At 50.9% G+C, this 50,742-nt stretch carries 51 protein-coding genes and 1 pseudogene (1 of these 52 running past the window's edge); 36 read left to right on the forward strand and 16 right to left on the reverse strand.

Annotation, left to right across the window (positions count from 1 at the left end; all coding sequences use genetic code 11):
• On the reverse strand, window positions 1-136 hold the 5' portion of the coding sequence (locus ABLU86_RS14935; RefSeq protein WP_023233126.1) for an AlpA family phage regulatory protein. It extends 71 nt beyond the left edge of the window; the window shows 136 of its 207 coding nt (coding positions 1-136); the start codon lies at window positions 134-136; the stop codon falls past the left edge of the window.
• Window positions 137-234: 98 nt separating this feature from the next.
• Window positions 235-822, reverse strand: coding sequence for an inovirus-type Gp2 protein (locus ABLU86_RS14940; RefSeq protein ID WP_025760239.1), 588 nt, complete (start codon window positions 820-822; stop codon window positions 235-237).
• A gap of 436 nt (window positions 823-1,258) precedes the next feature.
• On the opposite strand from ABLU86_RS14940, the gene ABLU86_RS14945 reads away from it, so the two are divergent.
• The 17 genes from ABLU86_RS14945 to ABLU86_RS15025 all read left to right on the forward strand — a co-directional run bounded on the left by ABLU86_RS14945 (window position 1,259) and on the right by ABLU86_RS15025 (window position 13,651).
• Entirely contained in the window at window positions 1,259-2,170 is a 912-nt protein-coding gene (locus ABLU86_RS14945; protein ID WP_348796193.1) for a hypothetical protein, read from the forward strand.
• 98 nt (window positions 2,171-2,268) lie between these two features.
• Window positions 2,269-3,132, forward strand: coding sequence for a GTPase family protein (locus ABLU86_RS14950; protein WP_348796192.1), 864 nt, complete (start codon window positions 2,269-2,271; stop codon window positions 3,130-3,132).
• A 93-nt stretch (window positions 3,133-3,225) separates the two neighbouring features.
• The gene (locus ABLU86_RS14955) at window positions 3,226-4,050 is read left to right on the forward strand and encodes a DUF932 domain-containing protein (RefSeq protein ID WP_348796191.1); all 825 of its coding nucleotides are present in this window, start codon (window positions 3,226-3,228) and stop codon (window positions 4,048-4,050) included.
• A 208-nt stretch (window positions 4,051-4,258) separates the two neighbouring features.
• The gene (locus ABLU86_RS14960) at window positions 4,259-4,969 is read left to right on the forward strand and encodes a DeoR family transcriptional regulator (protein ID WP_348796190.1); all 711 of its coding nucleotides are present in this window, start codon (window positions 4,259-4,261) and stop codon (window positions 4,967-4,969) included.
• Between the two features lie 25 nt (window positions 4,970-4,994).
• Entirely contained in the window at window positions 4,995-5,531 is a 537-nt protein-coding gene (locus tag ABLU86_RS14965) for a DUF4339 domain-containing protein (protein WP_348796189.1), read from the forward strand.
• 41 nt (window positions 5,532-5,572) lie between these two features.
• A complete protein-coding gene (locus tag ABLU86_RS14970; RefSeq protein WP_057059560.1) occupies window positions 5,573-6,010 on the forward strand; it encodes a hypothetical protein in 438 nt (145 codons plus the stop codon).
• 66 nt (window positions 6,011-6,076) lie between these two features.
• Entirely contained in the window at window positions 6,077-6,487 is a 411-nt protein-coding gene (locus ABLU86_RS14975; protein WP_348796188.1) for a hypothetical protein, read from the forward strand.
• Window positions 6,488-6,564: 77 nt separating this feature from the next.
• Window positions 6,565-6,801 carry a DUF905 domain-containing protein gene (locus ABLU86_RS14980; RefSeq protein ID WP_126509430.1) on the forward strand — a complete coding sequence of 79 codons (237 nt, stop codon included), beginning with the start codon at window positions 6,565-6,567 and terminating at the stop codon, window positions 6,799-6,801.
• An 85-nt stretch (window positions 6,802-6,886) separates the two neighbouring features.
• Window positions 6,887-7,345 (forward strand): antirestriction protein, encoded by a 459-nt coding sequence (locus ABLU86_RS14985; protein ID WP_348796187.1) that lies wholly within the window; start codon window positions 6,887-6,889, stop codon window positions 7,343-7,345.
• Window positions 7,346-7,360: 15 nt separating this feature from the next.
• Window positions 7,361-7,837 (forward strand): RadC family protein, encoded by a 477-nt coding sequence (locus ABLU86_RS14990; protein WP_348796186.1) that lies wholly within the window; start codon window positions 7,361-7,363, stop codon window positions 7,835-7,837.
• A gap of 8 nt (window positions 7,838-7,845) precedes the next feature.
• Entirely contained in the window at window positions 7,846-8,067 is a 222-nt protein-coding gene (locus tag ABLU86_RS14995; RefSeq protein WP_348796185.1) for a DUF987 domain-containing protein, read from the forward strand.
• Between the two features lie 18 nt (window positions 8,068-8,085).
• On the forward strand, window positions 8,086-8,403 hold the full coding sequence (locus ABLU86_RS15000) for a type IV toxin-antitoxin system YeeU family antitoxin (RefSeq protein WP_047461821.1): 318 nt from the start codon (window positions 8,086-8,088) through the stop codon (window positions 8,401-8,403).
• A 20-nt stretch (window positions 8,404-8,423) separates the two neighbouring features.
• Window positions 8,424-8,747, forward strand: coding sequence for a TA system toxin CbtA family protein (locus tag ABLU86_RS15005; RefSeq protein ID WP_174263302.1), 324 nt, complete (start codon window positions 8,424-8,426; stop codon window positions 8,745-8,747).
• Window positions 8,748-9,471: 724 nt separating this feature from the next.
• Window positions 9,472-10,014 (forward strand): type IV secretion protein Rhs, encoded by a 543-nt coding sequence (locus tag ABLU86_RS15010; protein WP_020077982.1) that lies wholly within the window; start codon window positions 9,472-9,474, stop codon window positions 10,012-10,014.
• A 2-nt stretch (window positions 10,015-10,016) separates the two neighbouring features.
• On the forward strand, window positions 10,017-10,373 hold the full coding sequence (locus ABLU86_RS15015; protein WP_047039329.1) for a putative T6SS immunity periplasmic lipoprotein: 357 nt from the start codon (window positions 10,017-10,019) through the stop codon (window positions 10,371-10,373).
• 86 nt (window positions 10,374-10,459) lie between these two features.
• A protein-coding gene (locus ABLU86_RS15020; protein ID WP_110916187.1) for an IS3 family transposase occupies window positions 10,460-11,607 on the forward strand; the annotation gives its coding sequence in 2 pieces (ribosomal slippage) (window positions 10,460-10,697 and window positions 10,697-11,607; 1,149 coding nt in all).
• Between the two features lie 865 nt (window positions 11,608-12,472).
• Window positions 12,473-13,651: a nucleoside transporter C-terminal domain-containing protein gene (locus tag ABLU86_RS15025; RefSeq protein WP_047056776.1), complete on the forward strand. Its 1,179-nt coding sequence runs from the start codon at window positions 12,473-12,475 to the stop codon at window positions 13,649-13,651.
• A 34-nt stretch (window positions 13,652-13,685) separates the two neighbouring features.
• Here the strand turns inward: ABLU86_RS15025 and ABLU86_RS15030 are convergent, their stop codons facing one another.
• A complete protein-coding gene (locus ABLU86_RS15030) occupies window positions 13,686-13,928 on the reverse strand; it encodes a hypothetical protein (RefSeq protein WP_032715782.1) in 243 nt (80 codons plus the stop codon).
• Here ABLU86_RS15030 and ABLU86_RS15035 point away from each other — a divergent pair.
• From ABLU86_RS15035 to ABLU86_RS15045, 3 genes and pseudogenes are all read left to right on the forward strand, one after another.
• Complete coding sequence (locus tag ABLU86_RS15035; protein WP_072057860.1) at window positions 13,822-15,108, forward strand: OprD family outer membrane porin; 1,287 nt, start codon at window positions 13,822-13,824, stop codon at window positions 15,106-15,108. The two genes, ABLU86_RS15030 and ABLU86_RS15035, sit on opposite strands and share 107 nt — an antisense overlap.
• Before the next feature lie 43 nt (window positions 15,109-15,151).
• Entirely contained in the window at window positions 15,152-15,853 is a 702-nt protein-coding gene (gene aphA / locus ABLU86_RS15040) for an acid phosphatase AphA (protein ID WP_306305874.1), read from the forward strand.
• Between the two features lie 124 nt (window positions 15,854-15,977).
• Window positions 15,978-16,247: pseudogene (locus ABLU86_RS15045) on the forward strand (hypothetical protein); the annotation flags it as partial.
• Between the two features lie 33 nt (window positions 16,248-16,280).
• Here ABLU86_RS15045 and ABLU86_RS15050 read toward each other — a convergent pair.
• On the reverse strand, window positions 16,281-16,799 hold the full coding sequence (locus ABLU86_RS15050; RefSeq protein ID WP_045359439.1) for a hypothetical protein: 519 nt from the start codon (window positions 16,797-16,799) through the stop codon (window positions 16,281-16,283).
• Window position 16,800: 1 nt separating this feature from the next.
• On the reverse strand, window positions 16,801-17,589 hold the full coding sequence (locus ABLU86_RS15055; protein ID WP_015369826.1) for a winged helix-turn-helix domain-containing protein: 789 nt from the start codon (window positions 17,587-17,589) through the stop codon (window positions 16,801-16,803).
• A 645-nt stretch (window positions 17,590-18,234) separates the two neighbouring features.
• On the opposite strand from ABLU86_RS15055, the gene ABLU86_RS15060 reads away from it, so the two are divergent.
• The 8 genes from ABLU86_RS15060 to ABLU86_RS15095 all read left to right on the forward strand — a co-directional run bounded on the left by ABLU86_RS15060 (window position 18,235) and on the right by ABLU86_RS15095 (window position 26,612).
• A complete protein-coding gene (locus ABLU86_RS15060) occupies window positions 18,235-18,783 on the forward strand; it encodes a fimbrial protein (protein WP_015369827.1) in 549 nt (182 codons plus the stop codon).
• A gap of 69 nt (window positions 18,784-18,852) precedes the next feature.
• Entirely contained in the window at window positions 18,853-19,401 is a 549-nt protein-coding gene (locus ABLU86_RS15065; protein ID WP_015703384.1) for a fimbrial protein, read from the forward strand.
• Window positions 19,402-19,441: 40 nt separating this feature from the next.
• Window positions 19,442-21,913, forward strand: a complete 2,472-nt coding sequence (locus ABLU86_RS15070; RefSeq protein WP_059304866.1) for a fimbria/pilus outer membrane usher protein — start codon at window positions 19,442-19,444, stop codon at window positions 21,911-21,913.
• Between the two features lie 26 nt (window positions 21,914-21,939).
• Window positions 21,940-22,716, forward strand: coding sequence for a molecular chaperone (locus tag ABLU86_RS15075; RefSeq protein WP_020077992.1), 777 nt, complete (start codon window positions 21,940-21,942; stop codon window positions 22,714-22,716).
• An 11-nt stretch (window positions 22,717-22,727) separates the two neighbouring features.
• Window positions 22,728-23,333: a fimbrial protein gene (locus ABLU86_RS15080; RefSeq protein WP_015703381.1), complete on the forward strand. Its 606-nt coding sequence runs from the start codon at window positions 22,728-22,730 to the stop codon at window positions 23,331-23,333.
• The gene (locus ABLU86_RS15085) at window positions 23,330-24,394 is read left to right on the forward strand and encodes a fimbrial protein (RefSeq protein ID WP_015369834.1); all 1,065 of its coding nucleotides are present in this window, start codon (window positions 23,330-23,332) and stop codon (window positions 24,392-24,394) included. Before ABLU86_RS15080 ends, ABLU86_RS15085 begins: the two co-directional genes overlap by 4 nt.
• A gap of 9 nt (window positions 24,395-24,403) precedes the next feature.
• Entirely contained in the window at window positions 24,404-24,943 is a 540-nt protein-coding gene (locus tag ABLU86_RS15090; protein ID WP_015369835.1) for a fimbrial protein, read from the forward strand.
• Between the two features lies 1 nt (window position 24,944).
• Window positions 24,945-26,612 (forward strand): Wzy polymerase domain-containing protein, encoded by a 1,668-nt coding sequence (locus ABLU86_RS15095; protein ID WP_348796184.1) that lies wholly within the window; start codon window positions 24,945-24,947, stop codon window positions 26,610-26,612.
• Between the two features lie 32 nt (window positions 26,613-26,644).
• On the opposite strand, the gene ABLU86_RS15100 is transcribed toward ABLU86_RS15095, so the two are convergent.
• The 6 genes from ABLU86_RS15100 to ABLU86_RS15125 form a co-directional block, all read right to left on the reverse strand.
• Window positions 26,645-28,435 (reverse strand): ATP phosphoribosyltransferase regulatory subunit, encoded by a 1,791-nt coding sequence (locus ABLU86_RS15100; RefSeq protein WP_032706352.1) that lies wholly within the window; start codon window positions 28,433-28,435, stop codon window positions 26,645-26,647.
• Between the two features lie 145 nt (window positions 28,436-28,580).
• The gene (gene hisS / locus ABLU86_RS15105) at window positions 28,581-29,849 is read right to left on the reverse strand and encodes a histidine--tRNA ligase (RefSeq protein WP_042897717.1); all 1,269 of its coding nucleotides are present in this window, start codon (window positions 29,847-29,849) and stop codon (window positions 28,581-28,583) included.
• Window positions 29,850-29,965: 116 nt separating this feature from the next.
• Window positions 29,966-31,102 (reverse strand): histidine decarboxylase, encoded by a 1,137-nt coding sequence (locus tag ABLU86_RS15110; protein WP_015369839.1) that lies wholly within the window; start codon window positions 31,100-31,102, stop codon window positions 29,966-29,968.
• 34 nt (window positions 31,103-31,136) lie between these two features.
• The gene (gene hdcC, locus ABLU86_RS15115) at window positions 31,137-32,483 is read right to left on the reverse strand and encodes a histidine-histamine antiporter (protein WP_015703377.1); all 1,347 of its coding nucleotides are present in this window, start codon (window positions 32,481-32,483) and stop codon (window positions 31,137-31,139) included.
• 331 nt (window positions 32,484-32,814) lie between these two features.
• A complete protein-coding gene (locus tag ABLU86_RS15120; RefSeq protein WP_032709087.1) occupies window positions 32,815-33,399 on the reverse strand; it encodes a cytochrome b/b6 domain-containing protein in 585 nt (194 codons plus the stop codon).
• Window positions 33,396-34,469 (reverse strand): catalase family peroxidase, encoded by a 1,074-nt coding sequence (locus ABLU86_RS15125; protein ID WP_348796183.1) that lies wholly within the window; start codon window positions 34,467-34,469, stop codon window positions 33,396-33,398. The genes ABLU86_RS15120 and ABLU86_RS15125 overlap by 4 nt, the downstream gene beginning before the upstream one ends.
• A 502-nt stretch (window positions 34,470-34,971) precedes the next feature.
• Here ABLU86_RS15125 and ABLU86_RS15130 point away from each other — a divergent pair.
• The 6 genes from ABLU86_RS15130 (at window position 34,972) to ABLU86_RS15155 (ending at window position 41,655) form a co-directional block, all read left to right on the forward strand.
• A complete protein-coding gene (locus tag ABLU86_RS15130) occupies window positions 34,972-35,928 on the forward strand; it encodes a LacI family DNA-binding transcriptional regulator (protein WP_161798778.1) in 957 nt (318 codons plus the stop codon).
• 116 nt (window positions 35,929-36,044) lie between these two features.
• Window positions 36,045-36,854, forward strand: coding sequence for an inositol monophosphatase (locus tag ABLU86_RS15135; RefSeq protein WP_110916693.1), 810 nt, complete (start codon window positions 36,045-36,047; stop codon window positions 36,852-36,854).
• A gap of 111 nt (window positions 36,855-36,965) precedes the next feature.
• Window positions 36,966-38,324: an MFS transporter gene (locus ABLU86_RS15140; protein WP_110916694.1), complete on the forward strand. Its 1,359-nt coding sequence runs from the start codon at window positions 36,966-36,968 to the stop codon at window positions 38,322-38,324.
• A gap of 25 nt (window positions 38,325-38,349) precedes the next feature.
• Window positions 38,350-39,615, forward strand: coding sequence for a histidine-type phosphatase (locus ABLU86_RS15145; RefSeq protein WP_063444660.1), 1,266 nt, complete (start codon window positions 38,350-38,352; stop codon window positions 39,613-39,615).
• A gap of 465 nt (window positions 39,616-40,080) precedes the next feature.
• Window positions 40,081-41,049: a hypothetical protein gene (locus ABLU86_RS15150; protein WP_072060206.1), complete on the forward strand. Its 969-nt coding sequence runs from the start codon at window positions 40,081-40,083 to the stop codon at window positions 41,047-41,049.
• A gap of 15 nt (window positions 41,050-41,064) precedes the next feature.
• Window positions 41,065-41,655, forward strand: coding sequence for a hypothetical protein (locus tag ABLU86_RS15155; protein WP_072382477.1), 591 nt, complete (start codon window positions 41,065-41,067; stop codon window positions 41,653-41,655).
• A gap of 493 nt (window positions 41,656-42,148) precedes the next feature.
• Here ABLU86_RS15155 and ABLU86_RS15160 read toward each other — a convergent pair whose 3' ends face one another.
• Window positions 42,149-42,805, reverse strand: a complete 657-nt coding sequence (locus ABLU86_RS15160; RefSeq protein ID WP_020078001.1) for an epoxyqueuosine reductase QueH — start codon at window positions 42,803-42,805, stop codon at window positions 42,149-42,151.
• A gap of 116 nt (window positions 42,806-42,921) precedes the next feature.
• Window positions 42,922-44,028, reverse strand: coding sequence for a nickel/cobalt efflux protein RcnA (locus tag ABLU86_RS15165; RefSeq protein WP_047045663.1), 1,107 nt, complete (start codon window positions 44,026-44,028; stop codon window positions 42,922-42,924).
• Window positions 44,029-44,146: 118 nt separating this feature from the next.
• Between ABLU86_RS15165 and rcnR the strand changes: the two genes are divergently transcribed.
• On the forward strand, window positions 44,147-44,419 hold the full coding sequence (gene rcnR, locus ABLU86_RS15170; protein WP_015369853.1) for a Ni(II)/Co(II)-binding transcriptional repressor RcnR: 273 nt from the start codon (window positions 44,147-44,149) through the stop codon (window positions 44,417-44,419).
• Window positions 44,420-44,467: 48 nt separating this feature from the next.
• On the opposite strand, the gene potE is transcribed toward rcnR, so the two are convergent.
• The 3 genes from potE to speFL all read right to left on the reverse strand — a co-directional run bounded on the left by potE (window position 44,468) and on the right by speFL (window position 48,347).
• A complete protein-coding gene (gene potE / locus ABLU86_RS15175; protein WP_015369854.1) occupies window positions 44,468-45,784 on the reverse strand; it encodes a putrescine-ornithine antiporter in 1,317 nt (438 codons plus the stop codon).
• The gene (gene speF, locus ABLU86_RS15180; RefSeq protein ID WP_015369855.1) at window positions 45,781-47,979 is read right to left on the reverse strand and encodes an ornithine decarboxylase SpeF; all 2,199 of its coding nucleotides are present in this window, start codon (window positions 47,977-47,979) and stop codon (window positions 45,781-45,783) included. The genes potE and speF overlap by 4 nt, the downstream gene beginning before the upstream one ends.
• A gap of 263 nt (window positions 47,980-48,242) precedes the next feature.
• The gene (gene speFL, locus ABLU86_RS15185; protein WP_006819052.1) at window positions 48,243-48,347 is read right to left on the reverse strand and encodes a leader peptide SpeFL; all 105 of its coding nucleotides are present in this window, start codon (window positions 48,345-48,347) and stop codon (window positions 48,243-48,245) included.
• A gap of 548 nt (window positions 48,348-48,895) precedes the next feature.
• Here speFL and ABLU86_RS15190 point away from each other — a divergent pair.
• Window positions 48,896-50,446, forward strand: coding sequence for a peptide MFS transporter (locus ABLU86_RS15190; RefSeq protein ID WP_015369856.1), 1,551 nt, complete (start codon window positions 48,896-48,898; stop codon window positions 50,444-50,446).
• Window positions 50,447-50,742 lie beyond the last annotated feature (296 nt).

Below are 50,742 nucleotides of genomic sequence, written 5' to 3' on the forward strand. Positions count from 1 at the left end.
GACCAAATTTGGTGGGTTTTGGGAACTTACCGTCCTTAATAAGTTTGTAAAACCATTTATCGGTCAACTGGGTGAGTTGCGTAATGAAAGCCATATCGATGAACTGGTCTTCGAGCAGGGAAATTTGAATAGTCATGATTTTATTCTCCGGTATCTGAATGGAAACCGGAGAAGGTCTTATTTTTGTTACTTCCCGCTCCGGCATAGGTACCGGTGATGGCGTAAAAAAAAGTATTAGCTTGGTATATATTTTCTGGGTCTTCCCTGTCTTGCAGGTAGTGGGACCTCATTGCATCCCCAGATCGGATAACTATATTTCTGGTCTTCTTTTGTCAGGTAACTGGCTATACGTCTTAGGCTGTTTAGGGCTTCATGATTGTGATATTCAACAACTTTGTTAATGTTATCCCGATGATATTCATTTGGCTTACATCGCTGAGATTTACCTTCGCCATGGGTAATCTCTAACCACAGTTCTTCTGCCTGTAAAATGAACGGGAATGATTTCTGATGTTCCTGAGCATTAAGATAGAAAATCGCATGGGCATGCACCGCACCTTCTGAAGTCCATTCCAGTACCCAAAAAATACCAGTGACGCCTGGAAGGTTCATCATCGCCTGAGTGAGTTCTCTAAGGTCGTCCTGTATTTCGGCGGAGGAATTACGAATGAATCGGTTAGTACCCCGCTGATAATCAAAATCCATTCGAAACGCCAGTATCTTGGCGTGACATGCCAGGATCTGATTGAGATGGTGATTAATCAAATTCAGCAGGAAGTCGTTAGGGATGATTTTCTTTAAATGTGGGTAATGTCTTTGCATTGCTCTGTTCCTTTGGATGTATTCAAAGGAACTAGTGCATCTGTTTTTTCTGTCAAGCAGGGTTCAATCACTTATGACGGATATCTATCATCCCGAGGTTGGGATGTTAGATTGAGATCTGCTTTCTATAATACCAATTAACCTTAATTATGTTTTAACCTGATAGACGCCTCCATTTTTCTACAGTTTTCACATTCATATAGCCCGCTATCCTTGACTGTCTTAGGTGAGAGCAGAGCCAATTTTCAGTATTTCCGTGAAACGCTCTATATGACTTACGTCAAAGTTTCTCAAACATGCCTTGAAATCAAGGCAAGAAATGCAGGTGGAGAGGCTTATGATAATCAAAATAAGAACGTAGTATACCACGTAGAGTGCTACGTCTTTTTCTACGATTGTTGTTACGTTTGAGGTTATGATGAGTACAGAAAAACTAGTGACCCGACTCTGGATAAAAAGAGTAAATTTATGGCTTTTTCGGGATATTTTTCACTCTGAGCTAATGCATGTTGATGAGTCTCGCGAATTAGTGGAAAGAGTAGATAATGCCACTCTTTTCAAAGAGTCTTGCGTTAACTATATTAATAAAAAAGAAATGGTTAAATATTGGAGTGCGGAGGAGTTTTTTGAAAAGAGTAAGCGAGAGGTTGAGGGTAAGTTAATACCTTTTAGTGAACTTGAGTGGATCGATTGTGAACGTTCGTTGTCATTTGTTGCTAATTATATTCATGCCGAATATAAACTATATGCCAACAATAACAATCCCTCTCTTCTTGATATCGATTTGCCTGAATGGAGCCTTGGTTCTGATAAGGGTGGCGTAAATTATGAAGGGTTAATTCTTTTGATCGATTATCAATGTCGTGTCTCAAGCTTTAACCATATCCGCTCCAACTTGGAGCGTTTGAAAAGGTCATGGCTCCGTATCCAGAAAAAATTTAGCAATCCGTTCTGGTTCTCATCAACTAGACATGATGCTAAATACCTGGCAGATTATCAGTGGGTGATGTCTTACTTCGATAAGAATAAAATGATTAATGGTAATGTGGATTTTTGGTTTGTAAAGAGTATGAATCTGAAAATTCATTCAATCTTTGATCAATGGGTTGAAAATAAGTCCGATCCTGAAGTTGAGTTGTTTATTATAAAAATAAAAAAAGCATGGAGTCAGAAAAAATTCAGAGATGGTGTTGCAAACAAAAAGGTTCTCAATACCTATATTAGCAAAGGCAGTAAGCGACAGCTTGATTATTTGACCAGTAAAAATGAAATGAAAATCAATGAATTGATTGAGATGCTGATCAATGATGCATACGCAAAAGCTAAACTGAAAAGTTGGGAAAATTAAAAAAGATTACAGATATATATCATTACTCTGAACATACCCCATTAACGGCAGAAACCCATGGTTATGCCGTTTTTGTTTTTCATTTCAGAGGATTAGTGATGAACAAATCTGAAGGTTTGCAGCCGTTTCAGCAGTCGCTTTCCGTTCTGCCGCAGTGGGCATCAGAGCGTATTTTGCAACAAATAAACCAGCTTACTCACTATGAGCCTGTGATAGGCATTATGGGCAAAACAGGGGCAGGTAAGTCATCTCTGTGTAATGCCCTATTTTCCGGTGAGGTTTCGCCGGTCAGTGATGTAGCTTCCTGTACTCGAAAACCATTGCGGTTTCGCCTGCAGTTAGGCAAACGCTTTATGACAATTATGGACCTGCCTGGTGTTGGGGAGTCCGAACTGCGGGATGCTGAATATGTCGCGCTTTACCGTAAACAGCTCCCCCAATTGGATCTGGTTCTGTGGTTGATTAAGGGTGATGATCGGGCGCTGGCCGTAGATGAGCATTTTTACCGGCAGGTGATTGGTGAAGCATACCGGCATAAGGTGTTGTTTGTTATCAGCCAGTCCGACAAGGTTGAACCCGCCTGCGGTGGTGAAAAGCTGTCTACAGAGCAGAAACAAAACATCAGCCGCAAAATCTGTCTGCTGCATGAGTTGTTCCAACCTGTAAACCCTGTCTGTGCGGTGTCGATACGTTTGCAGTGGGGGCTGCGGATGATGGCTGAGCGGATGATTCGTTGCCTGCCACGGGAGGCCAGTAGTCAGGTGGCAGTACAGCTCAGTGCGCCACTTCGTACCGATGCCGTTAATAAAAAAGCCCGTGACGATTTTGGTGAAACGGTCGGCTCGGTACTGGATACAGTAAGTTCCATGCCCCTGATACCGGCCCAGGTTCGGGCAGTCATCCAGTCTGTGCGCGACATCGTGGTATCAGTCGCCCGTGCAGTCTGGAATTTCTTCTTCTGAACATTAACCCTTCTAACCCGTAGTTTCCTGAACCCTGTCGCCTGTGCGACGGGGCTTTCTTTTATTTGTTTTCCCGTTATGAGGAGTCTGCTTATGACCCGTCTGGTTTCGCGCTTTGGCGCTGCAAATCTTATCCGTCGTGACCGTCCGTTAACCCGCGAAGAGCTGTTTCGCGTGGTGCCCAGTGTTTTCAGCGAGGAGAAGCATGCGTCACGCAGCGCACGGTATACCTGGATACCAACCATTACCGTTCTTGAAAATCTGCAGCGTGAAGGCTTTCAGCCTTTCTTTGCCTGCCAGACCCGTGTTCGTGACCCTGGGCGTCGCGAGCATACAAAGCACATGCTGCGCCTGCGTCGGGAGGGGCAAATTACCGGCAAGCAGGTCCCGGAAATTATTCTGCTCAACTCCCATGATGGCACCAGCTCGTATCAGATGCTGCCGGGATTATTTCGTGCGGTATGCCAGAACGGACTCGTCTGCGGTGAGTCGTTTGGCGAGGTGCGGGTGCCGCACAAAGGGGATGTGGTGAGTCAGGTGATTGAAGGGGCGTATGAAGTGCTGGGTATTTTTGACCGTGTGGAAGAGAAGCGGGATGCCATGCAGTCGCTGATGCTGCCGCCACCTGCACAACAGGCTCTGGCACAGGCTGCACTGACGTACCGTTTTGGTGAGGACCACCAGCCGGTGACAGCACCTCAGATACTCTCCCCACGCCGTTGGCAGGATGAGAGCAATGATCTGTGGACCACATACCAGCGTATTCAGGAGAACCTGATTAAGGGCGGGCTCAGTGGCCGGAGTGCAAAAGGCGGGCGAACACATACCCGCGCCGTGCGTGGTATCGACGGAGATGTGAAGCTCAACCGGGCTCTCTGGGTGATGGCTGAAGCGATGCTGAGTGGGTTTCAGTCCTGAGTTTGTTATCAGCATGTTAGGAAAGGACACTCCCTGTCCGTTTTACCTCCATTAGATTGAGTGTTTTTTCACCGCACTTCACGATGTGCCGCGTCAGGCCTGCTTACGGAGGCAGATAAAAAATAGTTCATTCCATGTCCATACCCTGTCCGCCCTCCTCTTTAGAATCATTTCATATTCAGTCAGTTAACTATTACGGAGATTTAAGATGACACAGGCAGAGCGCCGTCATGACCGGCTGGCTGTCAGGCTGTCACTGATAATCAGCCGCCTGGTTGCAGGTGAAACGCTGAACATGGCGCGGCTGGCTGCAGAGTTTGGTGTGTCAGTCCGTACCCTGCGACGGGATTTTCGCGAACGGCTGATGTACCTCGACCTTGAGTATCGACGGGGGCAATGTCGCCTGCGCAGCACCGGTGGGGGCGTACAGGGCGAGCTTGATGCGCTGACCTTCGCGCACCGGGCCGGACTGGCCGATATTTTTCCGGGGCTGGACCGGCGTCTGGCGGGCATGCTGCTCACTGCGGGAGGGATGCCGTGTCTGGTATGGCAGCCGCCACAGTCTGTGTCACCGGCCATCTCACTGGTGTTCTACCGTCTCGTCAGTGCCATTACCGCCTGCCAGCGGGTACTGCTGCTGGCCGAGGGAGAGCGCTGTGACGGGCTGGCTCCGTACCGCCTGATATCACTCGACGGCTGCTGGTACCTCACCGGTGAACTTAACGGGCATATCACCGTGCACCCTCTGGCGACCATCCATGCGGTGACAGTTCTGAACACCACTTTTACCCCGCGAAAACGTCTCTGCCAGTTAACCACACAGGCGGGCTTTATCCGGGCTCTACCGCACTTCAGCTGTATTCGCGAAATCCTGTCTCCTGGGCCCTCTGAGGAGGAGCGGGGCAACACACTGATTTAATTACCTCTGTTAAGAAGGAAAAACAATGACCTGGCATTACGAGAAAAATGGCATACGTCACGACAATGTGACTGAAGACGATATCACCGGCCTGATTATGCGCGGTGAACTGACTGCATCCACTCTGGTATGGCGACAGGGCATGACGGAGTGGCAACCGGTCTCCGCTACCCCGCTGGCTTCGGCGCTGCTCCACAGCACTACACCACCGGCACTGCCAGGAAACTGCATTCCGGGCGGAGTGGTATGGACGCTGGCATTTGCTCCCTTCATTGGTTATGCGCTTGAGCTGTGGGCTGCTGGGCTAAACGGAATGTCTTTTGACGAGGCATATGAGGCCGTCTCGGCTGGGCAGTACTGGTTTATCACGCTGCTGCTCAATATTGCTCTGGGGTATCTCGATGAACGACGCCTGCGTAAGGCCGGAGTGGACACCACCACGTTCGGCAAACTGGCCTGGCTGGTGCCGTTCTATCTGTGGCGGCGGGCGAAAACTCTCGGTCAGAAACCGGCTTACTTCTGGGTATGGCTTTTGATGCTGGCCCTGACCGTATGGGCCTGAATCACCGCTACCTGATTCTTTCTCTGTTAAGGACCAACATAATGAAAACACTGATTAAAGTACTGGGTATTACCGGCAGCCTTCTGCTTTGTGCGGGGGCTCAGGCCCAGCCCTATAACCGGACGCTACCTGCAGTCGTCAATGACAACAACGGGAATATTTTCTGGTGTGATGCGCATCGACAGGTTACCGGAAAATGCGAAGCCATGTCTGTTGACCGTCAGGGCGGGATGGTCACGGTGCGTTCCGCACCCTTTAAAGATTGCGAAGGCGGCCTGTGGGGCTGGATAACTATCATGCACAACGATGTGTCGAAGGGATTCACCATTACTCCGGACAAGAAATTCGGTCTCACCGTAAAAGACTTGTGCCGTCCGGGTACGGTAGTGACCTTTAAGCCCAACCAGAAGAAGCCTGAATATGACGACCTGGTGGCACTTTACCAGGGCAAAGAGCTGTTTCGCTACCGGCGCTTCTGATAACCCCCGATATCAACCTCCCTCATTTTGCCCGACAGCGGGCTGGATTAATTCAGGAAGAAAACCATGCTGAAAATAATGACCTCTGCTGTACCCGCCCTCATTCTGTCACTTGCTGCATTCAGTGTCGGTGCCGCTCAACTTCCGGCAAGTCTGATGGATAAAGACAATCCCGGCCAGGAGTACTGGTGCCAGGGTAACGATATCAACACCTCCATGTGCTCACTGACCGGTGTCAGCGACGACCATAAATTTGCCCTGATTCAGGACCTGCCGGGCCCGGCCTGTGAGGACCTAAGCTTCGGGGTTATCGATCTGGTGCGCCAGACAGGTGTCAACATTCCTTACGACGGTGGTGACTGTATGGGCGATGTGCAGGCCAGTTTTGTGCGAGGCACGAAAGATAATGCCCTGTATGTGAAAATTGTCCGGGGCAGCAAAACCCTGCGGCTGTATAAGGTACAAACTGGTTACTGATTATCACCTCACACCTGCATACACCCACAACCCCTGACGCGGCAGCGTCAGGGGTTTTTGCTTTTAAGGTACACCGAATGCCTGAATCTCACATGCTGCCACCGGGACCTTTTACCCGACAGCAGGCTGAAGCGGTTACCCGCCGGTATCAAAACATCGCTATTGAAGATGACCAGCGCAGTCACTTCCGCCTGGTGGTTCGCGACTCTGAAGGTCGAATGATCTGGCGGGTGTGGTGCTTTGAACCGGATGCCGGTGAAGGGCTTAACCGTTATATCCGCAAGTCAGGCATCCTCAGAGCATCCTCCTCCTGACCACACCCATTCATCATTCCTGTATGTCCTTTATTTCCCATACGCCAGCCATCGTTGCTGGCGTTTTTATTGACGGAGAATATCCATGACGACACAAACGCAATGCGAATTGATGTCCGCTAACGAACCTCAATTTGACCTCACTGTAACACCAGTACCTGACGAACAGCGCCTCGATTTCTGGCCGCTGTACTTTGGCGCTATCCCGCAATGGATAACGCTGGAACCCCGTATTTTCGCCTGGATGGAACGCTTCTGTGATGAGTACAGCGGTGGTATCTGGTCCTTTTACACGCTCAGTAATGGCGGCGCGTTTATGGCCCCTGATGCTGACGATGGTGATAAATGGCATCTGCTCAACGGCATGAACGGCAATGGTGCGGAAATGAGCGCAGAAGCCGCAGGTATCGCTGTTTGCCTGATTGAATACAGCCATCACGCCTGTCGTACAGAATGTGACGCAATGAACGCACACTATTATCGCCTGCGGGACTATGCCCTGCAGCATCCTGAAGCTTACGCCATTCTGCGCATCATCGACTGACCGGAGGTACAACGAATGAAACAGCTTTCCTTTTTACCCGGCGAGATAACGCCACAGGACCGGCGTCTCATCCAGCGCGCCCTCAGGATTCTGGACCGGCATCTGCATGAGCCCGGGGTAGCCTTCACCTCCACCCACGCCGTACGTGAATGGCTGCGACTGCATATGGCCGCGCTTGAGCGGGAAGAGTTCCGGGTGTTGTATCTGGACAACCAGAATCAGCTTATTGCCCATGAGACGCTCTTTAGCGGCACGATTAACCGCACCGAGGTCCATCCCCGGGAAGTGGTCAAACGTGCCCTGTATTTCAATGCGGCGGCGGTGATACTGGCGCATAACCATCCTTCCGGCGAGACAACGCCCAGCCAGGCTGATAAAGCCCTCACGCAGCGGCTGGTACAGATACTTCAACTGGTGGATATCCGCGTACCTGACCATCTGATTGTTGGTGGCAGGCAAATCTACTCGTTCGCAGAACACGGTCTGCTGTGAGGTATTACATGAAAATTATCAGTAAACGCCGGGCAATGACGATATACCGTCAGCATCCTGAGTCCCGAATCTTTCGTTACTGCACCGGAAAATATCAGTGGCACGGTAGCGTTTGTCATTACACCGGCAGGAACGTTCCGGATATCACTGGAGTCCTGGCTGTGTACGCCGAACGCCGCCAGGATCGCAACGGGCCTTATGCTTGCCTGATGAGTATTACCCTGAGCTGACAATAAAGTAGGTTATAAATGAGCAACATTACATGGGGCCTGCAGCGGGATATCACGCCACGCCTGGGAGCACGTCTGGTGCAGGAGGGGAACCGGCTGCATTATTTAGCTGACCGGGCCAGCATCACCGGTAAATTCAGTGACGCCGAATGCCGGAAGCTGGATGAAACTTTCCCGCATTTTATCAGCCGGATGGAATCCATGCTGACCACGGGTGAAATGAATCCTCGCCATGCCCACTGCATCACCCTTTACCACAACGGTTTTACCTGCGAAGCCGACACCCTTGGCAGTTGCGGCTACGTATACATCGCTGTTTATCCCACTCACCGCTAACTAATTTCACGAGAGCAAATATGAAAACTCTACCTGCAACAACTCCGCAGGCGGCGAAGCTATGTCTGTCGCCAGTGGCTGTCTGGCAAATGTTACTGACACGCCTGCTGGAGCAGCATTATGGTCTCACCCTCAACGACACACCATTCAGTGAAGAACGTGTTATACAGGAACATATTGATGCCGGGATCACCCTGGCCGATGCCGTTAATTTTCTGGTGGAAAAATACGAACTGGTTCGTATCGATCGCAGAGGGTTTAGCTGGCAAGAACAAACGCCATATCTCACGATTATTGATATCATGAGGGCCCGCCGCGATCTGGGTTTATTAAATCGTAATTAGACTGATGCTAATGGTGTCGCTACATTTGAGTATGCTCGCCATTTGCTATCATCACGCTTCCTGCTGATTTATCGACAAAGGTGATTACTTGATTTCAAAGCCTCTATGCTTTGGGGGTATCTTTGGGGGTATAAGTTAAGATATAACTTGAAAATTATATGTTTTTCAAGTTGTTGGTTAGTCTGTTCTAATCCCTTCGCCCGCTCCAGAATTTCTCTTGTAGTCACACATGTTTTGTAACTTTCTGTTTTTGAAACAGGTTACTGACCCCGTATATATAAGCAATCTCTCGTAGTACCACTCAAAAATACACTGTTAGTTTTCAGGTGAAGTTAACGGTTAGATGAAAGTTAAACTTAACGTTGGCGGCAGTTCCAGAGTCATACCGCGATAGTACAACGTGAACAAAAGCCTAACTGGGCATTGTCATTTCATCGACAGATTGGTCACACGCATTTAAGCCCAATGTAAAGGCTGCACAGCCTCATAAACAGGTGGATAGATAGCTACAGATTCGACTCTGCCAGCGCTTCGCTCATGCTCCGAAAGGTAAACGAGCACCCTGATAAGGTGTGATCTATCAGACAATCTAATGAAGGTGTTACGCTCCGCTTGTTGCTGTATCACCAACGGGGCTTTATGGTTTCTATTGCCCAAAATCTGTTAGTTGCGCATTTTATGCCCCCTGGATACCCTGATATAAAGCATACAAGGAGGACTGTTTATGAGCGCCCAGGCAGAGGAAGGAACATTACGCCGGATGACGTTAGGCGAGATAGCAATGGCTCGTAGGGTATTCGGTGATTCGATAGTTTATAGCCGTGTCTGGATTCATTGCGACAGCTATTTACCATTTGGACTACAGAAACAAAATTATGCGATGACTCCCAACGGGGAGTTGTGGTACAGAAAGTCGATGTACAGGGAAGACTTTTCTGCAAACTCAGTTTTCATCGAAGATAAATATGTTTTCATCCATGAGCTGGGGCATGTCTGGCAACACCAGCACGGACAATGGGTGAGAATGCGGGGAGCTTTTAGCTGGGCTGCTGAATATACCTACAAGCTGGATAAAGAAAAACTCACCGATTACTCTCTTGAACAGCAAGCCTCTATTTTAGCTGATTACTGGTTACTGCTGGTTTATGGGATCAGTAAGTGGTCTTACTATCAGAGAGCAGGGCGCATGGGGATGTACAGGGGCGTAGATAAGTTGCAAGATGTTCCTTCGCTTTACCAGAAAATCGTAACAGGGAAGGGGCGTTAAACATGAAAAACAAAATGTTGCTGGGTGTTGTATTCCTCTTAACGGGATGCCCTGGGCCTAGTGATCGAATGGTAGATCGTGAATCTACAACGGCATTAATCAAAGATAATCAAGTTTGTGTGGTGTCACCACTGGAGCCGCAGGATCGGATCACTGCTATTCAAATTAATAGTGATAATAGCGGCTCTCTTCACAAGATTTTCGATGACAAGCCTGTTTATGTACCAAAGGGTGAGTGTCTTCCTGTATTTGGATTTAAGTTTACATCTGGAAAGAGGTATAACTTCGCGTATGACGTCCAATCTGATAAATCAGAGTCACATCTAGTCACTGCTGAATTTTCTTATCCCAACGAATAAGGGGGCAAACCGCCCCCTCTGTATGAATCGCCACGGGTTTAACAGACACCTCGGAGTCATTTAAGATGGCTTAAAGAGAGGTGCCCATGAGCGGTAAGCGTTATCCCGAAGAGTTAAAAATTGAAGCAGTCAAACAGGTTGTTGATCGTGGTTATTCTGTTTCCAGCGTTGCAACACGTCTCGATATCACCACCCACAGCCTTTACGCCTGGATAAAGAAATACGGTCCGGATTCTTCCACTAATAAAGAACAGTCAGATGCTCAGGCCGAGATCCGCCGTCTCCAGAAAGAGCTGAAGCGGGTTACTGACGAACGGGATATATTAAAAAAAGCCGCGGCGTACTTCGCAAAGCTGTCCGACTGAGGTACGCCTTCATCCGTGACAACATCTGTTGCTGGCCTGTTCGCCTGCTCTGTCGGGTGCTGGATGTTCATCCCAGTGGTTTTTACGCCTGGCTTCAGCAGCCGCATTCACAACGTCATCAGACAGACCTGAGACTGACAGGACAGATTAAACAGTTCTGGCTGGAGTCGGGATGCGTCTATGGTTATCGCAAGATCCATCTGGATCTGCGGGATACCGGGCAACAGTGCGGAGTGAACAGAGTCTGGCGACTGATGAAATGTGCCGGAATAAAGGCTCAGGTTGGATACCGAAGCCCGCGGCCACGTAAAGGCGAGGCCAGTATAGTGTCGTCCAACAGGCTCCAGCGACAGTTCAATCCGGATACTCCGGATGAGCGTTGGGTAACGGATATAACCTACATCAGAACCCACGAAGGCTGGCTGTATCTTGCCGTGGTTGTCGATCTGTTCTCACGTAAAATTATCGGGTGGTCAATGCAACCCCGGATGACAAAGGACATTGTCCTGAATACATTGCTGATGGCCGTATGGCGGCGTAATCCCCAAAAACAGGTGCTGGTTCACTCGGATCAGGGCAGTCAGTACACAAGCCATGAGTGGCAGTCTTTCCTGAAATCACACGGCCTGGAGGGCAGTATGAGCCGTCGCGGTAACTGCCATGATAATGCGGTTGCAGAAAGCTTTTTCCAGTTGCTGAAGCGTGAGCGGATAAAGAAAAAGATCTACGGAACGCGGGAAGAAGCCCGCAGCGATATTTTTGATTACATCGAGATGTTTTATAACAGTAAGCGTCGGCATGGTTCTAGCGATCAAATGTCACCGGCAGAATATGAAAACCAGTATTATCAACGGCTCGGAAGTGTCTAGATTATCCGTGGCGATTCAATCTGCTGAGTTTCAGATTCTCCGGCACTCACTGTTGAATCGTAAGAAAGTCCGGGTTCCCGGTGGACGTGGCCTTATGGCTTACGGGCGAATCGACGTTCAAGGTATTCCAGATTATAGCAAATGCGTGGTATCACGATGAGAAAGAGCTTATGTGTTTTTGCCTTTATCGTGCTGACAATCCTATTCGTGTGTATCCTTCCTGACGATTTCATCTATCATTATGTAGAGAAAAACGTGGAGATTAGTGGTGACGGTGAGGCAGCGGTGGATAACTTTGAATCTGTTATTCTGCTAATCAAGCTGGGTGCATCCGCAGTGCTCTCCTTGCTCATAGTTTGGGTAGCTAACCGTCGATACAAATAGCCAAGAAAATCCCTAATCAGTACTAAACGTCTTCATACTCGGGCAGCGGTACCATTTTGGGACCTCTGCCTCTTCTGTCCTTTGACTGTCTGCATAGATACAGATTTTCCCATCACTGCTACCAGGCCTGCCTGGCCCTGCTGGAAAACAGCAGGAAACCGCCTCATAAAATCCTACCTAATCAGATGCCGGAATAGCATTGCTGTCGGCAGAAACGTTGAAAACTTCAAAAAGCCATGAAAATAAAACAGATGCTCTTACATTGAAAGACCCCTTACCTTTTGTGATGTTATCATTCAAACATAAAATGTGATGATAGTGACTTTTAAGACCGGTAATTTTGTGTTCTTGTGACATTTGTCACTTTAAAGATGTTCATCATTGTTATAGTTCTAACATTGATTATGCTGATGATTCAGATAAATCTTATTGACGCATTCTTTGGTTTGTCAGCTAAGGATGAAGATTGTTAGGGGAAAAGATGAAGTATCTTATTGGTATCATGAGTTTTTTAGTAATTTTCATTCTTGCAATCCTTGCCAGTAACAACCGGGGGGCTATCCGCTATCGGCCATTGGTCGTGATGTTATTCTGTCAATTTACGTTTGCCGGTTTGTTGTTGAAAACAAGCGTGGGTAACCAGGTGATAGCCGTTATTGCTGGCGCGTTTGCCCATTTAATGGCCTATGCGAGTGAAGGGGTTAACTTTGTCTTTGGTGGTTTGCAAAACCATGGCGAGCTCTCTTTCTTTATTAGCGTCCTCTTGCCTATAGTTTTTGTGTCCGCTCTTATTGGTATTCTTCAACATCTGAAGATACTAGGCTTCCTTATCCGTTACATCGGATTGGGACTCAGTAAGATTAATGGTATGGGGCGGCTTGAGTCGTATAATGCGGTTGCTTCTGCAGTATTAGGTCAATCAGAAGTATTTATTTCAGTTAAGCAACAACTGGGATTTCTACCTCAACATCGTCTTTATACGCTGTGCACATCTGCAATGTCGACTGTGTCAATGGCCATAGTTGGTGCTTATATGGCGATGTTAGAACCACGCTATGTAGTCACCGCTCTGGTGCTGAACCTGTTTGGCGGGTTTATAATTGCATCGCTACTTAACCCTTATCAGGTCGAACCACAAGAGGATATTCTTACCGTATCTGAAGGCCATCAAAGTTTCTTTGAAATGTTAAGTGAGTATATTTTAGATGGTTTTAAGGTTGCGCTCATTGTTGGGGCAATGTTGATTGGATTTATTGCGTTAATCACTATGATGAACGCCATATTTACCGCAATATTTGGCATCTCATTTCAGGCGCTTCTGGGATATTTGTTTGCTCCTATGGCCTACCTGGTTGGTGTTCCATGGCATGAAACGGTGGATGCAGGGAGTCTGATGGCCACCAAAATTGTAAGTAATGAATTTGTCGCGATGCTGAGCCTGAAAAGTATGGCTGCTGAATTCTCAGTACGTACTATGGCTGTACTTTCGGTATTCCTGGTATCGTTTGCTAACTTCTCATCTATTGGCATCATCGTAGGTGCTATTAAGGCGCTGAATAATGAACAGGGTAACAGCGCGGCTCGTTTTGGCTTGAAATTATTATATGGTGCTACGTTGGTAAGTTTCCTTAATGCGACCATTGTTGGCCTGTTTTTCTAAATTCACAAAGTAATAATCTAATAGTATGTAATCATTATGCCTCAACGTTTTTAAATGTTGGGCCCTTACTCAGCTTTAATAATAAAGAAGCAATATAAGGGATTATTGATATGTTAAATTGCTGTTTTTTAAATAAACCTCTGGCTACGATTTTATTAATGTCTGCATCAATGTCACCGATATATGCAGCTGAAGAATCGAGGAGTAGACCACCAAATGGTGTAACTAACTTTATCACAGACAGTAGCGCTGATATTTCCTTGAGAAACCAATTCAAAAACCTTAACTCCTCTGACTATGGTGAAAGGTCAGTGCAAACAGCCTGGGGGCAAGGGGTAACATTAGATTTCCGTTCGGGTTATATTGCCGATATTATTGGTTTTGATACATCGTATTATCAAGTATTTAAGTTGGCCGCAAGTGATGATTTCGCTGGGCGCAGCGTCTTATACAATGATAATGGGAAAGCAAAGGGATTTCATAAATTTGGCCAGTTATATGCTAAATTGAAACTTGACGGTGAAGATAGCTATTTCAGACTGTATTCTGGTTGGCAGATTATCAATAAATGGGGAGCGTTGACGAATTCGAGTCGTGCGATACCAAGTACCTATCAAGGATGGAAGATGGATAGTGAGTTTGGCCGACTCGCTTTTCGCGGTGCATGGGTTGACCGATACAGCGATCGTGATTCTCCTGAGCAGGTTCATTTCCAGACTGCCGATCGTAAGAAAAATATAAGTTACCTGGCTACAGGAGAGCTCAGCTATAAACAAAAGGATTATAGTGTGCTTTATTTTTATGGCGAAAGTCATAACTATATGCAGCGGCATGGCGTGGAAGTCGGTTGGCAGCCTCAGTCTTTAGCTAAGAATCAGGGCCGAGTACTTACCATGTTATATATGAACCATGGTCTCAAAGATTTCAAAGCGATGAGTGCTGATTATCGTCCATTCAATAATGATGCATGGCATGCTGCATTTTACCTGGAATGGAAACAGCATAAGTGGAAAAATAAGTTTGGTGCATCCTGGACCAGGGCTAATTCTTCAGACGATCACCTTGGGTATTTTGAACGACACATGGCAAAGAATAGTCGCGGAAGATTCAATTCTATGGCGGATGCATGGGGTAATGACTACGTCGGTAATAATGAAAGATCGGTGGCATGGACGACGGAATATAACTTAACGCCAGAAGTGAATGTCGGGTTACAAAGCGCTATTGGATGGGGGATGAAATACCACTCCCGAACAATTGAGCGTGGTGAGACTATTTTGTTCTCGAGGTGGAAACCATCGTGGGAAAAGAATTTAAGTTTCCAGTTGTCCGGTGGCCCTTCCTGGAATTACCAAAGTAAAAAAAATCGACCAATTCTAACCGATGATGGTAGACCAAAGCGTGCAGTTAACCATTCTATCGAATTCCAGATTGATTATGCATTTAATCTATTCTAATTGTTAAACTGTTTAAGGATAAATATCCATGTATAAATATAAAATGATTCGTTCAGCGGCCTTCGTTAGCGCTCTTATTTTCAGTGTGCCAGCTTTTTGTGCCAATCCGGTGTCATCCGATACCGGTATCGGCGCAACATTGCAACAGATTACCGAGCAATATCCTATTCATTTTATTTCTATGGAACAAATTACTAAAGAGTTAAAGAATAAGCCGCCGATGGATGTCGGTTTTGATATTGATGATACTATTTATTATTCTACTCCTGCATTTATCCATGGTCAGAGAGAATTGTCACCTAAAAGTAATGATTTCCTGAAGAAAAGTGAGTTTTGGGACCAGCTAAGTAACGGTTGGGATAGTTTTTCCGTCCCCAAAAAATCTGCATCTGAATTGATTAAACTGCATCTGGATCGTGGAGATCGTATTTGGTTTGTCACCGGTCGACCAAAACCCACTAACGGTAAAGAGACGGTGACTGAGCTGTTGGGGAGAGACTTTTCCATCCCACATGAAAAACTTAATAAAGTTATTTTTGCCGGAGAAGATAAAGGGGCAAAAGTACAATATATCCGTGACCGAAATATCAAGTTATATTATGGAGATTCAGATGGCGACATTAAGGATGCTCGTGAAGCTGGCGCAGAACCTATTCGCGTGATGCGTGCACTGAACTCCTCTAATCAGCCTATGCCTCGCAACGGCGCGTTAGAAGAAAAAGTATTGGTTAACTCTGACTACTGATTGTTTCATTTTCGCCCCCACCAGCCAGGGTGGGGGTAGCGAAAACTGAGGAATATATGGCGCAGTGAGTTTGGGCATCTGATTAAAGGTAATATACTTACCTCAACACAAAGCAGGTGATTTCATGAACAAGAAAACTAAGCATACTTTCCCCCTGAGTTCAGGCTGGAATGTGCATAGCTGATTGGTATAAGAGTTACTCTTATCGACAGGCCAGTGGGGCAATGAATGTCGGTTTTATCCCTTTCGAAACCTGGATTAGTCAGCTCAGGCGGAAGCGGCAGGATATTTTCTTTGAGGTATAAATTAAGGTTTAACTTACAAAATGGTCCGTGCTACAACGGGGCATATCTTATCGGCCACATCCGTGCTACCGGACGAACAATACATCAGGTCATCCTTAACCCGACGCATATCCAGAAGGTGATTAATCTGCGAAGTGATTCATTACGCAGGCGAAGCGGGGTGAAAAGTTATCGCCAATAAGAACCGTTTCCTCATTCAGGCGCTTTAACATATACAGCTTGTCGGCATGTTCGTAAGCGTCGAAGAAGAGGTAATCGACAGCGTCCGTTGCATTATCGTCGGGGGATTTTTCGCGTCCCTCGGGGGTGAGCATGAAAACGCCGGCAGTATGTCCAAGCGGACGAGCATACCGAAAGAACAATTTTCGGTTTACAGCAAACTCGCCGTCATTGCTTTTGAGCTTTCCTTGCACTGATAATGAAAGGTGCCCGGAGTTGTAGCTGGTAATCAACATGATTCCGTGGAGTTCCTTTTTGGTATTCTGGATGTCGATTATCGACGTGAATTCCGAGGAGCAGGAAAAACTGATTTCTTGTTTTTTAACATTCCCAGTGATAATCAAATAGGCGATAGCTGCCAGCCCAATAATGACGATTACGACTGACCAGAGTAAAAAAGAGTGATCGCTTTCCTGCTTCATATCATTCCTCATGATGGCGATACTGGCTGATGCAATGGTAATAGCCGAGGTTGAGGCCGCATTCAGCGGCAAACGACCACTCAACCAGGTTATGGTTACTCGCCCAGGTATTAAGATACAGGTCTTTAGGGTGCGAGCAGTTGGGGCTAATCCCCACGGACTTGAAAATATCCAGCGCTTTCTTTTCGGTTATCGTGTCGGTGAGGGCATTTCCTAATATATGTACACGGCATTGCTCGTAGTCGATGGTTCGTAAGATAGCTGCGTCCGTCATGGCTATATGATTGGGTATCCATGTTAACCACGCTGTTGCCAGCACGGCGATGCTGGTAATTAACGCTGTGATAGCGACAGGCCACCGGTTTGGTTTCTTTCTCCTCGGCGTCGATGCAACATAGGCGACTCTGGCGGCCGTTTGCGCTTCTTCCTGTAGCTGAATATTGATATTGACGTCGCCCATCCGAAATCCAATACGAGGAATGGTAACGATGAGTTCTGCAGGATGACCTGTCGACGTAATGGCTTTGCGCAAAAATGAAATGTGCTGGTTAAGATTCGCATCCGTCGCTCTGGCGCCATTATGCTGGAAAACATTCAGCAGAATTTCATCGCGCGAGGATATCTCTTTACCATTTTGCAACAAATAGAGCAGTAATTGTGTAGCCACGTTATTCAATGTGGCTATTTCACCAGATGCCACGTCTTTTAGGGTATTTTTAAGTGGTCTGAAAACTAAACCATCACCAATAATTACGGATTTAATTTTGTTTATTGGTATATGAGAAATCACTGATGTCTCCTTTAAAGCAGGATATCTCGCATTCGAGTGGGGGAAGCAACAGCATAACATAATTCATTTATAAAAAGAGGTTGTGCCATAGATCGCTTTATTATCATTTACATAACAATATTTTAATATTCTTTATGTAATCATTCATTCTCCTTCCTTTCTTTCACTATCTTATTGTCAGCACTCACTTTTGGTATCCATTTCAATTTTTAAAAATATTTTATAAATATATTTTGCCAGTTATCTGTTCTAAATTAAAAAATAGTTGATAGTTAAAAACTCTATAAAAACTATAAATAATAGACATTAACACTGTTGGTTGCGTGTTTTTTGGCTGGTTTTTAGGTAAATGATCGATCTGCAGGCGGGAAAGCAACACGATTTCCTGAGTTTGATTGATTCCGTATTTTGGCATTGTGTCAATTTTTCGTCGACTTAATATAAGCCCCGAAACAGCGTAAACGACTGTGGACGGTATTTCTGATGGAATACCAATGAAGTTCAAAATACGGTGCGGTTCGAGATGGATTGTTTGCAAGGATATGCGCTGCCGCCACCGCGAGATCGGGTTTTCCCGGACAGGAATTGTCTGCGGAAATAGATCGTCGGAATAACCCAAAAACAGATATAAGGTTAAGTAGTAATATGAAAATGAAAAACGTGGCTGTGGCCTGTGCGCTGATGGCGGGAATGACTTTTACTGCATCTTCTGCTTTCGCTGCAAAAAATGTTGAACCGACTAACGGTAAAATCCACTTCACCGGCTCTCTCGTTAATTCCGCATGTGGTCTGGCGCCAGAATCCAGCCCGGTGCAGGTGAATTTTGGCGAGATCCCAACTTCTCAGTTAAAAGACAACCAACGTGCTGGCGTTAAACATGCCAAAATTGTTCTGCAGGGTTGCGATACGACTGTCGCAAAAACCGCTACCGTGACTTATACCCCGGCAACGATTGATGCAGACAACAACGCGCTAGCCGCCTTCACCTCTGGTACTGCCAAGGGCGCAGGCATCGGTATGGTTGACAGCGGCAACCAGGATGTTGAGTGGGGTAAAGCTGCCTCTCAGGTCAACATTACCGATGGCGAAACCGACATTGATTTCGTCGCTTACCTGCAGGCAAACAACGCATCTGCAGCGGTAACTCCGGGTGATTTCGAATCTACCGTTAATTTCCAGATCGATTATCAGTAACGATCTGCAGCGGGCGCATTATCGCGCCTGCTTAACCCTTCCTGCGAATAACTGAAAGGAAATGCGGTTATGCCTGGATGGCGTATTTTACTGCTTTTTATCTTCATATCGCCTGCATGGGTTTCGGCTGACACTTTCCGTCTTGTCAGTACGCCCGGAAAAATGCGTATGCGGGGAAATATTATTGAGGCTGCTTGTTATGTCGATCCGCGCGACCGGTCACTACTGGTTGAATTCGATGATCTCTCAGCCAGAGATATTTCTGGTAAACCTGAAAAAGTATCTGCGCATAATTTCAGCATTCATTTGCTGGGATGCTCACTAGGGGATTCTCAACACCCCGGTAATGTGTTTCAACGCGCCAATATTACTTTTTCCGGTGCCCCCGATAGGGACAATCCAGATTATCTGAGCGTGCAATCGGAAACTGAAAATTTAGCGATAGAAATATACGACAGCAAAGGACAGCAAATTCATCTGGGCGAACCATCACCGGACTATGTACTTAACCCAGGAAAAAATACGCTCAAATTTACGGCTTATTTGATCTCCCGCGACGGAAGAATGACATCTGGCGAATTTACTGCGGTCACGCATTTTGTTGTGAATTATCTCTGAGCTGCACTGCATTTCGGGTATCTGAAGGTTGCGAACGAAAATGATCACGCTGAAAACAGATAAAAAACGTCTGGCGCTATTTATTGTTCTGGTCTGCGCCGCTTCATGGGCTGAAGCGGATGAGGCTATTGAATTTAATACCGACGTACTGGATGCCAGCGACAGGCATAATGTCGATTTACAGCGTTTTTCCGAAGGCAACTTTGTGGCTCCCGGAGAATATCTGCTGGATGTTCGAATTAACAGCCAGGAGATTCCTCAGCAGACAATCCGTTATATCGCCGATCCGGCCAATTCACATAAATCTATAGCGTGCCTGACGGCGCAACAACTTGAGTTACTGGCGCTCAAAGAAGAGGCGCTGACCCATATTCATCCCATTAGCGCAACCTGCTATGACATTTCCCACCTGCCGGGTGTGGCGCTGAATAATAGCGCAGGCGTACTGGACATTACCGTGCCTCAGGCATGGATGAAATATACCGACCCAGACTGGACGCCGCCTGAGCGCTGGGATAACGGCGTCGCCGGGCTGATTTTTGACTACAGCATTTCAGGGCAGGCCACGCATTACGAACAGGGTGGCGATCACTATCGCTCTCTGTCCGGCTATGGGCAGACAGGTTTTAACCTCGGCGCATGGCGTTTTCGTGGCCAGTATCAGGCCAATTACACTTCAGATGATAATCATGGGCGTATCGACTGGGATCAGATCTATGCATATCGCCCGTTACCGATGCAGGCTGCAAAACTGACGGTCGGCGAAATCTATTTGAATTCTCAGGTTTTTGATTCGGTGCGCTTCACCGGGGTCAACCTCGCCAGCGATGAGCGTATGCTGCCGCCAAATTTGCAGGGCTACGCGCCTGAAGTGCACGGCATCGCCCGCAGTAATGCGAAGGTCACCGTCAGTCAGCAGGGGCGTGTTATCTATCAAACCACCGTCCCTGCGGGGCCGTTTAATATTCAGGATCTGCACGGTTCGGTACGCGGTACGTTGGATGTGCGCGTCGAAGAGCAGGATGGCAGCGTACAAACTTTCCAGGTCAATACGGCTGATATCCCTTATCTGACGCGTCCGGGCTATGTTCGCTACAACGCCGCGGTTGGTAAGCCGTCGCGTTATAACCACGACGTTCAGGGCCCTGCGTTTTATAGCGGCGATTTTTCCTGGGGGGTGAGCAATGCATGGTCACTGTACGGCGGCGCGTTGCTCACCGGCGAGCGCTACAACGCCTGGTCGATGGGGATAGGACGGGATTTAAACTGGCTGGGAGCGCTGTCGGCCGATGCGACGCAATCCGTGAGTCGGGTGAAGCATCAGGCTGAACAAAAAGGCATGTCCTTTAAGCTCAGCTACGCCAAAACCTTTGATGAGTACAACAGCGCGATTACCTTTGCCGGGTACCGCTTTTCACAGCGAACCTTTCGCACCTTCTCGCAGTTTCTCGACGAGCAGTATGAAAGTAACAACAGCGCCGGCAACGAAAAAGAGATGTACACCGTTACCGGCAACAAAACCTTTTTTGCTGACGATCCGCATTTAGCGACTACGTTATACCTCACCTATACCCACCAGAACTATTGGGATCGCGGTTCCCAGGATCGTTATGGATTATCGATGGGACACAGTTTTTCCTTCGCGGGAATCCAGGGGATCAGCGCCAACCTCGCGGCTTATCGCTCTGAGTATCAGGGCAAACGGGACGACAGTCTTTCGCTTTCAATTTCAGTGCCATGGGGCGATGGCCGCTCCATGGATTATGAATTACAGAACAGCGGTAACCAGACCAGCCAAATGGTTTCGTATTCCGATAACCGCGATCGTAATAATCCGTGGCGTTTGCGCGCAGGGGGTTCCGGGGAAGGGCGTACGGCATTTGATGGTTATTACCAGCATCGCAGCATGATGGCGGAGCTGGAATCTAACGTCAGCTGGCAGCAATCACGCTATTTCTCCGTAGGCGGCACGGTACGCGGCGGCTTTACGGCGACGCGTCACGGCGCGGCGTTACATAACAGTCAGGCGTCAATGAATACCGCCAGAGTGATGGTTGATACCGATGGCGTTGCCAATGTGCCGCTTAACGGCGAACAGGCGCACTCAAACCGTTTCGGTATTGCCGTTGTACCGGACGTCGTCAGTTATCACAGCTTTGATACCCGTATCGATGTGGACGTCATGGACGAGGATATTTCCGCGACCAAAGCGATCGTGACTAACACCCTGACGGAAGGCGCCATTGGCTACCAGCGCTTTGCCGTCGCGCAGGGGCAAAAAATGATGGCGCTGCTGCGCCTGAAGGATGGCTCGGTGCCGCCGTTTGGCGCCGAAGTGTTTAACGCCAACGGTGTCAGCGTCGCCATGGTGATGGAAAACGGCATGGCCTGGATTGCGGGGGTGAATCCGTCCGAGCGTCTTTCCGTTGCCTGGGCTGGCCGTGCGCAGTGTCACTTACAGGTGCCACAACAAATCAACCCGGAAGGTAACGTGCTGTTGCCTTGTGAATAATTTCAATAACCTGAATGAATTTTGTCATGAATAATCAATCTCTTAAATTCGCGCGCCGTTGGCTTAAACCCGTCGCCTGTGGCCTGTTTTTTATTGCCCAGATCAATGCTTCGTGGGCGGGTATTGCGCTCGACCGTACACGCATGATTATCACCGGTGATGCTCGCTCGGTAAGTGCGAACTTAACCAACACCAGCCCGAGCATTCCATTTCTGGCTCAGTCGTGGGTAGAGGACGCCCACGGAACAAAAATTACCTCGCCATTAATGGTCTTACCGCCGCTGCAACGGATTAACGGTGGGCAGAAGGGAATCGCCCGCGTGACGAAAACCAGCGGAGTTAACGCGTTGCCACAGGATCGCGAGAGTCTGTTCTACCTGAACGTGCGTGAAATTCCGCCAAAACCGGATAAGCCGAACGTGCTGCAGCTGGCGATGCAGTCGCGGATCAAATTGTTCTATCGGCCGACAGCTATCGTGCCGGAAACGCCGGGGGCGGTGTGGCAAAACCAACTGATCTTTCACAAGCAGGGTCAGCGCTGGACCGTGGATAACCCAACGCCATACTTCGTCACCTTAATCGGCTTAAGCCGCAAACCTGAAGCCCAGGGCGGCGGCAGACTGACTGATTTCCCGGGGATTATGATCCCGCCAAAATCCTCTCTCGATTTCAACGTCTCGGACGCCAGCGTCAGCCAGTTCAGCATGATGTACGTGAACGATTTTGGCGGTCACCCTGAATTGAAATTCAGCTGCACAGGCAATGTGTGTAAAGCATTGCCGATGGAGCAACAGCCCCGGTAAAGGACTCGTAAATGAAAAAGATGCTTTGCGCTCTGCTGATGGCAGGCATGGCCTGCTCGGTTCAGGCCACAAGCGGCCGCCATGATATGAGCAACGTTTCCGGCGAGTATGGCAACGTCCGCTTTCACGGTCGGGTATTCGTTTCGCCGTGCGTGCTGGATATGGCTTCACGCGATCAGACCATCGATCTCGGTGATATTTCCGCCAGCCGCTTTCGCCAGAGCGGCGATCGCAGCGATCCGGTATTGGTGACGCTGCACCTGAATGGCTGCTTAAAAGGCTCCGGGCACACGTTAAAGGACTTTCCTGGGCAGACCAGCGAGCTCCCTGAGCTGTCGCACAGTACGGTGGAGCGTGGCGTTTCGATGACACTGATGGCCGAAAGTGCGCCGGAAAACAGCGATCTTGGGCGGATTCGCGGCGATGTGCGCGGCGCGGGCATTCGGCTACTGACCGAACGCAACCAGTTGATCCACCTGAATCAACCGCAACGCATGTGGATCCTCAAGCCGGGCGATAACGCGATTCACTTTCTTGCCGCGCTGGAATCTTTTGGGCAGGAGGTGACCGCTGGCGAATTTAACGGTCTGGTCAGACTTAAGCTGGAGTATCTATGAGCGTATTGCACAAAGCGCTGCTGTGGGTCGTCCTGGCTGGCTGTCCGCTGGCCGGGCAGGCATTTACTCTCGGTGAGGGAGAACCTCAGGGCGGATCGCCGCATCAGTACGATATTGAACTGAACTCACTGGATGTCAGCAAAAACCACGAGGGCGGCAGAACGGATCCGTTCACCTGGAATTTGGGCAGTTGGTATGTCGTGGATTTTCATTGTGAGCAGGCCGACATCTCGCGCCAGCCGATTTACTACACCACCACGACCACCATGCCGCCCTCTAATCAGGGAGCGAACCGTTTTCGTCTGAATGATTACCTGGATGTGGAAGTGAAGGTATGGGTCGCCGGGCGGTATAACGACTACGTTCAGGCGCCGTTCACCAACTTTTCGAATCGCTACAACGACCATAACTGCAAAAAGCGCAAAGGCTACGAGCGAGCCACTAACATTGAAAGTGGCTCTAAAGGGAAAGTGACGTTTATTGTCACTAAACCCATTATTAACGGCATCAATATCACTTCTCAGTCGCTGGTGGAGGTTGCTGGACGTCTGGGCAGCGCTGGCCCTACGCCGACAACGCCAATTTCCCGTGTGGTCATTAAATCCGGGCTCATTACCGTGCCGGACAAATGCATCTTTAATCGCGGAGACAAAATCAGCATTGAATTTGGCGATCTGCCAGGCTCCGCCGCCCGGCTCAACGGCACCAACTACAGCAAGTCGATCCCCATTCATGTGGTCTGCGAGGGGGGGAGCTTCGATCAGGGCGCGTTGAACATTAATCTTGGCGTACAAACTACCACGGCGTCAGGCACGGCGGGATTTAACGATCATCTCCTCGGCACGCTAAGCGGCGGCCAAAAACGCGACGATCTCGGCATTGTGATTAAAGACGCGAGCGGCGGCACCGTCGTGCCCAATCAGTTCTACAACGTGAAGGGTTTTTACCAGAATCAGGGCGACTGGAATCTTACCGCCGCGCCGGTGGCCAAACCGGGCGTGGGAAGCGTCAAAGAAGGTGAGTTTGAAGCCTCCGCCACCGTTGTCGCGCAGTTTCAGTAGGGGGATGCCATGAGATTTACGCTGTTAATCGCCACCAGCGCGCTACTGCTTGGCGGCTTGGCGCAGGCCGACACTAAGCTGGTCGGCGGCGATATGTATTTTCACGGCACCATTCGAGCGCTGGCCTGCAGCCTTGCGCCAGGAGGCGACAAAATCGAGGTCGATTTCGGGCAAATCGCGACCCAGGACCTTTATCTCTCGGGGCGCAGTAAGCCGAAAAAATTCAGCATTGAGTTACGCGACTGCAACCCGGAGGTTTTTCGCGGGATCTCGGTCACTTTCAGCGGAAGTGAAGATGCGGAGCTGGCGGATCATCTGGCGCTGGATAGCAGTGAACAAGGCGCCTCCGGAATCGGCATCGGAATGAGCGAAGAGGATGGTACAGCAATCCGCCTTGATGAAAGCACGTCAGTCAAAGAGATTACTGAAGGCTCGATGACGCTGAACTTTTTGGCATGGGTCGCGGCGGAACCGTCGGCGTTAAAAAATCAGACTCTCGAATACGGCCCCTTCAGCGCCAGCGGGACCTGGACGCTGAACTACCAGTAGCATGATGAACGCATTGCATCGTATTGCGCCGCTGCCGGCGCAGAAAGTATTGCTGGTTGTCAGTCTGTTTTTCTGGGGTGGGGCAATGCATCTCTACTGGCCGAATAACGGCGGTAGCGGTTTGTCGTTGCCGCTAAATATAACGGCCTGGATTTATGCCGTTGTGCTGGCAGCTAGCGCATTGATGCTGGTACCTCGTCAACGCTGGCGGATAACTATACCCGCCGCGGGGTTTACGATGGGGGCGCTCATTCTGACGTTGCTTTGTCTGTTGACGCCTGAGGTTTGGCGGTCCGAGGCGCTGCTGGTCGCGGGGGCGTTGCTGGGAGGCGTGCTTGTCTATTTGGCGACGTTGCAAATTCCGCTTACGACAAACACGCTGACAGTACTGCTGGCTCTGCTCTGGGGCGCGTGCGTCCTCGAATGTCTGGCGTTTACCTATCAATACTGGCATTGGCCGGGGGTGAATTACTGGGAGTTTGCCTGGCGGCGCGGTACACGCCCCTACGGTATTTTTCAGCAGGTTAATCTGATGGCCAGCTTCACGGCGTGTGGCGTGCTGCTGTCAGCATTGCTTTTTTTACGGCTACGTGGCGGATATCGGATTATCATCGGGATTGCTCTGGTGATAATGGGATTTGTACTGCATGAGTCTCAGTCGCAAACCGGTTACCTGTCTGTGGCGGTAGGCGAGGTCTTGCTGCTGGCGGTTTTTCCTGCGCAGCGCCGTACGCTGCTGTTACTCCTGCTGCCGCTGGCGATAGGCATGATAGCGGGCGCACTTGCTCGCCATTTCTTGTCGGTGGTGACGATTAATCACCTGACGACCTCCCAGGTGCGCTGGACGGTGTTGAAAGCATCGCTGGCATTATTTGCCGAGCGTCCGTGGACCGGATGGGGCGTGGGCAGTTTCGCCGGCGTGTTTCTTGAACGCGCGGGGCCGTTGGGGCTGAGCAGCATCTCGCATCCGCATAACGAACTGGCGCTGTGGCTGGTGGAGGGAGGGCTGGTTGGACTGCTGGGGGCGCTTTGCTTTATGGCGAGTGGTTTATGGCTCTGGCTGTACGGCAATCGCTGGCATCGCGCCTGCCTGGTGGCGGCGCTACCCGTGGTTATCCATATGCTGACGGAATACCCCGTCAGGCAGTCAACGCCACATTGGCTACTGCTGATTTTGTTGCTTCGTTGCGCAGACTGCCGGCGAAAAGCGGCCCGGCTGCCGCTCACCCTGGCGTCGCTGTTGCGCGCTGTGGCATTGATCGCGGTTGCTGTCATCACTCCATTGTTGTTTCTCACGCTGCATACGCAACAGCAACTGACGCTGGCGGAGCGACAATCAACACAGTGGCGTCTGGCCGAATCTCTCCCTGTGGGAGGCTGGCTGCTTGCCACCCGCTACCGGTTTGATGTCCAGATGGGGTATCTACAACAATATCAACGTACCCGTGATGAGCGTTGGCTGGCAGCCGTTCGCCGCTGGGCGCCTGACTATGTGCGTGTTCAACCGGACCCGAATGTCTCCTTCACGCAGATCTTGCTGGCGTTACAGCAGCGAGACCTGGCCGAGGCGCATCGTCTGGCGACACGCTTTTGTCTGGTATACCCGAATGATAGGCGTATTCCATGGCTGCAGGATGCGCGACGTCCTTTTAATCAAATAATGGAGTGAGATAAACATATCCTCTTATCGGCCTGCGTTCATCACTGAGACAGAACGACCTGCGCGAGCCGATCGGTGATGTTATCAAGCGTGCAAATCTTAATCCGATGGTCCCGTGAATCAGAGAGGATAACCGTTTCTCCGTCGCCTTCGATTTCAAGAATAAATCTCGCCCCCAGGCGTCTGGAATTTTTATAGCGGGTGCTGATTCGTTGGGGGGAGCAGTCGTTGATGATGCTTAAATAGGGAAATTGCTGACGCAGGCTACGCCCGAGCAGCACTGCCTTAGCAGCCACGCGAGGCTGGCCTGCAATAATCACAATGTCGGTCGGCGGATGCGCTCTGGCGGGTTGGGGACGATAACCGAGCAGAGTGACAATCGGCTCCATCATGAATGCAAAGCCGCAGGCGGAAACCGGTTTTTCAGCAATACGACTGGCGCAGGCGTCGTATCGGCCGCCACGGCTGATGATTAACTCGCGCTCCATGGCAATGCTGCGCCATTCAAAGACCAACTGACAATAGTCATTGGCGGGAAACAGCGCAGGATCGTATTGCCAGGCAATACCGGCTTGGGTCAGGGCGTGCTGAAGGCGCTGGAATCGATGACGGGAGTCAACGGTAATAAAATCCGCCAGGCAGGGCGCCGCAGGAGCAAGACGCTGAAGAAGGATATCCTCATGATGGATCAACCACTCCGGATGTTTCTCCAGCCAGTGCTGCTGCTCCGGGTTCAGCAAACGCGAGATGGGCTGATAGTAATCGCGCAACGCCCGGCGGAAAGCCGCCAGCGAGGCCTCGTCACCCAGCATATTAATATGCAGTTCCGCCATTTCACCGAGGCCAATACGCCTGAAGAAAACCGCCTGCATAACCAGATGCTCAAGTTCGATATCAACCCCCGGCATGCCGAAGGCTTCGACGCCAATTTGATGATTTTGCCGGATATCTCCATCCAGGGAGCGTTGACGGAACATGGCGCCCGAATACCAAATCCGGCTCATTACTGCGGTATGAGGGTTATCGGCCATCAGGCGCAGACATCCGGTTGTCCCATCGCCACGTAATTTTCCCTTGTCGGCCATCACCGGGCCGCCTGGGGCGAATAGCGATGTATGTTCAAGTAAGGGTAACCTGATTTGTTGATAGCCATGCTGGCGCAGAAACTGTTCAGCCTGAAGTTCCAGCCAGGTCCACTGTTCTGATGGAGAGGATTCATATTTACGCGGGCGGCCGCAATGTCGTGCCCGCAGCGGCCTTTCCATCTGGGCTTCAAGTTGCTGGCTCAACGCTGGCGAGGCGAGCAGGCAATTTTGCGCCAGTGCATGGCGAATCCTGGTCACCAGCGCCCGATTTACCGGTTGCCGGCAGAACTCCTGGAAGTGGGCCTGTCGCTGTTGCTCATTCTCACCGAGCTTGAGCCAGACAGGATGGGGGACTATCAAACCTGAAGGCTGATTACCGTGACTATGGCACCCCGGGCTCCCGTCCTCGTCACATTCAATAAAGCGCTTCACGGCCAGGAAATAGGTTTCTGGTTCCAGGGGACTGCATAAGTAGCGGCTGTCCCACAATGCGCCATGCCGTTGGTAACGACGATTGTAATAAGGCACATAGCTGCGTCCGATATGCTGAATAAAACGGCTCAGCGCCTGTTTATCCGGAGCGCTGACCAGCAGCAGGATACGTGGGACGGCAAGTGACCAACTATGGATAGACACGGCGTAACGTTGCGCCGCGTCTTGCATACACCGTTCGAAGGCAGAGTAATCCTCCTCGTGGCGGAATAACTCCTCGCCATTATGCCCGCGAAGCTGCGCCAGATGCGGCATCCCCGGAATAAATAATCTGTTTTTTCTCGGCATGTCCACGGTTCTCTGCTTAAGGATCTCGCTGTGTGTCAGGGTGAAATGCTGAAGGCGGGATTAGCGCCGGGACGAGTACCGTCCTGCCGCACGGTACCCAATCTGGACGTGTTTACTGGCAGTGATGTTGCAGCCAGTCAATGAGCGCTTTCTCTTCGAGCGTCATTTGACGGGAGCTGGCGAGGTCCCACAGCCGTATCTCATTGTCGGTATTCAGCGTGATTATCGCGCGACACTGACTTTGCAGGGCGGTCTGATGCTGGCGTTTAAGTTTGTTGCCGCTGCAATCCACCATCACGCTTAACTTTTCAATACGCTGGCGCAGTAGCTCCGCCAGCATCTGGGCCCGCAGGCCATCATCCTGACATTCACTGGTAATGACCACGTCAGGGTGAAAATGCCACAACGGATTATCTTTCTGGCTGACGGTCTGAATCAGTAACAGCAGGCGCTCGATACCGATGGCAAAACCGCAGGCCGGCAACGCCTTCGGATTGAATAACTCCGCCAGGCCGTCGTAGCGGCCGCCACCGCAGACGGTACCCTGCGAGCCCAGTTCGTCAGTCACCCACTCAAACACGGTGCGGGTGTAGTAATCCAGCCCGCGCACCAGACGCGGATTGATGGTGTAGGGGATGTCGGCCTTATCGAGCAGTTCGCAGAGCAGCGAAAAATGGTGACGGGAGTCTTCGAACAGGTAATCCAGCAATCGCGGCGCCTGTTCCAGCATGGGCTGCATGGTCGGATTTTTGCTGTCGAGGATGCGCAATGGGTTGGTTTCCAGCCGTTTGAGGCTATCTTCATCCAGTTGCTCACGATGAGCATTAAACCAGTCAACAAGGGCGGCTTTATGGGCCCGCCGTTCATCCGGCGTGCCCAGAGAATTAATTTCCAGCCTGACATGCGGGGTCAGGCCCAGCTCCTGGAACAAATCACGAACCATAAAAATCATTTCAGCATCGACGTCCGGCCCGGCCATGCCGAAGGCTTCAGCACCGAACTGCGTGAACTGACGCAGCCGTCCCTTCTGCGGGCGTTCATAGCGAAACATCGGGCCCTGATACCACAGGCGCTGGGTTTTGTTGTAACACAGATTATTTTCCAGTACCGCACGCATACAGCCGCTGGTCCCCTCGGGCCGCAGCGTAATCTGTTCGCCGCTTTTATCCGTAAAGTTGTACATTTCTTTGGCAACGATATCTGTGGCTTCGCCAACAGCACGTTCGAATAAGGCGACCGGTTCCAGCAGGGGTAAGCGGATCTCCTGGTAACCATAACGGTAGGTCAGACGCCGGAATTTATTTTCAAGCCACTGCCAGATTGGCGTTTCGGCGGGCAGTACGTCGCGCATACCACGTATGGCTTTTAACTTTGCACTCATCGTTTATGACTCCTGATGCGAAATTCCCATATACTGTGCAGGTCTGGTGGGTTCCGGTTGGCGCTGCAACCCACCAGATTGTCCAGCGGGCAGTGGCAGTTTGCCGCTGCCCACTCTTATGCCGCCCGTTGCGCCAGGTCGGCAATCACGTCATCGATCAGCGCATCAATCCGGGAACTGTCCAGGTGGTGAGCGGTGGTGATCAGATGGGCTACGTTGCCGGACGTTGCCAGGCAGTGTTTCTTCCATACCCATTCAGAAGGCTTCGGAAAGACCACCGTGATGGAGTTTTTGTGGCACAGCGCGTCAATACCTGCTGCTTTAAAGCGATCCACGGCGTATTTCGCCATGTTGAGGCTGTGACCAATGCGGCGATGCCATTCGGCATCGGTATGGCTGCGAACGGCGGCCCACATCATCAAAGGGGTATGACCGTTGCGTGACCCTGAAATCGTTTTATCGTGGGCGGAGATGTAGTCGATCTCTACGCTGATACGGTCGACGTTGGCTTTCTTGGCTACCACAATGCCGCATGGAATCGGAGAGCCGATCATTTTGTGTCCGGAAACGCCAATCGAATCGATACCATCCGCGAAGGTAAACGGTTGTGGATCCTCCACGAAAGGCAAGATCATGCCGCTTAGCGCGGCATCCGCGTGTAGATAATAATCTTCACGTGGGATCCCCAGCGCAGCGATACGTTTCTGTATCTCAGCGATATTATCAACAGCCCCGCGTACCGTTGTGCCAATATTGGCGAAAATGATGGGATGGCGTTCGCCTGAGGTCCTGATTTTATTGATCAAATCGTCATAATCCATTTCTCCGTCTGGCTGAGATTCCACCAGTTGCGATTTGATACGCAGCAGTTTGACGATTTTGGCGACGGAATAGTGAGTATCTTTTGAATAGTAGAGCGTGCCTTCCGGGAACAGTTCTCTTCCCAGATAGCAACCAAACATATTACTTTCTGTGCCGCCGTTGGTGACATAGCCCCAGCTTTCCGCAAAGGGGATTTTAAATATGCCGGAGAAATACTCCATGACTTCTTTTTCAAAGTCGAAAGAGTTGAGTAAATAGTTACAGTACTCCCCCCAGTCACCACAGTTATTAATTGAGAAACGCAGAAAACGCTCCAGCATGGTGTAATCAAAATCAGCAGATTCAGGGTAGCCAATATTAAAGTAGCGATTTTTTACACAGTATGACCAAAATGCATCGAGTTTATTTTGATCGGCAATAGATAAAGACATATGAATCTCCATATTTATGTTGGTGAATAAAATATTATTTTTGAAGGTAAAGAATATCCTGGCCTTTTTTATTACGTCCGGCCGCGACAAAAGAAAACAGAGGAATGGTTACCATCATCATAATTGTGCCCCAGAAAATGGAATCGGTACCTGAACCGAGCAGGGCGAATATACTGTAAATCATACCGATGACAGTCAGGACGCAATAAAACATAAAACCACGTCCACGGTTGAGCTTTTTAGAAACCATGATGATAGGTAGCGCGATAATGGCATACATATAAGGCAGCAGGGAGGCAAATACCGACATCAGAATCACCACCTGGAACTGTTTGGCGAGATCGGGGGAAGCCGTCAGTAACAGCACCAGACTCATCAGCACGCCAGAAATAATCAGACCTTTCATCGGGACATCATTTTTATTGGTCTCGGCGAAAATCTGCGGAAATAACCCCTGTTTCGCCCCGGCCCGCGGCCCTTCTGACTGTAGAATCAACCAGCCGGAAATGGAGCCAAAACAAGCGATAATACTCAGCGCGGAGGCGATGTTGCCGGCCATATCACCAAACATATAGCGTGCCGCATCGGCGAATGGGGCGGCAGATTTGACCAGTTCGGCGTGGGGAACCAGGCCCATGATAACGGTACAGCTACCGACGTAACATACGGAGGCAATCAGCAGACCATATACGGTAGCGCGAGGTACCGTGCGTTCAGGATTTTCCACCTGTCCGCTGGAAACCACGGCGGATTCCACCCCTAAGAAACCCCACAGCGCAATGGAGGCCGCGGAGACGATCGCTGAGCTGTCGCTGTTGCCCGTCCCGTTGTAGACTTCAGAGAACATTTTCGGGTCAAACCAGAACCAGCCGACAATGCCCACACCCAGTACGACGACCAGCATGCAACTGGCGGTGAAGGACTGTGCGCGCCCGGCCGTTTTAGCCCCCAGGCTGCCTAAGGCAATAAATGCCCACAGAATAGCGATAGCGGTGATACAACCGTAAACCGGATTATGCAGCGCCGGGAAGAAGTAACTCAGATAGCCGACCCCGGCGACGAGGAGCGCGACGTTGCCAATCCAGGCGCTGATCCAGTAGCAAATCGTCGTCTGAAAACCGATGAAAGGGCCAAACGCATCGCTGGCATAGGCCACGATCCCTCCCGCGCGAGGGGTAATGAGGCTGGTTTTAGCGAAAACCAACGCCAACGCAATTACGCCAATAATAGTAAACAACCATCCCCATAGTGAAATATATCCCACTCCGGCGAGATTGGTCGGCAACATAAAAACACCGGAACCCATCATATTTGATGCGGTCACAAGGGTTAGTGCCGTTAACCCCATTTTTTGCGCAGTACCCGCGCTGACGCTTCCCATATATATCCCCTCTGTATTAAGTAAATGCTTACTTGGTTATTAAACGCATTTTTTCACAGGGCAGGGGTGGGAATATGATCTACATCATTTTTTGAAAATGATATGCGCGAATATATATTAATTTCGGTATATTTTTTGAACAGTGATTAGGTAATTCACTCCGTCCCCTTTTTTATTTAATCATCAAGGTTAGTGGTGATTGTGTAATAAATAACGGGAGGGCTAATTTTTATAGGCGAGCGCTACAGTGAGTGGCTGCTGATTTTTCGGATGCAAAAAATAAGGGGCAAAATCCCCTTATTTTTGCTTCAACGTACCTAATTATTAAGTTTCACCGCTCTACAGGTGGTTTACTTGACCGGCTGGTACTTTTCGCCATGCTGGCAAACACGCCGTCGCGGAATATCCATGCGTGCACTAATGCCGCAGAGAGATGTAGCAACACCACCGCAAAGAGCAGTTTAGCTAGCAGGCGATGGGCATCGTGAAACCAGGCAAAAAGCAGCGGGCTAGTCGGGGTAATGGCCGGAAGGTTAAGTCCTTCAAACATAACAATCGGAACGCCCGCTGCCGACAGTTGCGCCCAGCCAAGCAATGGCATTGCCAGCATCAGCGCGTATAGCGCCCAGTGCGACGCTTTTGCCGCCCGCACCTGCCAGCGTGAGAGCTCCGCAGGAAGAGGTGGCTGCCGGCTATAAAACCGGTTGGCCAGGCGGATGAGCGCCAGCAGCAAAATAGCGATCCCCAGTGGTCGATGTACATCCACCAACCAAATGCGATGGTGTAATGAAGTCATCATAGCTGCGCCGATGAACAGCATGGTCAGGATCATGATTGCCATCAGCCAATGCAGATATCTCGCCAGAGGGTTGAAATGCTGCGGCGCGCGCGCCTGCTTGTGGTGATTAGAGTTCATTTAACCTCCGTTTTTTGCACGGCTTCGGTTGCTTTGCCATAGCCAATTTCCCGTTCGCGACGGCTCCAGGAATGCGAATAGGCGCCAGAGCGCGCATTTAAGACGGGATCGTTAGAGACCTCTACTCCAGCGGGCACGATGGAAGGATCAAAGTTAACGTCACGGCAGGCGCCTTCGGCTTGGGCGACGAGTTGGGTGACTTTGAGCGTACCGGCGACGACCTGCTGGCGATCGTTTGGCCATGGCTGCGAAGGGTCATCCACCGCGTCGCCAGCTTGGGCGAGTTGCAATACCAAATCCCAGTAAATAGGATGCTGAGAAAGTCGCTGCTGTAATTGTTCGAACAGGAAGTTATGGTCGGCTTTCTGTCGCTGTTCATCAGCGATAGAGACAAATGGATCGTGCGGCCGCATCAACCAGCGTACGGGCTGGCGCTGGCGGTCGGCGTTCACGAGATAGAATGCGTTAATACTATAAAATGTCGCCCCGGCAAAGCCGCCTAGCGCTGGCTTTTGCGCCGCCCACTGCAAATATTTACTGGCTTCCGGGTAGTCCTGTAAAAATGCCGCGAGACGCTGCGGATCGGGCTTACCGGTGGCCGGGTCGACGGCGGTGGCCTTCTTCATGGCAAGAAAGCCCTCCGGGTTTCGGGTGGCGAAGTAGGGCTCGTTGTTCATTGCCATGCGCCATTGCTGTTTATCGTCCGTTTTCAGTAGCAGCGCCATGCTCAGGGTTTTCGTTGAGTTATCAGCCGCGTGTGGATTACCTGCGCCAATGGAGAATCGCCCGACAACGGGGGTTTCCGACTGTGAAAAGAGCCGCGCGGTGGAATAAGAAACGTCTGGAGCGGCTGGTTCGAACGTCCCGCTAAAACAGATCCCTTTGCCGTGCGCCCGGCGAAACCCGGCAGGAAACGGCTTGTCTGGATCGGGGACTAATGACTGGCTGGTGGTTCGCGAGCCCAGCCAACCAGAGGTCCAGGCGAATGCCGCTGCCGTTGCCCCGACGATGACCGCGATCGACGCCAGCGCGCGCCAGGTATTTGGGGATCGGAAATCCAGTTTTGACATAGACGTTTCCATCGTTAAGTTTTATTTCACGTCACGCGTGATATATCGCACGCAACACGTTTAATATCGTGAGAATATAGGGGGTGTTGATATCTGAATGCTGCCTTTATATCTTTTTGTGCTGCAAAGATATTGCTTCTGGAAATTATTGTTTATAATAAAATCATTGTGATTTAGTTGGTTACGTTTTTTCTTTAACCGCTTTTTAATTTCTTCATTAAGTATCATGATAATAATTATAATTGGTGCGCGAACGAAAGAAACAATATCACGAAAAGTTTATACTTCTGTTCAGTTAACGTGATAATAAAAAATGTCATTATCTGCGCTGGTTGGCCGGCATTACCAACCCGATTCAGGGTATAGTGGAAGCACGAGTGATCTCGGGATACATTGCCTTCAGCGTGACGAGGGTAATGTGTTGAGCGAAACCTCTATGCCTGATGGATTTCACTGAAAAATCAAAGCGATGAATGATAAAAAATGGATTAAAGCAGAAGACGTGGCGAAACTCGCCGGCGTTTCCCGTTCAGCCGTCTCCCGCGCTTTCACGCCTGGGGCCTCGGTGTCGCCGAAAACCCGCGCCAAAGTGCAGGCCGCCGCGGAAACCCTGGGCTACCAGGTTAATATCATCGCCCGTACGATGAACACCGGCAGCAGCAACTTTATCGGCATCATCACTTCAGGGTTCGATAACCCTTTTCGCAGTAAGCTGCTGGCGCCGCTGATCCACCAGCTGGCGCTGCATGGATTTATGCCATTGTTGATGAACGCCGATGATCCGCAGCAGTTAGCTCCTTCGCTAAAACATCTTCTCAGCTATCACGTCGCTGGCGTCATTATCACCTCCGGCGCGCCGCCGCTGGAGCTGGCTGAGGAGTATCTTGCGCGAAAAATTCCCGTTACGCTTATCAACCGTCATGCTGAACTTCCCGGTTGCGACCGCGTCAGCAGCGATAACGCGCTCGGCGGGAAACTGGCCGCTGAGCTGTTACACGCAGGCCAGTGCCGGGACGTCGGTTTTATTGGCGAAAATCGTGACAATTTCAGCACCCGGCAGCGCTACGAGGGGTTTATTCACCATGCCAGCGGGCTGGCTGTCACGGCGCATTTCTGCGAAACGGGCGGTTATCAGTCCGGTTTTGCGGCCGCTCGCCGGCTCGCCGCGGAAAGGCCAGGATTGCAGGCGCTGTTTTGCGCCACCGATATGCTGGCGATTGGGGCGATGGATGGGCTACGAGCGGATAATCCAGCGGCCGTCCTGCCGGCAATTATTGGCTTCGACGATATTCCCCAGGCGGAGTGGCAGCCTTATCAACTTACCACTATCCAGCAGGACACCACCCTGTTGGCTTATCACGCGGTGGAGATGCTGGTTAGCCGGATCGCCAAATTCAATCAACCTTCACGTCACCGCGAAGTCGCTGTGAAATTAATAATTCGTAATAGCGCTAAATGAAAAATTCATTTTATGATGAATCGATCACAGAATTATCGCTAAAATACATCCACACTCACTGCGCTCTTCGGGGCTTTTTTAAATAAAATTGCACACGTGTGCAAAAGGAGTAAATGATGACATCACTGCATTCCTCTGCGCTACAGACCCGCTATCGCCTGGCCTGCGAGCTGGCGAAAGCGGGTGCCGAGCTGGCTTTCGAATACTATCAGCAGCGCGAGGCGCTGGCGGTAGAGCATAAGGGCAATGACCTACAGGACGTGGTGAGCGTGGCCGATAAACGCGTAGAGGCCTTTGTTAAGCAGCGCATTACTGACGCGTTTGCGGAGGATGGTTTTCTCGGCGAAGAGAGCGGTACGCAGATGCCGGACGCCAGGGTGCTATGGGTGGTTGATCCCATTGATGGCACCAGCTGTTTTTTGAATGGGCTGCATACCTGGTGCTTGTCGCTGGCGATCGTCGTTGACGGCGAGCCGGTGGTTGGCGTCGTCTACGATCCCAATCATCGTGAACTGTTCCACGCGCTACGGGGCCATGGCGCCTGGCTCAATGAGACGCCAATTCGCCCACATCCCGCAGCAACGGTCAAAGAAGGGGTGATGGGCGTCGGAACGTCACATCGGGTGACGCCGGCGCAATTCCTGCCTTTTCTTGACGCGCTGCTCAGCGATGGCGGCATGTTCATCCGCAATGGCTCCGGCGCGTTGATGAGCGCATGGGCGGCCGCCGGGCGCCTGATTGGCTACTATGAACCGCACATGAACCCGTGGGATGCCTTACCCGGTCTGGTGTTGATGCGCGAAGCGGGGGGCGTCGCCAACGACTTTCTGGCGCAGGAGGGGATTCGCCATGGTAATCCCCTCCTGCTGGCCAGCCAAACGCTGTATCCCCAACTCAAAAATATGATTCTTCAACCATTACATTAACCCTTACAGGTTCGGGCTGTTTCTGATTATGTACCCTACACAGTAACGATAACGACCCTCACGGACGAAGCACATCAATCAGTCAAGCCTCCGACCGTCGGAGAAACTATTATGTCTGGAATTATTCATTTTTTCCGGGCGTCGCCGCCGCAAGCGGGCGCCGCGTTTGATGAAAAACGTTTTCGCCGGGTACGTTGGCAAACGTTTATTGCTATGACCCTGGCCTACGTGACGTTCTACGTCTGCCGCTTATCGTTCACCGTGGCGAAAAGCGCGCTGGTGGAATTAGGCATTACCCCAACGGAGTTGGGAATGATTGGCTCGACGTTATTCTTTAGCTACGCCATCGGCAAACTGGTTAACGGTTTTATCGCCGATCATGCCAACGTGGTGCGTTACATGAGCCTTGGGCTATTGCTCAGCGCCGGGATGAACCTGCTGATGGGCATGACCACCAATGCCATGCTGCTGGCTATCTTTTGGGGGATTAACGGCTGGGCGCAGTCGATGGGCGTCGGTCCTTGTGCGGTTTCGCTGGCGCGCTGGTACGGCTTTAAAGAGCGGGGAACGTTTTACGCCATCTGGTCGACGGCGCATAACATCGGCGAGGCCATGACCTACATGGTGATCGCCGCAGTGATCGCGGGTTTTGGCTGGCAAATGGGTTACCTCTCCACGGCTGCGCTCGGCGCCACTGGCGTGGTGCTGTTGCTGCTGTTTATGCGCGATTCGCCACAGAGCAGCGGCTTTCCCTCCATTAACGTGATTCGTGATGAACCGCAGGAAGAGACTGAAGCGCGGGGATCGGTGTTCAAAAACCAACTGCTGGCATTGCGTAACCCGGCGCTGTGGACGCTGGCGCTGGCATCGGCATTTATGTATATCGACCGTTATGCGGTGAACTCGTGGGGGATCTTCTTTCTGGAGCAGGATAAAGCCTATTCCACCCTTGAGGCTTCAGGCATCATCGGCGTTAACGCGATCGCCGGTATCGCCGGGACCATCATCGCCGGCATGCTCTCTGACCGCTTTTTCCCGCGCAATCGCAGCGTCATGGCCGGGTTTATCAGCCTGCTGAACACCGCGGGTTTCGCCTTAATGCTCTGGTCGCCGCATAATTACTACACCGACATCCTGGCGATGATCGTCTTCGGCGCGACCATCGGCGCGTTAACCTGTTTCCTCGGAGGATTGATCGCCGTCGATATCTCTTCACGCAAAGCGGCGGGGGCAGCGCTGGGAACCATTGGTATTGCCAGCTATGCCGGGGCGGGGTTGGGCGAATTTCTGACCGGGATCATTATCGATAAAACCGCGATCCTCGAAAACGGGAAAACGCTTTATGATTTCAGCACGCTGGCGTTGTTCTGGATAGGCACCGGATTGGGTTCCGCGTTACTCTGTTTTACCACCGCCGCCATCGTCGCCCGACGCCATGCCGTCGAACGGCAGACTTCATTCTCCTCATAACTGATTAATCGATAAGGAAGATTTTATGATGCCTGCAAGACATCAGGGCCTTTTACGCCTGTTTATTGCCTGTGCGCTGCCGCTGCTGGCGATGCAATCCGCCGTCGCGGCGAACTGGCAACTGGAAAAAGTGGTGGAGTTAAGCCGCCACGGCATTCGTCCGCCAACGCCCGGCAATCGTGAAGCCATTGAAGCCGCGACCCAGCGTCCATGGACCGAATGGACCACCCACGATGGGGAACTGACCGGACATGGCTATGCGGCGGTCGCCAATAAAGGGCGCGCGGAAGGGCAGCATTATCGCCAGCTTGGCCTGCTGCAGGGGCAGTGTCCCAGCGCGGAGGATATTTATGTTCGCGCCAGCCCGCTACAGCGTACCCGGGCAACCGCACAGGCGTTGGTAGATGGGGCATTCCCCGGCTGCGGCGTGGCGATTCATTATGTCAGCGGCGATGCTGACCCGCTGTTCCAGACCGACAAGTTTACGGCTACGCAAACCGATCCCGTCCGCCAGTTGGCGGCAGTGAAGGCGAAAGCCGGCGATCTGGCTAAGCGTCGGCAGGCGCTGGCGCCGACGATCCAGTTATTAAAAGCCGCGGTTTGCCAACAGGATAAACCGTGCCCCATTTTTGATAAGCCCTGGCAGGTGGAGCAAAACCAAAGCGGTAAAACCACCATAAGCGGGCTCAGCGTGATGGCCAATATGGTTGAAACGCTGCGTCTGGGCTGGAGTGAAAACCTGCCCTTAAGCCAGTTGGCATGGGGGAAGATTACTCATGCCAGCCAGATCACAGCCATTCTGCCGCTGTTAACGGCAAACTACGATCTCAGTAATGACGTGCTGTACACCGCGCAAAAGCGCGGCTCGGTGCTGCTCAACGCGATGCTGGACGGAGTGAAAGCGGACGCCACGCCGCACGTACGCTGGCTGCTGCTGGTGGCTCATGACACCAATATCGCGATGGTGCGCACGCTGATGAATTTTAGCTGGCAACTGCCCGGTTACAGCCGGGGCAATATTCCGCCGGGCAGCAGTCTGGTGATAGAGCGCTGGCGCAACAGCAAAAATGGCGAACGTTATCTGCGCGTCTATTTCCAGGCGCAAAGCCTGGACGACCTGCGACGCCTGCAGATGCCGGATCAACAGCACCCGATGTTGCAACAGGAGTGGCGTCAGCCTGATTGCCAGCAGACCAGCGTGGGCACGTTATGCCCGTATCAGTCCGCGCTGGAGGCCTTAAGTAAACAGATCGATAAAAGCGCGGTACCGCCGGTGAATATGGTTCTTTAATCAGCGCAAACGCCATAATCCTTAGCGGAAATAGGACGGATTATGGCGTATTGCTTAAAAGTGTTAGTGATTCGAGTAATAATTCCAGAGATATTGGTTTAATGGACGCATGGCACTAATTTACTGAGAGGAAAAATAAGCAAGCCTCCTCTGAGTTTTGTTACGTCTTTATGTAATATGCTTTGGTTTTTGGGAGTTTTTAGGAAAACATTTAGGTGCGCTAAGATTGTTCACAACTCAGGAGTTGGTTACCATTTAACTTCTCAAGATAGTGCTCTGTAATAGTATAGATATTTACTTTAAAGAGTGGGGGCTTTTTAATACTTCAATTAATAACATATTGAAGAGGTTGGTAATAGGCATGTTTATTGGTGGGCTAAATTTAGTAGGTGTGGTATTGGTTTTGTTGGATTTTATGCCACCATTTTCTTGGGGGTAAGTTAAAGCTAAAAAAGGATTTATGCAATGGTTGAATATTATTTTGGCCATGATGGCCTCCACAATATCTCTCCTTTTGATAGACCAGCAACATGGGGAGGGCCAGGTCCAGTTGATTTTAATTTTCATGATCTAGCAAAACAATTGGACTGTTCGCGGAATTTCAATCGAGTTGGTATTATTTATTCTAATGGTGTGAGCCAATGGTTGGTAAGACCTTCCCGGCGGATTGCCAATTCGGTCCAAAGCATAGCAAGTCATGTTATTGTCACAAAGGTTTGCGATATCTCACAAGAAAGTTCCACAAAAGCTATTGTTAAGACACTTCAGGCACCATCACTGGCCACCGAAATTACATCAACGGCACTTTCATGCGGAGCGGCTGCAATCACATTAGCCCTTGTGCTTACTGGAACGGCGATACTTCCCCTTACGGCAGGAGCATCGGTGCTGGTAGCCGGAGTTATTGCTGCCAGCGGCGTAGCTACCGTTGGGCAATGTTTTATCGGTGCGGGAAGGTTATGGACAATAAGCAGAGGTAGGGAAGAGCGTTTAGCATGGCTTGATTCGCAGGATTGGTATCTTACTACGACTACCATCCTTGATATCATTTCTCTTGCAGGTGCCGGGGCTGGGTTAGCGAAATCTATCGAAGTGTGGAAAACGATGAAAAAAATATCTTCAGCAGAAGCTTTATCATGGCTAAGAGGCCTAAGTAGGGTTGAGCGTAAGCGGCTTACTTATGAAATCATTCGTAATGAAAATCCGGGAATATCTAACTCTGGTATAAAAGCTGCTATAGAAATGGGGCATTATCCTAAACGATTTCCATCTGAAGTATTACAACGAACTCTACAAAGGGAGTTGATGCAAGTGATTGTTAATTCATCAGCATTTGCCGGGAGCGGCATTTCCGGAACTGTTAGAAATCCACACAATCTAAAAAAAACAGGACAATATGTGATAGGGATAATACAATCCTTTTCATTAACATAAAATCTGGTTGGCATAATGATTGAGCATATAAAAAACAGCCTTGTGTTAAATATTGATGTGGAAAAAAATCTTGCGTCAATGAGTCCCCGACAACTTGAGATGGTTAAGCAACGATTGACCGAATATGTAGGAGCAAGAGTCGGGGGACATACGCTCAGTATTCCAATGGTGGGCGGAATACTATTTGCTGTTTTTTGCTTTATTATGCCGCAAATTACCGTGTGGGAAATTATTTTCAGACTTAATGGATGGCCTGATTATGCTATACTGGCTGCAGTTTTCCCCACGGGGGGGGTATATAGCATATTGATTTGTATTCCGGCGTTTCTTACTGCACGAGGCCGATTGATAGGTCTGAAATCTCTTTTATGTGTCATTACTGGGACAGGAATCATTGCAATAGCATTTTTATTATTCACTGTTATTACTTTCATTATGGGGGGAGGTAATGATGCGGGCGATCTCCTCGGTGCTATTTTAGGAGTGTTTTTTATCGCGATCGGCATCAAATGCCTCAATACGGTTATGTTCACTAAAACAATCGCATTTTACTTACTAAATCGGGTCTCCCGCCAGCAAATAAAATTGCAACACTCGTCTGGTTAAGATTTTGGGTGTCAATGATTGTTCATACTTCTGCGTTAGTTACTATTTGAGTATTCAATGCGTGACGATATCGTAGTTTGGATATTGACTTTAAGATCGCGCTGTCATTATGTACAGCTATTAGATTAACTCGGTGCGGAAAGTGATTATATTACTAACCTTAATTGATCGCCAGGAAATGAAATGCGCATAAGATTTTTCTGTTTATTAACTTCTTTTTTCATCGTTCTCTTCCCGTTGGGTGGGCTGTTAGATTATTTATCCCGGACTAGCAACGATTTCTTGAACAGCACCGGTTTGGGTTTTGCCGATGGGGATGCCGACCCCTCTTTCTTGTGGGTTTTGCTGACGTTGATGATGATTGTGACCTTGGGGTTGAACTATCTCATCCGTAAGATTGTGCCAGGAAATAGAGTATGAAATTTATGTGAAGTTATTAAACAACGGACCTTTGCTGGCCCGTTATTTATCCACATCATTCCCTTTTCTTCAGCTATTCACCTTCATCGCCATAATAGAGCTTGCCGATCTTAATTAGCGGTCGGCCCTGGGATTTACGGTGCAGATTGCTATCGCGTAGCGAGTAGACGCAGCCGCAATACTCCTGCTGGTAAAAGCGCTCGCGCTTACTGATATCGATCATCCGCGAGGATCCGCCCTGTTTACGCCAGTTATAATCCCAGTAGACCATGCCTGGATAATGCCCGGCGGCGCGCTCGCCGCAGTCGTTGATTTGCTGCATGTTCTTCCAGCGTGAAATTCCCAGCGAACTGCTGATAACGCTAAAGCCGTGCTCGTAGGCATAGAGCGCGGTGCGTTCGAAGCGCATATCAAAGCACATCGTGCAGCGCACGCCGCGCTCGGGTTCCCATTCCATCCCCCTGGCCCGCGCGAACCAGTTATCGGTGTCATAATCGGCATCGATAAACGGTACACCGTGTTTGTGCGCAAAACGAATATTCTCTTCCTTGCGGATTTCATACTCTTTCTGCGGATGAATGTTGGGGTTATAGAAGAAAATGGTGTAGTCGATACCGGAAGCCTGAATCGCCTCCATTACTTCCCCGGAGCAGGGGGCGCAGCAGGAGTGGAGCAGCAGTTTATCGGCTCCGTTGGGCAACGTCAGCTGTGGGCGCTGGAACTCGGACATCAAGTCATTCCTGAAGTAAATACATCCAGCGCCAACTGTAGCATGTTGAAGGGCTGCTAACCTTCCCCAGAAATGTCAGGCCGCGCATCCTCACGCGGCGCTGAATTCATCTCAAATTAACCTCTCACGCCGAGATAGCCGTGGATCGCCATATAGATCCCCACCGCCCCGATTAGCACGCTGGAAAAGTAGGGGGCCCGTCGGGCGAGCGTGTTAAAACCACTCCAGCGTTTGGCCACCTGGCGAACGCTTACCGCCGCGCCAACGCCGACGGTGACCAGCGTCAGCGCGAGGCCGATGCTGAATGAGAGGACCAGCGTCGCACCTAAGGTCAGGGCTTTGAGCTGGATGCAGATAAGCAGTACGGTGATCGCCGCCGGGCAGGGGATCAATCCACCGGTCAGGCCGAACAGTAAGATCTGCCAGTTGGTGACCTCCCGGCCGTCGAAACGACGTTGAATATCGTTTGCATGGGCCCGCTCGTGGGCGTCCTGATAGGCCTGACTTCCTTCCTCAAGACCATCCAGTTCATGATGATGATGTTCATGAAACGCCAGATCATAATCGTGGGTATGGCGCTGGTGGCCGAGCGTCAGGCGTACGTTAAAGTCATGCGGTTCCGGGATGGTCTGCGCGGATTCTAAATAATCGCCTTTATCAACAAAAGAGAACATCTGCGCGAAGCTGCTCCCGCTGCGCCGTGTCGCCAGTGAGACATCGCCAGCGGCCCATCGGTTGCCACTTAGCGTGCGTATGCGCCAGCGCGGCGGTTCTCCTTCTTCGAAGATGGAAAGGGCGATTTTACCGTGGCCAGTGTCGACGATCTGGGTTTCATCATCATGATGATGCGCATCCCGATCCTGCATGGCCTGCAGCCAGTTACGTTCACCGCGCCAGGTGCGCCAGAACATCCATATTGCGGTACCGAGAATGATGAACGCGGAAACCAGCTGCAGCCAGGGTTCAGCCGCTTCGGCGGTAAATTTCTGGCTAAAATACATGCCGCCAAAGGCGATCAGCCAGACGATGGCGGTATGTGAAATCGTCGCGGCGAGGCCCAGCATCACCGCCTGACGTACCGTGCCTTTAATGGCGATGATGAACGCCGCCATCATGGTCTTTGAATGGCCCGGTTCCAGGCCATGTAGCGCGCCTAACAGAATGGCGCTGGGAATGAAAAACCAGGCATTGCCCTGCTGAAGTAAAGGTAAGAATTCGTTCATAAGAAGAGAGTTGGTTGTCGTTGGTGAACGGGATTCTACTCCCCCCCAGTATAAGATACTACCCCCCAGTAGATTACAAACCTATAATTGAGGCATTGAGTTCGCCAGTGAGGTTAACGTGTCGCATACGATTCGGGATAAAAAGAAGCTGCAGGCCAGAGCCAGCAAGATTGAGGGGCAGGTGAGCGCGCTGAAAAAGATGCTGGATGAGCCGCACGAATGCGCCGCCGTGCTGCAGCAAATTGCCGCTATTCGCGGAGCGGTAAACGGGCTAATGCGTGAAGTGATCAAGGGCCATCTGACGGAACATATCGTTCATGAAGGCGATGAAGTGAAACGTGAAGAGGATTTGGACGTGGTGCTGAAGGTGCTGGATTCCTATATCAAATAGCGGCCACGGATAGCGCCGGCGGCGACAGACGCGCCGCCGGCTTCAGCATTAGCTGTGTTTGTTTTTCATCTCAAAACGCGGTGATACCAGGCCGTACAGCGTCCAGCCCATAAAGGTCACGATCGCGCCGTAGAGCATCGCCTCTTCGCCGGAGGAGTACAGCGCATAGAAGCTGTATACCGCGCCGATAAAGGCAATCACGTTGGTGGATCGCGCTTTGCCCGGTTCCACATTGGCCATTTTCTGGATAATCGCCAGCGCCGCCATCGACAGAATGTACGGGATGATGTTAGTCACCACCGCCAGGTTAACCAGCACGTTGAACTGGTTGCTCAACGACGGGCTAATGGTCATCAGCGACAAGCCGGTTTGCAGGATAACGATGGTCAGCATCCCCTGAATCGGCGCGCCGGAAGCCGAGACGCGGGAGAAGATTTTCGGGAAGTAACCTTCGTCAGACGATGATTTAAAGACCTGCGCGATGGTGAACTGCCAGCCGAGCAGTGAACCGCAGCAGGACATCACCATCAGCCCCATAATCACTTTACCTACGCCAGGCGTGAACATTTGGGCAAACGCCAGGCCAAACGGCGCCGTGGAGTTAGCCAGGTCCATGTTCGGCACGATCCCGGCGATGACGTTGGTCGAAACGATATAGATAACCGCCGCGCCGAGGGTACCGCCGAGTACGGCGATCGGCACGTTACGTTCCGGGTTTTCGACCACATCGGTGTTGGCGCAAGCGGATTCCAGACCGAGGAAGGCCCACAGCGTCATGGCGATTGACGAACCAACGGCGCCGAAGAACGGTACGTGGTGCGGGTTCCAGGACTCGACGTACATCGTCGGGCTAAACCAGAACCAGCCGATGACGCACAGGCCGACAACCGGAATGATGACCCCCCATACGGTGATGCTACTGATCTGGCCGGTAATGCGCGCGCCGCCGAAGTTGGCTACGGTACAGATCCACAGCACCCCGATAGTCGCCAGGCCAATCTGCACCGGTGACAGGGTGGCGCCGAACAGCTCGGTGCCATAACCCACCGCGGAGATAGCGATAGCGACGTTGGCGATCAGCAGCGAGACGCCGTAGGTATAGTTGGCCATAAAGTTGCCAGACTTGCCGAACGCGTACTCGGCGTAACCGCCCATCCCGCCTGATTTACGGCTAAACATCCCGCATTTGGCGAAGGCCCACGCCAGCGCCATCGATCCTACCGCCGTCACCAGCCAGGAGATGATGGAGATAGTCCCCACCTCCGCCAGCTTGGTGGGCAGCATGATGATGCCGGAGCCCATCATGTTGACCATGGTTAAGATGGTGAGCTGTACCACTCCCATCTTGTTACTGGATTTGCTCATACAGTTTCCCCTTTCAGCAGCGCGCTTTGTTTCTCGCTTTCCGCGATGACATAGCACCAGACCTGTTTACGGCCATCGTGCTCCTGGATATAAACCCCCTGCAGTTCCGGCGCGAAGCCCGGCAGCAGGTTGATCCCTTCTTCCAGTGCGGTGAAGTACTGCAGCACCGCGCCGCCCCAGACTTCGCCCGGAACTACACACAGCACTCCCGGCGGGTAAGGCAGGGCGCCTTCAGCGGCCACGCGGCCTTCGGCTTGCGGCAGCGGCACCAGATCGACCTGGCCGCGCAGATAGGCGTAGTTAGCCTCTTGCGGGTTCATCACCACCCGCGGGAAGTGATCTTTACGGAACATCTCTTTTTGCAGCTGTTTGACGTTGTGACGGGCATACAGATCATGCATTTCCTGACACAGCTGACGCAGGGTATAACCGGCATAACGCTCTTTGTGCTGGCTGTAGATAGACGGCAGAACCTCCTGCAGCGGCGCATCGGCGTCGAGCAGCTTATCGAAGCGCGCCAGCAGGGCGACCAGCTGCTGCAGTTTGGCCATATCTTCCGCCGGGGTCAGCAGGAACAGAATGGAGTTAAGATCGCATTTTTCCGGTACCACGCCGTTTTCACGCAGGAAGTTGGCGAGAATGGTGGCCGGTACGCCGAAGGCGTCATATTCGCCGCTGGCGGTATTGATCCCCGGGGTGGTCAGCAGAAGTTTGCACGGATCGACGAAGTACTGATGCTCGGCATAACCGTCAAAGGCGTGCCAGCGTTCTCCTGGGCCAAACTCGAAGAAGCGCAGGTCAACGGCGATTTGCGCGGTTTCATATGACTGCCATGGTTTACCATCGACCATTTTTGGCACAAACGGACGGATGTGCTTACAGCTTTCAAGGATCAGCTTACGCGCCTTGATGCCGTTCATTACGCAGTCCATCCACATGTTGCGGCCGCTCTCGCCTTCATGCATTTTGGCGTTGATATCCAGCGCGGCAAACAGCGGATAGAACGGGCTGGTGGAGGCGTGCATCATAAAGGCGTTATTCAGACGTTTATGCGGAACATAGCGCTGTTGCCCTTTGATATGGCTGTCTTTTTTATGGATTTGCGAGGTCTGGGAGAAACCGGCCTGCTGTTTGTGCACCGACTGGGTTACCAGAATGCCCGGATCGTTTTCGTTCAGCTCCAGCAGCAGCGGCGAACAATCAGCCATCATCGGAATGAACTGTTCATAGCCGACCCACGCGGAGTCAAACAGGATGTAATCGCACAGATGACCAATTTTATCGACCACCTGACGAGCGTTATAAATGGTGCCGTCGTAGGTACCTAACTGGATCACCGCCAGGCGGAACGGGCGGGCATCCTGTTTCCGATTCGGCGCCACTTCTCCGACCAGCTCGCGCAGATAGCGCTCCTCGAAACAGTGGGCGTCGATACCGCCGATAAAACCATACGGGTTACGTGCGGTTTCCAGATAGACCGGTGTCGCCCCGGCCTGCAGCAGCGCGCCGTGGTGATTGGATTTATGGTTGTTACGGTCGAACAGTACCAGGTCGCCCGGGGTCAGCAGCGCGTTGAGCACCACTTTGTTAGAAGAGGAGGTACCGTTGAGCACGAAGTAGGTTTTATCGGCGTTAAAGACTTTTGCCGCATGCTGTTGGGCAATACATGGCGCCCCTTCGTGGATCAGCAGGTCACCCATGGCGACGTCGGCGTTGCACAGGTCGGAGCGGAACAGCGTCTCGCCGAAATACTCGACGAACTGATTACCGGCCGGATGACGGCGGAAGAATTCACCCCCCTGATGCCCCGGGCAGTCAAAGGCGCTGTTGCCCTGTTTGACGTAATCGACCAGCGCGCTAAAAAATGGCGGACGCAGCTCGGTTTCATATTTATGCGCAGCGGCTTCCAGCTGGCGGCCGTAGAAGTCGTTGCGGGTTTCGTCGTGTTCAAATACCCCCTGCACCGAAGCCATATACTCGGCCGGGACAACCTCTTCTTTATTAATAGCGATAAATACCGGGATGTTATAGCCGGTGGCCTTTAACTCATCGAGTTTACCGCATTCGATATCTTCCAGGGTTAATACTACCGCGGCCACATCAATAAAGTTGGTTTCGCTAGTATTGACAATATTACGCTGGGTAGAAAAACAGTTTGGACATGTACGGCTAACGGCAATTTTTAAATCAGTCATTGTTATCTCTTTATTTTCAGATAATAGCAGGCCCTCAATTTCTCGAATGAGAAATTGATTACGCCGGACAAAAGGTAATAGTCTGCCGCTGATATAATAAATATCAGTAGAGTACCTTTTGAGATGCAATAAACCCTACCAGTCCGGTGGCTGGTAAATAGCAGGATTTATTAGGGCGAGCGCGGTTAGCTACAGGCGAGTGCCTGTATTAACAACAAAAGATGCAGGAAGACCTGTATGCTGAAGCGCCCGTAGTCGGAAGACTACCGGGCATTAAAGAAATGAAAATCGAAGCTGTTACGGTGAGCAAACATCATAATATGCGTTGTCCGCCTTATGTGTGGCATCATCCTGTTATTGTTTTCCATGATATACACCTTTCAAATGATTGACTGAAGGTATGGCATATTCTATATCCGGCTTAGACTTAATCTGTGACGCCGATCACTAATAGCCTCTCATTATGATATCAATGGCTGGTATTTTGATCTTATCCAACATTATTCACTGGTTTGTTGTCTTTGTGTAAATATATTGTGTTGCAATGTGGTTAAAAAGAATAATGACCGGTTAATCATTGCGTTATTTCAGCCATATGACGGAATTATGTCGTATACTCGGGCCTTTCTGACTTCTATCCTCTTAACATTATGTTTATTAAGGATTAAGAGGTTCCTGTAGTACGAAAAAATGCTGTCAATCATTATCCCTTTGTTGCCAACATAAAATCTGGGAAAAGAGAGCCTGGTCGAGTTTTCATCTAAAAGATATCGCTCAGGGGCTAGACAAAACCACCGTCTGGTTATCAAATGGTTAAATAAAATTAACGCCTGTGTGAATGATAGGCAGGTAGAAAAAATGGTCAATACGCTTTTCGGCATGACAAAGCGCTAAGATCGCCTTATTGGGAGAAGTTATGCATTCCTCTGTTAACAAAAATGAAAGCCGGACCTTCTTTGGTCACCCTTACCCTCTGGGATCGCTGTTCTTCACCGAAATGTGGGAGCGATTCTCGTTTTATGGCATTCGTCCGTTACTGATCCTGTTCATGGCGGCCACCGTCTATGACGGCGGTATGGGCTTAGCCCGTGAGAACGCGTCGGCCATCGTCGGCATCTTCGCCGGCGCCATGTATCTGGCGGCGCTGCCGGGCGGCTGGTTGGCGGACAACTGGCTCGGCCAGCAGAAAGCGGTGTGGTATGGCTCGATTCTGATCGCGCTGGGCCATCTGTCGATTGCGCTGTCAGCGTTTATGGGCAACAACCTGTTCTTTATCGGGCTGATGTTTATCGTGCTCGGTTCCGGCCTGTTTAAAACCTGCATCTCGGTGATGGTCGGTACGCTGTATAAGAAAGGCGATAGCCGTCGCGATGGCGGTTTCTCGCTGTTCTATATGGGTATCAATATGGGGTCGTTTATCGCGCCGCTGATTTCCGGCTGGCTGATTAAATCCCACGGCTGGCACTGGGGCTTCGGCATCGGTGGTATCGGTATGCTGGTGGCGCTGGTGATTTTCCGCCTTTTCGCGGTCCCGGCAATGAAACGCTACGACAGCGAAGTGGGTCTCGACTCTACCTGGAATAGTCCTGTGGCGAAGAAAAACGGCGTTGGCGCCTGGCTGCTGGCGCTGGCGGTCGGCGTGGCGGTGGTGATTACGCTGATTGCTCAAGGGGTGATAGTCATTAACCCGGTGGCGGTCGCCAGCATGCTGGTGTACGTGATTGCCGCGTCGGTGGTGCTCTATTTCATCTACCTGTTCGTTTTTGCGGGACTTAACCGTAAAGAGCGCGCGCGTCTGCTGGTCTGCTTTATTCTGCTGGTTTCCGCCGCCTTCTTCTGGTCAGCCTTCGAACAGAAACCGACCTCCTTTAACCTGTTTGCGAACGACTACACCAACCGCATGATTGGCGATTTCGAAATCCCGGCGGTGTGGTTCCAGTCGATTAACGCCCTGTTTATCATCCTGTTGGCGCCGGTATTTAGCTGGGCATGGCCGGCAATGGCGCGCAAAAACGTGCGCCCGAGCAGCATCACCAAGTTTGTTATCGGGATTCTGTGCGCGGCGGCGGGCTTCGGCCTGATGATGCTGGCGGCGCAGAACGTGCTGAGCAACGGCGGCGCCGGCGTATCGCCGCTGTGGCTGGTGGGCAGCATTCTGATGCTGACGCTGGGCGAACTGTGTCTGAGCCCGATAGGCCTGGCAACTATGACCCTACTGGCGCCGGAAAGAATGCGCGGCCAGATGATGGGGCTGTGGTTCTGCGCCAGCGCGCTGGGTAACCTGGCGGCGGGGCTGATTGGCGGCCACGTGAAGGCCGACCAGCTGGATATGCTGCCGGATCTGTTCGCCCGCTGCTCGACGGCGCTGCTGATCTGCGCTGCGGTGTTGTGTGTGCTGATTGTGCCGGTGCGCCGTATGCTGGAGAACAGTAAATCCGTCGAGCAAAAACCGGCGACCAATGCCTGATTGCGTAAGCGGTCAATGAAAAGCCGGCGCTGAGCGCCGGCTTTTTTATAGTAAACAGAGTATGGAAACGGTAGCCCGGATAAGGCGTAAGCCGCTATCCGGGGATTTCCCTGCTCGCGCTGCGCTTAGCAGGGTTACGGTTCTGCGCAACCCACTGCCGGGGCTTCATCAGAACGGTAGCCCGGATAAGGCGCAAGCCGCTATCCGGGGATTTCCCTGCTCGCGCTGCGCTTAGCAGGGCTACGGTTCTGCGCAACCCACTGCCGGGGCTTCATCAGAACGGTAGCCCGGATAAG

The sequence above is a fragment of the Klebsiella sp. JN_Kp121 genome, from assembly GCF_040062145.1.
Classification (GTDB): Bacteria; Pseudomonadota; Gammaproteobacteria; order Enterobacterales; family Enterobacteriaceae; genus Klebsiella; species Klebsiella aerogenes.

Excerpts from the sequence above, each read along its gene's own strand:
- ABLU86_RS14985 (WP_348796187.1), top strand. The coding sequence starts at position 6,887 with ATGACGACACAAACGCAATGCGAATTGATGTCCGCTAACGAACCTCAA.
- ABLU86_RS15065 (WP_015703384.1), top strand. The coding sequence starts at position 18,853 with ATGCCTGGATGGCGTATTTTACTGCTTTTTATCTTCATATCGCCTGCA.
- aphA (WP_306305874.1), top strand. The coding sequence starts at position 15,152 with ATGATTCGTTCAGCGGCCTTCGTTAGCGCTCTTATTTTCAGTGTGCCA.
- ABLU86_RS15050 (WP_045359439.1), bottom strand. The coding sequence starts at position 16,799 with ATGAAGCAGGAAAGCGATCACTCTTTTTTACTCTGGTCAGTCGTAATC.
- ABLU86_RS15015 (WP_047039329.1), top strand. The coding sequence starts at position 10,017 with ATGAAAAACAAAATGTTGCTGGGTGTTGTATTCCTCTTAACGGGATGC.
- ABLU86_RS15135 (WP_110916693.1), top strand. The coding sequence starts at position 36,045 with ATGACATCACTGCATTCCTCTGCGCTACAGACCCGCTATCGCCTGGCC.
- ABLU86_RS14965 (WP_348796189.1), top strand. The coding sequence starts at position 4,995 with ATGACCTGGCATTACGAGAAAAATGGCATACGTCACGACAATGTGACT.
- ABLU86_RS15085 (WP_015369834.1), top strand. The coding sequence starts at position 23,330 with ATGAGCGTATTGCACAAAGCGCTGCTGTGGGTCGTCCTGGCTGGCTGT.
- ABLU86_RS14975 (WP_348796188.1), top strand. The coding sequence starts at position 6,077 with ATGCTGAAAATAATGACCTCTGCTGTACCCGCCCTCATTCTGTCACTT.
- ABLU86_RS15070 (WP_059304866.1), top strand. The coding sequence starts at position 19,442 with ATGATCACGCTGAAAACAGATAAAAAACGTCTGGCGCTATTTATTGTT.
- ABLU86_RS14950 (WP_348796192.1), top strand. The coding sequence starts at position 2,269 with ATGAACAAATCTGAAGGTTTGCAGCCGTTTCAGCAGTCGCTTTCCGTT.
- ABLU86_RS15080 (WP_015703381.1), top strand. The coding sequence starts at position 22,728 with ATGAAAAAGATGCTTTGCGCTCTGCTGATGGCAGGCATGGCCTGCTCG.
- ABLU86_RS14955 (WP_348796191.1), top strand. The coding sequence starts at position 3,226 with ATGACCCGTCTGGTTTCGCGCTTTGGCGCTGCAAATCTTATCCGTCGT.
- speF (WP_015369855.1), bottom strand. The coding sequence starts at position 47,979 with ATGACTGATTTAAAAATTGCCGTTAGCCGTACATGTCCAAACTGTTTT.
- ABLU86_RS15145 (WP_063444660.1), top strand. The coding sequence starts at position 38,350 with ATGATGCCTGCAAGACATCAGGGCCTTTTACGCCTGTTTATTGCCTGT.
- speFL (WP_006819052.1), bottom strand. The coding sequence starts at position 48,347 with ATGGAAAACAATAACAGGATGATGCCACACATAAGGCGGACAACGCAT.
- ABLU86_RS14940 (WP_025760239.1), bottom strand. The coding sequence starts at position 822 with ATGCAAAGACATTACCCACATTTAAAGAAAATCATCCCTAACGACTTC.
- ABLU86_RS15150 (WP_072060206.1), top strand. The coding sequence starts at position 40,081 with ATGGTTGAATATTATTTTGGCCATGATGGCCTCCACAATATCTCTCCT.
- ABLU86_RS15165 (WP_047045663.1), bottom strand. The coding sequence starts at position 44,028 with ATGAACGAATTCTTACCTTTACTTCAGCAGGGCAATGCCTGGTTTTTC.
- ABLU86_RS15125 (WP_348796183.1), bottom strand. The coding sequence starts at position 34,469 with ATGTCAAAACTGGATTTCCGATCCCCAAATACCTGGCGCGCGCTGGCG.
- ABLU86_RS14960 (WP_348796190.1), top strand. The coding sequence starts at position 4,259 with ATGACACAGGCAGAGCGCCGTCATGACCGGCTGGCTGTCAGGCTGTCA.
- ABLU86_RS15110 (WP_015369839.1), bottom strand. The coding sequence starts at position 31,102 with ATGTCTTTATCTATTGCCGATCAAAATAAACTCGATGCATTTTGGTCA.
- ABLU86_RS15095 (WP_348796184.1), top strand. The coding sequence starts at position 24,945 with ATGATGAACGCATTGCATCGTATTGCGCCGCTGCCGGCGCAGAAAGTA.
- ABLU86_RS15060 (WP_015369827.1), top strand. The coding sequence starts at position 18,235 with ATGAAAATGAAAAACGTGGCTGTGGCCTGTGCGCTGATGGCGGGAATG.
- hdcC (WP_015703377.1), bottom strand. The coding sequence starts at position 32,483 with ATGGGAAGCGTCAGCGCGGGTACTGCGCAAAAAATGGGGTTAACGGCA.
- ABLU86_RS14990 (WP_348796186.1), top strand. The coding sequence starts at position 7,361 with ATGAAACAGCTTTCCTTTTTACCCGGCGAGATAACGCCACAGGACCGG.
- ABLU86_RS15000 (WP_047461821.1), top strand. The coding sequence starts at position 8,086 with ATGAGCAACATTACATGGGGCCTGCAGCGGGATATCACGCCACGCCTG.
- ABLU86_RS15100 (WP_032706352.1), bottom strand. The coding sequence starts at position 28,435 with ATGCCGCATCTGGCGCAGCTTCGCGGGCATAATGGCGAGGAGTTATTC.
- hisS (WP_042897717.1), bottom strand. The coding sequence starts at position 29,849 with ATGAGTGCAAAGTTAAAAGCCATACGTGGTATGCGCGACGTACTGCCC.
- ABLU86_RS15140 (WP_110916694.1), top strand. The coding sequence starts at position 36,966 with ATGTCTGGAATTATTCATTTTTTCCGGGCGTCGCCGCCGCAAGCGGGC.
- ABLU86_RS15025 (WP_047056776.1), top strand. The coding sequence starts at position 12,473 with ATGAAGTATCTTATTGGTATCATGAGTTTTTTAGTAATTTTCATTCTT.
- ABLU86_RS14970 (WP_057059560.1), top strand. The coding sequence starts at position 5,573 with ATGAAAACACTGATTAAAGTACTGGGTATTACCGGCAGCCTTCTGCTT.
- ABLU86_RS15090 (WP_015369835.1), top strand. The coding sequence starts at position 24,404 with ATGAGATTTACGCTGTTAATCGCCACCAGCGCGCTACTGCTTGGCGGC.
- ABLU86_RS15190 (WP_015369856.1), top strand. The coding sequence starts at position 48,896 with ATGCATTCCTCTGTTAACAAAAATGAAAGCCGGACCTTCTTTGGTCAC.
- ABLU86_RS15035 (WP_072057860.1), top strand. The coding sequence starts at position 13,822 with ATGTCACCGATATATGCAGCTGAAGAATCGAGGAGTAGACCACCAAAT.
- potE (WP_015369854.1), bottom strand. The coding sequence starts at position 45,784 with ATGAGCAAATCCAGTAACAAGATGGGAGTGGTACAGCTCACCATCTTA.
- ABLU86_RS15010 (WP_020077982.1), top strand. The coding sequence starts at position 9,472 with ATGAGCGCCCAGGCAGAGGAAGGAACATTACGCCGGATGACGTTAGGC.
- ABLU86_RS15075 (WP_020077992.1), top strand. The coding sequence starts at position 21,940 with ATGAATAATCAATCTCTTAAATTCGCGCGCCGTTGGCTTAAACCCGTC.
- ABLU86_RS15160 (WP_020078001.1), bottom strand. The coding sequence starts at position 42,805 with ATGTCCGAGTTCCAGCGCCCACAGCTGACGTTGCCCAACGGAGCCGAT.
- ABLU86_RS15005 (WP_174263302.1), top strand. The coding sequence starts at position 8,424 with ATGAAAACTCTACCTGCAACAACTCCGCAGGCGGCGAAGCTATGTCTG.
- ABLU86_RS14980 (WP_126509430.1), top strand. The coding sequence starts at position 6,565 with ATGCCTGAATCTCACATGCTGCCACCGGGACCTTTTACCCGACAGCAG.
- ABLU86_RS15155 (WP_072382477.1), top strand. The coding sequence starts at position 41,065 with ATGATTGAGCATATAAAAAACAGCCTTGTGTTAAATATTGATGTGGAA.
- ABLU86_RS15120 (WP_032709087.1), bottom strand. The coding sequence starts at position 33,399 with ATGAACTCTAATCACCACAAGCAGGCGCGCGCGCCGCAGCATTTCAAC.
- ABLU86_RS14995 (WP_348796185.1), top strand. The coding sequence starts at position 7,846 with ATGAAAATTATCAGTAAACGCCGGGCAATGACGATATACCGTCAGCAT.